The sequence below is a fragment of the Burkholderia sp. SR8 genome, from assembly GCF_052851275.1.
Genome location: NZ_JAULUC010000027.1, coordinates 1 through 57,671, shown reverse-complemented (window position 1 = coordinate 57,671; position 57,671 = coordinate 1). Strand labels below are relative to the sequence as shown.

45 protein-coding genes and 1 pseudogene (1 of these 46 running past the window's edge) are annotated in these 57,671 nt (G+C 66.8%); 24 read left to right on the top strand and 22 right to left on the bottom strand.

The window, feature by feature from the left end:
- Window positions 1-1,277, bottom strand: partial view of a DUF3772 domain-containing protein gene (locus Q3A80_RS26795; protein WP_446331835.1) — the 5' portion only. It extends 1,186 nt beyond the left edge of the window; the window shows 1,277 of its 2,463 coding nt (coding positions 1-1,277); the start codon lies at window positions 1,275-1,277; the stop codon falls past the left edge of the window.
- A 417-nt stretch (window positions 1,278-1,694) separates the two neighbouring features.
- Between Q3A80_RS26795 and Q3A80_RS26790 the strand changes: the two genes are divergently transcribed.
- Both Q3A80_RS26790 and Q3A80_RS26785 read left to right on the top strand, forming a co-directional pair.
- Entirely contained in the window at window positions 1,695-3,113 is a 1,419-nt protein-coding gene (locus Q3A80_RS26790; RefSeq protein ID WP_446331834.1) for an MFS transporter, read from the top strand.
- A 280-nt stretch (window positions 3,114-3,393) separates the two neighbouring features.
- The gene (locus Q3A80_RS26785; RefSeq protein WP_446331833.1) at window positions 3,394-4,686 is read left to right on the top strand and encodes a hypothetical protein; all 1,293 of its coding nucleotides are present in this window, start codon (window positions 3,394-3,396) and stop codon (window positions 4,684-4,686) included.
- 144 nt (window positions 4,687-4,830) lie between these two features.
- Here Q3A80_RS26785 and Q3A80_RS26780 read toward each other — a convergent pair whose 3' ends face one another.
- Window positions 4,831-7,029: a penicillin-binding protein 1A gene (locus Q3A80_RS26780; protein WP_446331832.1), complete on the bottom strand. Its 2,199-nt coding sequence runs from the start codon at window positions 7,027-7,029 to the stop codon at window positions 4,831-4,833.
- 153 nt (window positions 7,030-7,182) lie between these two features.
- The gene (gene pdxR, locus Q3A80_RS26775; RefSeq protein ID WP_446331831.1) at window positions 7,183-8,694 is read right to left on the bottom strand and encodes a MocR-like pyridoxine biosynthesis transcription factor PdxR; all 1,512 of its coding nucleotides are present in this window, start codon (window positions 8,692-8,694) and stop codon (window positions 7,183-7,185) included.
- A 128-nt stretch (window positions 8,695-8,822) separates the two neighbouring features.
- On the opposite strand from pdxR, the gene Q3A80_RS26770 reads away from it, so the two are divergent.
- Window positions 8,823-9,461, top strand: coding sequence for an FMN-binding negative transcriptional regulator (locus Q3A80_RS26770; protein WP_446331830.1), 639 nt, complete (start codon window positions 8,823-8,825; stop codon window positions 9,459-9,461).
- 62 nt (window positions 9,462-9,523) lie between these two features.
- Here Q3A80_RS26770 and Q3A80_RS26765 read toward each other — a convergent pair whose 3' ends face one another.
- Window positions 9,524-10,105 (bottom strand): thioredoxin family protein, encoded by a 582-nt coding sequence (locus Q3A80_RS26765; protein WP_446331829.1) that lies wholly within the window; start codon window positions 10,103-10,105, stop codon window positions 9,524-9,526.
- A 222-nt stretch (window positions 10,106-10,327) separates the two neighbouring features.
- On the opposite strand from Q3A80_RS26765, the gene Q3A80_RS26760 reads away from it, so the two are divergent.
- Window positions 10,328-11,068 carry a response regulator gene (locus tag Q3A80_RS26760; protein WP_446331828.1) on the top strand — a complete coding sequence of 247 codons (741 nt, stop codon included), beginning with the start codon at window positions 10,328-10,330 and terminating at the stop codon, window positions 11,066-11,068.
- A complete protein-coding gene (locus Q3A80_RS26755; RefSeq protein WP_446331827.1) occupies window positions 11,065-12,387 on the top strand; it encodes an ATP-binding protein in 1,323 nt (440 codons plus the stop codon). Before Q3A80_RS26760 ends, Q3A80_RS26755 begins: the two co-directional genes overlap by 4 nt.
- A gap of 74 nt (window positions 12,388-12,461) precedes the next feature.
- Here the strand turns inward: Q3A80_RS26755 and Q3A80_RS26750 are convergent, their stop codons facing one another.
- The 4 genes from Q3A80_RS26750 to Q3A80_RS26735 form a co-directional block, all read right to left on the bottom strand.
- Window positions 12,462-13,073 carry an alpha/beta fold hydrolase gene (locus tag Q3A80_RS26750; protein ID WP_446331826.1) on the bottom strand — a complete coding sequence of 204 codons (612 nt, stop codon included), beginning with the start codon at window positions 13,071-13,073 and terminating at the stop codon, window positions 12,462-12,464.
- A gap of 59 nt (window positions 13,074-13,132) precedes the next feature.
- Complete coding sequence (locus tag Q3A80_RS26745) at window positions 13,133-13,867, bottom strand: metallophosphoesterase family protein (RefSeq protein ID WP_446331825.1); 735 nt, start codon at window positions 13,865-13,867, stop codon at window positions 13,133-13,135.
- A gap of 226 nt (window positions 13,868-14,093) precedes the next feature.
- Window positions 14,094-14,630, bottom strand: a complete 537-nt coding sequence (locus tag Q3A80_RS26740; protein ID WP_446331824.1) for a GNAT family N-acetyltransferase — start codon at window positions 14,628-14,630, stop codon at window positions 14,094-14,096.
- A 42-nt stretch (window positions 14,631-14,672) separates the two neighbouring features.
- On the bottom strand, window positions 14,673-15,305 hold the full coding sequence (locus tag Q3A80_RS26735) for a LysE family translocator (protein WP_446331823.1): 633 nt from the start codon (window positions 15,303-15,305) through the stop codon (window positions 14,673-14,675).
- Between Q3A80_RS26735 and Q3A80_RS26730 the strand changes: the two genes are divergently transcribed.
- The 4 genes and pseudogenes from Q3A80_RS26730 to Q3A80_RS26715 all read left to right on the top strand — a co-directional run bounded on the left by Q3A80_RS26730 (window position 15,300) and on the right by Q3A80_RS26715 (window position 19,453).
- On the top strand, window positions 15,300-15,587 hold the full coding sequence (locus Q3A80_RS26730; RefSeq protein ID WP_446331822.1) for a hypothetical protein: 288 nt from the start codon (window positions 15,300-15,302) through the stop codon (window positions 15,585-15,587). The genes Q3A80_RS26735 and Q3A80_RS26730 overlap by 6 nt on opposite strands.
- Window positions 15,588-15,623: 36 nt before the next feature.
- Window positions 15,624-16,817 carry a porin gene (locus tag Q3A80_RS26725; protein WP_446331821.1) on the top strand — a complete coding sequence of 398 codons (1,194 nt, stop codon included), beginning with the start codon at window positions 15,624-15,626 and terminating at the stop codon, window positions 16,815-16,817.
- Between the two features lie 33 nt (window positions 16,818-16,850).
- A pseudogene (locus Q3A80_RS26720) lies at window positions 16,851-16,982 on the top strand (GFA family protein); the annotation flags it as partial.
- A gap of 548 nt (window positions 16,983-17,530) precedes the next feature.
- Entirely contained in the window at window positions 17,531-19,453 is a 1,923-nt protein-coding gene (locus tag Q3A80_RS26715; protein ID WP_446331820.1) for an SMP-30/gluconolactonase/LRE family protein, read from the top strand.
- 51 nt (window positions 19,454-19,504) lie between these two features.
- Here the strand turns inward: Q3A80_RS26715 and Q3A80_RS26710 are convergent, their stop codons facing one another.
- The gene (locus Q3A80_RS26710; protein WP_446331819.1) at window positions 19,505-20,800 is read right to left on the bottom strand and encodes an MFS transporter; all 1,296 of its coding nucleotides are present in this window, start codon (window positions 20,798-20,800) and stop codon (window positions 19,505-19,507) included.
- 139 nt (window positions 20,801-20,939) lie between these two features.
- The gene (locus Q3A80_RS26705) at window positions 20,940-22,409 is read right to left on the bottom strand and encodes a mannitol dehydrogenase family protein (protein ID WP_446331818.1); all 1,470 of its coding nucleotides are present in this window, start codon (window positions 22,407-22,409) and stop codon (window positions 20,940-20,942) included.
- A 157-nt stretch (window positions 22,410-22,566) separates the two neighbouring features.
- On the opposite strand from Q3A80_RS26705, the gene Q3A80_RS26700 reads away from it, so the two are divergent.
- The 3 genes from Q3A80_RS26700 to Q3A80_RS26690 are packed head-to-tail and all read left to right on the top strand — an operon-like array spanning window position 22,567 to window position 25,589.
- Window positions 22,567-23,298, top strand: a complete 732-nt coding sequence (locus Q3A80_RS26700; RefSeq protein ID WP_446331817.1) for a GntR family transcriptional regulator — start codon at window positions 22,567-22,569, stop codon at window positions 23,296-23,298.
- Between the two features lie 21 nt (window positions 23,299-23,319).
- Entirely contained in the window at window positions 23,320-24,528 is a 1,209-nt protein-coding gene (gene manD, locus Q3A80_RS26695) for a D-mannonate dehydratase ManD (RefSeq protein ID WP_446331816.1), read from the top strand.
- A 29-nt stretch (window positions 24,529-24,557) separates the two neighbouring features.
- Window positions 24,558-25,589: a Zn-dependent oxidoreductase gene (locus Q3A80_RS26690; protein ID WP_446331815.1), complete on the top strand. Its 1,032-nt coding sequence runs from the start codon at window positions 24,558-24,560 to the stop codon at window positions 25,587-25,589.
- Between the two features lie 161 nt (window positions 25,590-25,750).
- On the opposite strand, the gene Q3A80_RS26685 is transcribed toward Q3A80_RS26690, so the two are convergent.
- From Q3A80_RS26685 to Q3A80_RS26665, 5 genes are all read right to left on the bottom strand, one after another.
- Complete coding sequence (locus Q3A80_RS26685) at window positions 25,751-26,848, bottom strand: porin (RefSeq protein WP_446331814.1); 1,098 nt, start codon at window positions 26,846-26,848, stop codon at window positions 25,751-25,753.
- 103 nt (window positions 26,849-26,951) lie between these two features.
- Entirely contained in the window at window positions 26,952-28,295 is a 1,344-nt protein-coding gene (locus Q3A80_RS26680; protein ID WP_446331813.1) for an MFS transporter, read from the bottom strand.
- Window positions 28,296-28,458: 163 nt separating this feature from the next.
- Complete coding sequence (locus Q3A80_RS26675) at window positions 28,459-29,520, bottom strand: Rieske 2Fe-2S domain-containing protein (protein WP_446331812.1); 1,062 nt, start codon at window positions 29,518-29,520, stop codon at window positions 28,459-28,461.
- Between the two features lie 48 nt (window positions 29,521-29,568).
- Entirely contained in the window at window positions 29,569-30,534 is a 966-nt protein-coding gene (locus tag Q3A80_RS26670; protein ID WP_446331811.1) for a PDR/VanB family oxidoreductase, read from the bottom strand.
- On the bottom strand, window positions 30,531-31,610 hold the full coding sequence (locus tag Q3A80_RS26665) for an aromatic ring-hydroxylating dioxygenase subunit alpha (RefSeq protein WP_446331856.1): 1,080 nt from the start codon (window positions 31,608-31,610) through the stop codon (window positions 30,531-30,533). Before Q3A80_RS26665 ends, Q3A80_RS26670 begins: the two co-directional genes overlap by 4 nt.
- A 200-nt stretch (window positions 31,611-31,810) precedes the next feature.
- Here Q3A80_RS26665 and Q3A80_RS26660 point away from each other — a divergent pair, with 200 nt between their 5' ends.
- Window positions 31,811-32,299: a MarR family winged helix-turn-helix transcriptional regulator gene (locus tag Q3A80_RS26660; RefSeq protein ID WP_446331810.1), complete on the top strand. Its 489-nt coding sequence runs from the start codon at window positions 31,811-31,813 to the stop codon at window positions 32,297-32,299.
- A gap of 158 nt (window positions 32,300-32,457) precedes the next feature.
- On the opposite strand, the gene Q3A80_RS26655 is transcribed toward Q3A80_RS26660, so the two are convergent.
- Window positions 32,458-33,204, bottom strand: a complete 747-nt coding sequence (locus Q3A80_RS26655) for a TetR/AcrR family transcriptional regulator (RefSeq protein ID WP_446331809.1) — start codon at window positions 33,202-33,204, stop codon at window positions 32,458-32,460.
- 171 nt (window positions 33,205-33,375) lie between these two features.
- Between Q3A80_RS26655 and Q3A80_RS26650 the strand changes: the two genes are divergently transcribed.
- From Q3A80_RS26650 to Q3A80_RS26600, 11 genes are all read left to right on the top strand, one after another.
- The gene (locus Q3A80_RS26650; protein WP_446331808.1) at window positions 33,376-34,557 is read left to right on the top strand and encodes an isovaleryl-CoA dehydrogenase; all 1,182 of its coding nucleotides are present in this window, start codon (window positions 33,376-33,378) and stop codon (window positions 34,555-34,557) included.
- Window positions 34,558-34,587: 30 nt separating this feature from the next.
- Window positions 34,588-36,195 carry a carboxyl transferase domain-containing protein gene (locus Q3A80_RS26645; protein WP_446331807.1) on the top strand — a complete coding sequence of 536 codons (1,608 nt, stop codon included), beginning with the start codon at window positions 34,588-34,590 and terminating at the stop codon, window positions 36,193-36,195.
- Between the two features lie 19 nt (window positions 36,196-36,214).
- Window positions 36,215-37,000, top strand: a complete 786-nt coding sequence (locus tag Q3A80_RS26640; protein ID WP_446331806.1) for an enoyl-CoA hydratase/isomerase family protein — start codon at window positions 36,215-36,217, stop codon at window positions 36,998-37,000.
- 36 nt (window positions 37,001-37,036) lie between these two features.
- Window positions 37,037-39,037 carry an acetyl/propionyl/methylcrotonyl-CoA carboxylase subunit alpha gene (locus tag Q3A80_RS26635; protein ID WP_446331805.1) on the top strand — a complete coding sequence of 667 codons (2,001 nt, stop codon included), beginning with the start codon at window positions 37,037-37,039 and terminating at the stop codon, window positions 39,035-39,037.
- A 655-nt stretch (window positions 39,038-39,692) separates the two neighbouring features.
- The gene (locus Q3A80_RS26630) at window positions 39,693-39,875 is read left to right on the top strand and encodes an acinetodin/klebsidin/J25 family lasso peptide (RefSeq protein WP_446331804.1); all 183 of its coding nucleotides are present in this window, start codon (window positions 39,693-39,695) and stop codon (window positions 39,873-39,875) included.
- Window positions 39,876-39,963: 88 nt separating this feature from the next.
- Complete coding sequence (locus tag Q3A80_RS26625; RefSeq protein WP_446331803.1) at window positions 39,964-40,635, top strand: lasso peptide biosynthesis B2 protein; 672 nt, start codon at window positions 39,964-39,966, stop codon at window positions 40,633-40,635.
- Window positions 40,635-42,317, top strand: coding sequence for an asparagine synthase-related protein (locus tag Q3A80_RS26620; protein WP_446331802.1), 1,683 nt, complete (start codon window positions 40,635-40,637; stop codon window positions 42,315-42,317). The genes Q3A80_RS26625 and Q3A80_RS26620 overlap by 1 nt, the downstream gene beginning before the upstream one ends.
- Window positions 42,314-44,059 (top strand): ATP-binding cassette domain-containing protein, encoded by a 1,746-nt coding sequence (locus Q3A80_RS26615; protein ID WP_446331801.1) that lies wholly within the window; start codon window positions 42,314-42,316, stop codon window positions 44,057-44,059. Before Q3A80_RS26620 ends, Q3A80_RS26615 begins: the two co-directional genes overlap by 4 nt.
- A 210-nt stretch (window positions 44,060-44,269) precedes the next feature.
- Window positions 44,270-45,412, top strand: coding sequence for a DUF2827 domain-containing protein (locus tag Q3A80_RS26610; protein ID WP_446331800.1), 1,143 nt, complete (start codon window positions 44,270-44,272; stop codon window positions 45,410-45,412).
- Between the two features lie 743 nt (window positions 45,413-46,155).
- Window positions 46,156-46,959 carry an EAL domain-containing protein gene (locus tag Q3A80_RS26605; RefSeq protein WP_446331799.1) on the top strand — a complete coding sequence of 268 codons (804 nt, stop codon included), beginning with the start codon at window positions 46,156-46,158 and terminating at the stop codon, window positions 46,957-46,959.
- 116 nt (window positions 46,960-47,075) lie between these two features.
- Window positions 47,076-47,516 carry a hypothetical protein gene (locus Q3A80_RS26600; RefSeq protein WP_446331798.1) on the top strand — a complete coding sequence of 147 codons (441 nt, stop codon included), beginning with the start codon at window positions 47,076-47,078 and terminating at the stop codon, window positions 47,514-47,516.
- A gap of 342 nt (window positions 47,517-47,858) precedes the next feature.
- Here the strand turns inward: Q3A80_RS26600 and Q3A80_RS26595 are convergent, their stop codons facing one another.
- The 6 genes from Q3A80_RS26595 to Q3A80_RS26570 all read right to left on the bottom strand — a co-directional run.
- Entirely contained in the window at window positions 47,859-48,995 is a 1,137-nt protein-coding gene (locus tag Q3A80_RS26595) for a DUF2827 family protein (RefSeq protein ID WP_446331797.1), read from the bottom strand.
- A 28-nt stretch (window positions 48,996-49,023) separates the two neighbouring features.
- Window positions 49,024-49,491, bottom strand: coding sequence for a DUF4019 domain-containing protein (locus tag Q3A80_RS26590; protein WP_446331796.1), 468 nt, complete (start codon window positions 49,489-49,491; stop codon window positions 49,024-49,026).
- 25 nt (window positions 49,492-49,516) lie between these two features.
- The gene (locus Q3A80_RS26585) at window positions 49,517-50,671 is read right to left on the bottom strand and encodes a DUF2827 domain-containing protein (RefSeq protein WP_446331795.1); all 1,155 of its coding nucleotides are present in this window, start codon (window positions 50,669-50,671) and stop codon (window positions 49,517-49,519) included.
- A 14-nt stretch (window positions 50,672-50,685) separates the two neighbouring features.
- Window positions 50,686-51,831: a DUF2827 domain-containing protein gene (locus tag Q3A80_RS26580; RefSeq protein WP_446331794.1), complete on the bottom strand. Its 1,146-nt coding sequence runs from the start codon at window positions 51,829-51,831 to the stop codon at window positions 50,686-50,688.
- Between the two features lie 401 nt (window positions 51,832-52,232).
- The gene (locus Q3A80_RS26575; protein WP_446331793.1) at window positions 52,233-52,898 is read right to left on the bottom strand and encodes an OmpA family protein; all 666 of its coding nucleotides are present in this window, start codon (window positions 52,896-52,898) and stop codon (window positions 52,233-52,235) included.
- A 125-nt stretch (window positions 52,899-53,023) separates the two neighbouring features.
- A partial coding sequence (locus Q3A80_RS26570; protein ID WP_446331855.1) for a YadA-like family protein occupies window positions 53,024-57,671 on the bottom strand: 4,648 nt, incomplete at its 5' end.

Below are 57,671 nucleotides of genomic sequence, written 5' to 3'. Positions count from 1 at the left end.
CCGGCGTGGATCAGCCCCGCGAGCGTCGAGCGATCCTCGGGCGCTTCGCCGGATGCCGCGATGGCGGCGCGCACGCGATTCGCGCGCAGGATCGATGCACCGACGGTCAGCGCGACGACGAGCGACACGATGCCGCGGCCGAACAGCGTGACGGACAGGCTGGTGTCGACGATCCGGTTGATCGATTCGAGCGTGCCCGACATCAGCAGCAGCGCGGCGAGCACGCCGGGGAACGGCTTCATCGCGAGCGCGACGGGATCGGCGAGCGCGGGCAGCCGCCACGACGGATGCTTCGTGCAGAGCAGCGCGCGCCCGAGGCCGGCAATCAGCGCGCAGGTCACCGCGAGCTTCGCGAACTGGTCCCACAGATCCGTCATCGACGGCGTGAGCTCGTAGTGGCGCGCCAGCGCGAGATAGAGGATCTGGACGGCGACCGCGGTGGCCAGCAGCGTCGCGAACGCCGTCGACAGCGCGAGCGCGCTGCGCCGCAGCCGGGTCGGCGGCAGGCGGTTCAGGCAGACCCATGCGAGCCCGCGTTCGACGATGCGGCGGCCGCCGAGCCACACGGCCAGCGCGGCGATCAGCAGCAGCGTGGTGAGCGCGCGCTGGCCCGGCGTCCACGACGAGCGCAGCATGTCGCGCAGCTCGTCGTTGAAGTCCTCGAGCCGCTGGACGTCGTCCGGCGACAGATGGAACAGCGGCAACCAGAACTGCGCGCCGAAGATGCTGCCCGAACGGAATGCGAGCTGGTTTTTCAGCAGGCTGCGGTGCAGCTTCGCGAACTGATCGGTCAGGTTCGCGAGGTTCGTCTTCTGGTCCGCCGCCTGCTTGAGCGCGGCGTCGATCTGCGCCTTGCGCGCGTTCAGCGCCGCCCGCTGCTGCGCGACCGCGGGCGTTTCGGGCGACGCGCCCGGCGCCGGCGGCGGGCCGAGCACGTCGAGCTGCGCCTGCACTTGCGTGCGCTGCGGCGCGAGCTGGCTCTGCAGCTTGTCGACGTCGGCGCTCAGTTCCTGCGTCGCGTCGCCGAGTTCGTCGAGCTCCTTGCTGTTGGTCGCGGTCGACGTCTGCTGCTTGATGCGGTCCTGCTGCACCTGCATCTGCTTGAGTTGCGCGACCGCGTCGCTCAGCGAAATGGTCGGCACCGGGACGCCGACGCCGCTCGCACCCGGCGCGGATGCGGCCGACGGAAACGCGGACGCGGTCGCGATCGCCGCGAACTGCAGCAGCGCGAACAGCGCGATCCGGCGTGCGTACGTGGAGAGTCGTTGTATGGACATGGAATGCTTACGTTTTGCCGACAATGCCGGATGCCGAAAGGCACCCGGAAGCCGGGAGTTGGCCCGGTAGCATGTTACCGGGGTGCGGCGGCGGCAGTCGTGCCGATCGGGCGGCGTGCGGGTCGCGCGCCGGATCGCCTCGACGGGCTCGCGAGGGGTCCGTGCGCCCATGCCGACGGGGCCGCGCCGGATCCTCGCGCAGTCGCGCCGCGCCATTTCAGGCGGCCGGCATTCCTTACGAAACCGACAGACCGTTACGCAATTTACATATTGTTCGGCGCGAAAACGCGGTGCCGGAACCGGTCCGCAACGCGACGCCGGCCGTGCGGCGTGCCGGTACAATGCAGCGAATCATCCGACGGCGGCCCGCCGGCCGCCGCACAACAACAGACGACACGATCAGGAGACACGACCAAGATGGTCTCAACGGACAGCATTCCCCACGCAGCCGCCTTGTCCTCTTCCATCGACCCCGGCTCGATTTCCGCGCGCCTCGACCGCCTGCCGCCGACCCGCAGCGTCTGGAAGCTCGTCGTGCTGCTGAGCCTCGGCTTCTTCTTCGAACTCTACGATCTGCTGTGCAGCGGCTATGTTGCGCCGGGTCTCGTGAAAAGCGGGATCCTGTCCGCGACGACGCACGGACTGTTCGGCACCACGGGCGTCGCGAGCTTCATCGCCGCGCTGTTCTCCGGGCTGTTCGTCGGCACGATCGCATGCGGCTTCCTCGCGGACCGCTTCGGCCGCCGCGCGATCTTCACGTGGTCGCTGCTGTGGTACACGGCCGCCAACGTCGTGATGGCGTTCCAGGACACGGCGGGCGGGCTGAACTTCTGGCGCTTCGTCGTCGGTCTCGGGCTCGGTGTCGAGATGGTCACGATCGGCACGTACATCTCCGAACTGGTACCGAAGCAGATCCGCGGTCGCGCGTTCGCGTGCGAGCAGGCGGTCGGCTTCGTCGCGGTGCCGGTGGTCGCGTTCCTTGCATACCTGCTCGTGCCGCACGCGCCGTTCGGCCTCGACGGTTGGCGCTGGGTCGTGCTGATCGGCGCGCACGGCGCGCTGTTCGTGTGGTGGATTCGCCGCGAGCTGCCGGAAAGCCCGCGCTGGCTCGCGCAACAGGGCCGCGTCGACGAAGCCGACCGCGTCATGCGCGCGCTCGAGGCGAAGGTCGAAGCCGAATACGGCCGGCCGCTGCCGGCGCCCGCGCCGGCCGAACCGGTGCCGCCGCGCGGCCGCTTCCGCGACATGTGGGTGCCGCCGTATCGCAGCCGCACGATCATGATGACGATCTTCAACGTGTTCCAGACGGTCGGCTTCTACGGCTTCGCGAACTGGGTGCCGACGCTGCTGATCAAGCAGGGCATCACGATCACGTCGAGCCTCATGTATTCGAGCGTGATCGCGCTCGCCGCGCCGCTCGGCCCGCTGATCGGCCTCGTGATCGCCGACCGCTTCGAGCGCAAATCGGTGATCGTCGCGATGGCGGCGGCGATCGTCGTCTGCGGGCTGATGTTCAGCCAGACCACGGTCGGCGCGTTCCTGATCGTGCTCGGCATCGGCCTCACGCTCGCGAGCAACATCATGTCGTACAGCTTCCACGCGTATCAGGCCGAGCTGTTCCCGACGTCGATCCGTGCGCGCGCGGTCGGTTTCGTCTACTCGTGGAGCCGCTTCTCGGCGATCTTCTCGTCGTTCGTGATCGCGGCCGTGCTGAAAGGCTTCGGGACGTTCGGCGTGTTCGCGTTCATCGCGGGCGCGATGGTGATCGTGATGGCGGCGATCGGCCTGATGGGGCCGCGCACGAAGGGCATCGCGCTGGAAACCATTTCGAAGTAGGCAACGGATCATGCACGCTCGTGTGTCGTGTGCGGCATGCGAGCGTGGCTGAACGTCGAACGAAGCAGCGTGCCATGCGGCGGCGGCGCAACCGGCAACCAGTTGCAACAAAGCGTGACCAAGCGCAAAACTGCCGGAAAACCGGGGGTTCGGCCCTGCCGATTCCCGTTCGCGCGAGTAGAATGAAAGACCTGACGACTCATTAGCCGCCATCGGACCGGACGCGTTGCATGCGCGAACGGCTCCACCGCGAAGAGGCGTCGGCGCCGCGCGAATCAACGTGTGTGCGGCGTGTCGATGGCTTGCGCGGAAGACGTGCCGTTCGCTGCGTGCGGCGGCCGGTCCGGCCGATGGCCTCGATCGCATGATGCTTTCCGACCTCGCGCGGTGTTTGTCCAGGCCGCGTCGCCGTACCCTCGCAGTCGCATCCGTGTGGCTCGCTGCTGCCCTCCCGATTTCTCTGCTCGTCGAGCGGCCGGTGCTGGCCGCGTCCGACGCGTCGTCGTCCGTTGCTACGCCATCCTCAGCAACGGCGTCGGCCGCGCATCCGGGTTCGTCGGCTCATGGGGCGTCGGCAGCGACGCCGTCGTCCGCCGCATCCGCCGCGCATCATGCATCGCCAGACAGCGACGCATCGGCGGCTTCCGCAGCGTCTGCCGCATCGCCGGCCTCGGCGGCTTCAGCGACTTCAGCGGCAGCGCCTGCGTCGGCAGCGTCCGGTACGCCGGCAAGCGAAGCCGAGGCGGCTGCACCGACGCCACCGCGCCGCCATCCGCCGCTGTCGGCCGAAGAAGCGAAAGACGCCACCGCGCGCGCGATCGACATGCGCAAGCGCTTCACGCAGGAAGTCACGCGGCGCCTGAACGTGCCCGCGAACGAGCAGCGCGCGTACGGCGAGCGTCTTCAGAAAGCGCTCGACGACGCGAACCTCGGCGACCTCGCCGGCGAATACGTCGTGATGGTCGATCGCGCAGCGAACGTGCAGGCGCTGTTCATCTACTTCCGTGCAACGCCGAAGAATGCGTGGCTGATGATCGGCGCGTCGCCGGTCGGCACCGGCTGGCCGGGCCAGTACGATCACTTCCTGACGCCGCTCGGCGTGTTCCATCACTCGCCCGATCATATGGACTTCCGCGCGGAAGGCACGACGAACGACAACGGGATTCGCGGCTACGGCCAGCGCGACATGCGCATCTACGACTTCGGCTGGGTCGACGGCGAGCGCGGCTGGGGCAAGGGCGGCAAGTCGCCGATGCGCTTCCAGATGCATGCGACCGATCCCGACCGCCTCGAGCCGCTGCTCGGGATCCGGCACTCGAAGGGCTGCGTGCGGATTCCCGCATCGCTGAACACGTTCCTCGATCGCCACGGCATCCTCGATGACGACTACCAGGCGCGCGTCGAGGCCGGCAAGTCGCTGTGGGTGCTGCGTCACGATCGCGACATCACGCCGATCGCCGGCCGCTATCTGGTCGTGATCGACAGCGCACGCAAGACGCGTCCGGCATGGTCGCCGGCACCGGGGCGCAACGCATGGTCGAAATTGCCGAAGAACGGCGACACGGCGGATTGACGAATGGCCGGCAATCGTGCCGGCCCGATTCGTCCGTGTCGGCAATGGTCCGCTCCGTATGCGGAGTCGGGGACTATCGAACGCAGCGCGGTGTGTAGCGATGCGTTTCGTCCAGCCGGACGAGGCATCGTTACCCCGCCGCGATCAGCGGAAAATCTTCAGCCAGTCGAACAACCCGACATGCGGACGCCGCCTCGGCGCCGGCGCCGGGGCGCTGCGCGGCCGGAAGTCCGGCGAGAACTGCGCATGCGGATCGATCGCACGCGCACGCAACGCCGCATCGTAGAACGACCCGACGATCGGCAGCGCGCTGTGCGCGCCCGCGCCCCAGTAGTCGCTGCGCAGCGTCACGCTGCCGTCGTCGAAGCCGACCCACGCGCCGGCCACCAGTTGCGGATGCATCAGGATGAACCAGCCGTCCGTGTTGTCCTGCGTCGTGCCGGTCTTGCCGGCGACGTCGATGCGGATTCCGTAGCGCGAACGGATGTCGGCGCCGGTGCCGTAATCGACGACGCTGCGCATCGTGTCGACGAGCGTCTGCGCGGCGGCCACCGGCAGCGCGCGTTCGGGCGGCGCGCCGCCGAACGCGGCGAGTACCTTGCCGTCGCGATCCTCGATGCGCGTGATCATCTGCGGCGCGACGTACACGCCGCGGTTCGCGATCGTCCCGTACGCGGACACCATCTCCTTCAGCGTGACCGGGCTCGTGCCGAGCGCGAGCGACGGCACCGCATCGAGCGGGCTCTCGCGCACGCCCATCGCGCGCGCCAGCTGGGCGACCTTCGCCGCGCCTTCGCGCTGCATCACCTGCGCGGTGATGCGGTTGCGCGACAGCGCGAGCCCGTCGCGCAGCGTCATCGGCGCGTCCGTCGGCGGCTCGGCGTCGGTCGGCCGCCACACCGCGTGCGTGCCGATCGGGATCGCGACGGGGCGATCGACGAACGTATCGCCGGGCCGCATGCCGTCGACGAACGCGGCGCCATAGACGAACGGCTTGAACGTGGAGCCCGGCTGGCGCCGTGCCTGCACGACGTGATCGAACGGCTCGCTGCCGAAGTCGGGGCTACCGACCCACGCGCGGATCGCGCCATTGCGCGGATCGATCGCGACGAAGCCGGCCTGCACCTGCGTCTTGCGCTCGCACAGCGCGCGCATGAACGTGCGATTCGCGCCGAGCTGCTTCAGCGCGGCCGCATCGGCGAGTCCCGCGTCGCGCGCCGCGCGATAGTCGGGCGTCTGCCGGACGAAGCCGCGGAACAGGTCGTTGCGCAGCCCGCAGCCGGACGGGCCGCGCCACGCGCTGTCGGCGATCGCCTGCAGGCGATCGGTCTGCTGCGTGAGCGCTTGCGTCGCCATCTCCTGCAACTGCGCATCGAGCGTCGTGCGCACGACGAGGCCGTCGGAATAGAGATCGTAGTTGTTGCGGTCGGCCCACGCGATCAGCCACTTGCGCAGCTGCACTGCGAAATGCGGCGCCGGGCCTTGCTGCGCGGTCTGCGGCTCGAAGTCGACGCGCAGCGGCCGGCGCTGCAACTGCGCGAGCTGCCGCGGCGACAGCATGCCCATCGCAGCCATCCGGCCGAGCACGATGTTGCGGCGCTGGACCGCACGTTCCGGATTCAGCACCGGGTTGTAGTAGCTGTTGCCCTTCAGCATCCCGACGAGCGTCGCGCTTTCGACGATGTCGAGCTGGTCGGCCGACTTGCCGAAATAGGTGCGCGCGGCCATTTCGACACCGTACGCGTTGTACAGGAACGGCACCGTGTTCAGGTAGGTCTCGAGAATCTCGTCCTTGCTGTACACGGTTTCGATCTTGAACGCGGTGATCAGCTCCTTCAGCTTGCGCGTGAGCGTCGGCGCGCGGCCGACCTCGTCCGGGTACAGGTTGCGCGCGAGCTGCTGCGTGATCGTCGAGCCGCCCTGGCGGCTGCCCGAGAACGTGTGCAGCCCGGCCGCGAGCGTGCGGCGCCAGTCGATTCCGTGGTGCGCGTAGAAGCGGTGATCTTCGGTCGCGATCAGCGCGTCGACCATGTGCGGCGAGATCTGCCTGAGCGGCACCCATTCGCGGTTCACGGGCCGGAACTCGGCGATCAGCTGGCCGTCGGCCGACAGCACGCGCGCGGGGCGGTCGATGCGCGCCTTGCGGATGTCGCCGATGCTCGGCGTGAACGGGACGAACGCGAGCAGCACGAGCAGGCCGAGCATCGGAATCGCGGCGAACGTCAGCGCGACGCCGCGGCGCGTCGGATGGCGCACGCGCTGCCACGCGCCGGCGCCCAGCACGCGGGCGCCGTCACGGCTGCGAAGCCACAGATTGCGAAGAAACGGCACGAAGCGTGTCACGGCACGGAAGCGCGAGCGGAAAAGGCGCGATCCTAGCAAACCGGGCGTCGTCGGCTGTGGCTAAAAGGCCGGTTTTCTTGCAGGATTTACAGACGATTACGTTTGTTGCCTGCGGACAATCTTTGCCTGCACGCGGCGCTGCGATTCGTCACATCAATAGCAGGCAGCCGCTTCGCCGACCACATCGGCGAGCCGCTGCGCGGCCGCTTCCATCCGCGCGCGATCGAACCCGCCGAAGCCGAGCACGAGGCCGGGGCGTGCGGTGCCCGGCGCGAACATCGGCGATACCGCGCGCACCGCGACACCGGCCTGCGCCGCGCGCGCCACCACGTCGAGATCGTCGAGGCGCTCCGCCAGCCACAGCACGACGTGCATTCCCTGGTCGCCGGGCTGCACCCATGCGAGCTCGCGCGGCAGCCGCGCATGAAGCGTGTCGATCAGCAACGTGCGCTGTTCCGCGTAGACGCCGCGCACGCGGCGAATGTGGCGGTCGAGATGGCCTTCCGCGATGAACGCGGCGAGCACGTGCTGATCGGCGGTCGGCGCGTGACGGTCCATCAGCACGCGCGCGCCGCAGAATGCAGGCACGAGGTCGTCGGGCGCGATCACGTAGCCGAGCCGCAGCGACGGAAACAGGATCTTGCTGAACGTGCCGAGATAGACGACGCGGTCGGGATCGAGCCCTTGCAGCGACGGAAATGGATAACCCTCGTAGCGCAGCTCGCTGTCGTAATCGTCTTCGACGACCCATGCGCGATGCGTGCGCGCCCAGCCGAGCAGCGCGTTGCGCCGCGCCATGCTCATCGGCATCCCGAGCGGATACTGATGCGACGGCGTGACGAACGCCGCGCGTGCGTCCGGTGCCGTGCGGATGCCGGCCTCGACGTCGATGCCTTCCCCATCCACCGGCACGCGCACCATCGCATCGCGCCGCCCGGTGCTCTCGAGCAGCGCGGTGATGCCGCGATACGCGGGATTCTCGACCCATGCGCGATCGCCCGCACCGAGCAGCACCTGGCTGGCGAGATGCAGCCCCTGCTGCGTGCCGCTCGTGATCACGACCTGTTCGGCGCTGCAGCGCACCGAACGCGAGCGACGCACGTAATCGGCGATTGCTTCGCGCAGCGGCAATGCGCCTTGCGGATCCGCGTAGCCGGACGGCGCGCCGGCGCCGCGCGCGCGCAGGCGGTTGCCGAGCCGGCGCCAGATGTCGTCGGGCGCGGTGAGCCCGGCCGGCACCGAGATCGCGAACGGCGCGGCCGGCAATGGGCGGAATTCGCGGGCGATCCGCGCGAACGTCGCGGCCGGCTCGGGCAGACCGATGTGAGCGGCATCGGCGACGCGCGCGGCGCGCGGGCGGGGGGCAGGCCGTTCGCCGGCGGGCGGCGGCTCGGCCAGCGCGTTCGCGACCCGCGTGCCCGCGCCGCCGCGCGATTCGAGAAAGCCTTCGGCGACGAGCTGCGCATACGCATCGACGACGGTGCCGCGCGCGACCTGCAGCGACGCCGCGAGCAGCCGCGTGGACGGCAGCGTGTCGCCGGGCCGCACGTCGCCGCGGCGCACCGCGTCGCGCAACGCCTGCGCGAGCTGACGGCTCAGATCGCCGGCCGCGCGGTCGAGCGCGCCGAGCGACGGGATCTCGACGATCCGGGCGGTTCTTGCCATGATTCTGGTCTGCTGAAATTGTTCGAAACCGGCTCTACAGAATAAACCAGTTAGCGGTCACAATCGGTGCATCGCGTGCCTGTTGCTGGCCCGTTTCTTCCCGAACCCTGTCCGACCGTGGAGCCGCCATGTATGTCCCCGCCGATTTCGCCGAATCCCGTCCCGACGTGCTGCGCGAGCTGATCGTCCAGCATCCGTTCGGCAGCCTCGTCACGCACGGAAAGAGCGGGCTCGACGCGAACCACATCCCGTTCGAGCTGCTGCCGGGCGACGGCGGCCTCGGCGAGCTGCATGCGCACGTGGCCCGTGCGAATCCGGTGTGGCAGGAGGTCGCGAACGGCGACGAGGTGCTCGTGATCTTCCGCGGCGGCGACGCGTACATTTCGCCGAACTGGTATCCGAGCAAGCACGTCGCGCACCGGCAGGTGCCGACGTGGAATTACGTGGTCGTGCATGCGCACGGCCGCATCACGGTGCGCGACGACGAGAAGTTCGTGCGCGGCGTGGTCGCGCGGCTGACCCGCACGCACGAGGCGTCGCAGCCGGTGCCGTGGAAGATGGCCGACGCGCCGAAGGACTATCTCGACACGATGCTGCAGTCGATCGTCGGGCTGCAGATCGAGATCACGCGGCTCGTCGGCAAGCGCAAGCTCGGGCAGAACAAGGCGGTCGACGATATTCGCGGGGCGGGCGAAGGGCTGATCGCGGACGGGCATCCCGCGATCGGGGAGGCGATGCTGGCGGAGGCCGACGCGAAGGGGAAATAACCGCGGCGCGCAACGGCTTCGAATGGCGCGGGGCGCGCATTCCGGCGCGCCGTGGCCGCCCGCTACTGCGTGCGCGTCGCTCCGTTCGCGCCATCTGTTGCCTGCGCCAGCGCGCCGCGAATCGCGGCCTCGGTCTTGTCATACCCGCCCTCGCCATACCGCGTATAGACGACCTTGCCGTTCGCGTCGATCAGATACAGCGCGGGCCAGTACTCGTTCCTGTACGCGCGCCACGTGGCGTAGCGGTTGTCCTGCGCGACCGGATACTGGATCCCGAAGCGCTTGACCGCGTCGGCGACGTTGTTCGGATCGCGCTCGAACGGATACTCGGGCGTATGCACGCCGACCACGACGAGCCCCTGGTCGCGATACTTGCGGTACCAGTCGTTCACGTACGGAATCGTATGAATGCAGTTGATGCACGAGTACGTCCAGAAATCGACCAGCACGACCTTGCCGCGCAACCGGTCGAGCCTGAGCGGCGCGCTGTTGTGCCAGCGCTCGATGCCGGTGAAGTCCGGCGCCGGCATGCCGGCCGGCGACGCGGTCATGCCGGCGTCGTCGCGGGTGCCGGCGAACGCGGCGAGCCCGGCCGTGGCGGCGAGGACGATCACGAAGGCGGCGGTCTTGAATCGGGGCAGCATGGCGGTTCTCCGGTGGGTCGGGCCGCCGCGCGAGTGCGTCGGCCGGACGGGTTTCGACAGCCCCCATTGGGCCGCGCCGACGTATCCGCGATGTGTCCGGCCGGCCGCGCGTGTGCAATGTTGTGTATCGCCATGGCGGCGCGATACATTGCGATACAAACGCGCGCCCGCGGCGCGGTATAAAAGCGGACATCGCCAGCCGGAACCTCACGACACCGACTCATGGACAAGATCGACCACGTACTGATCGTCGACGACGATCGCGCGATCCGCGAACTGATCGCCGACTATCTCGAGAAGAACGGCATGCGCGTGTCGCTCGCCGCGAACGGCCGCGAGATGCGCAACGTGCTCGACGACGGCGCGCCCGACCTGATCGTGCTCGACCTGATGCTGCCCGGCGAAGACGGCCTCACGCTGTGCCGCGACCTGCGCGCGGGCAAGTTCCGCACGGTGCCGGTGCTGATGCTGACCGCGCGCGGCGAGGAAACCGACCGCATCATCGGCCTCGAGATGGGCGCCGACGACTATCTCGCGAAGCCGTTCGCGGTGCGCGAGCTGCTCGCGCGGATCCGCTCGGTGCTGCGGCGCGCACGGATGCTGCCGCCGGGCATGCAGGTGACGGAGACGGCCGCGATGCTTGCGTTCGGCGAATGGCGGCTCGACACGACGGGGCGCCATCTGCTCGACGCCGAAGGCACGCTGGTCGCGCTGAGCGGCGCCGAATACCGGTTGCTGCGCGTGTTCGTCGACCATCCGCAGCGCGTGCTGACGCGCGACCAGTTGCTCAACCTCACGCAGGGCCGGCAGTCCGATCCGTTCGACCGGTCGATCGATCTGCTCGTGAGCCGGCTGCGCCAGCGGCTGCGCGACGGCGCGCGCGAGCCGCGCTACATCAAGACGCTGCGTAACGAGGGCTACGTGTTCTCGTCGGCGGTGACGCCGGTGGAAGGCGACGCATGAGCGCACGCACGCCGTGGCACTGGCCGCGCTCGCTGTTCGCGCGGCTCGCGCTGATCCTGTGCGTGGGCCTCGCGCTCGCGCAGACGCTGTCGTTCTGGCTCACCGTGACCGAGCGCGACCAGGCGACCACCGACCTGATGATGGGCTACATCGAGCGCGAGGTCGCGAGTTCGGTCGCGCTGCTCGACCATCTTCCGCCGGACCAGCGCGCGGCATGGGTGCCGCGGCTCGCACGGCGCAGCTACGCATTCATCCTCGGGCCCGGCGAGACGGGCACGCCGCCGGAGGCGCGGCTGTCGGCGCGCGTCGAGCGCTCGATTTCGGACGGCATCGGCGGCGACTATCCGCTGACCGCGAACGCGATCCCCGGCGATCGCGAGCATCTGCAGGTGCATTTGCGCCTGACCGACGGCTCGCCGCTGACGATCGACGTCCATCCGATGTCGACGGTGCCGCTGTCGGGCTGGCTGCCTTACGTGCTTGCGCTGCAGCTCGCGGTGCTGGCCGCGTGCTGCTGGCTCGCGGTGCGGCTCGCGACGCGCCCGCTGAACCGGCTCGCGCAGGCGGCCGACGCGCTCGGCCCCGACCTGAAGGGCGAACGCCTGAGCGAGGACGGGCCGTCGGAAGTCGCGCGCGCCGCGCGGGCGTTCAACGCGATGCAGGACCGCATCGCGCAGTACATGGCGGAGCGCATGCAGATCCTCGCGTCGATCTCGCACGACTTGCAGACGCCGATCACGCGGATGCGGCTGCGCGTCGACGTGATGGACGACGACACGCAGGGCGCGAAGCTGCGCCAGGACCTGATCGAGATGGAGCATCTGGTGAAGGAGGGCCTCGCGTATGCGCGCACGCTGCACGGTACGGAAGAGGCCGCGCGCCGCATCGACCTCGATGCGCTGCTCGACAGCATCGTCTGCGACTACACGGATGCGGGGCAGGACGTCGCGCTGCACAGCGGCGGCCCGCTCGCGCTCGTCACGCGGCCGAAGGCGCTGCGCCGGATCGTCGGCAACCTCGTCGACAACGCGCTGAAGTTCGCGGGCGCGGCCGAAATCGACGTGCAGGCGGCGCCGGGCGGCGCCGCGGTCATTGCGGTGCTCGACCGCGGGCCCGGCATTCCGGACGATCAGCTCGATGCCGTGTTCGAACCGTTCCGGCGCGTGGAAACGTCGCGCAATCGCGAGACGGGCGGCACGGGGCTCGGCCTCGCGATCGCGCGGCAGCTTGCGCTCGCGATGGGCGGCACGCTCACGCTGCGCAACCGGCCGGATGGCGGCGGGCTCGAAGCGCGCCTGACGCTCGCGAACGTGGCCTGATGCGATGACGCCGTGATGTCAGTGAGGCCGTGACGGCGTGGCGTCGTCGGGGTGTGCGTGTCGATGCCGCCGCGTTACACGCGCTGCAGATGCGCGTCGACGAGCGGCGCGACCGTGTCCGCATGCACGGCCGCGAGATCGTGCCGGCCGCCGGCCACCACATGCAGCTGCGCATCGGGCAGCCGTTCGAGCAGGCGCCTGCCTGCCGCGACCGGGCTGATCGGATCGTCGTCGCCCCACAGCAGCAGCGTCGGGTGCGCGATGCGGCCGATGTCGCGCGACAGGTCCGCGCGAAACGTCAGGAACCAGTCGGGCAGTTGCGGGTTCGCCTCCGCGAAGCCCGTGCGCCAGTCCTGCGCGCCGAGGCCCTGCATGTCGAGACCGCCGGACGTGACCGTCAGCACCAGATGCGTGACGCGATCTGCGCGTTCGAGCGCCGCGCGCAGCGCGATCACGCCGCCCATCGATTGCGCGATCACGGCGGTCGGCCGGTCGATCGCGGTCAGCACATGGCGCACGAGGCCGTCGAAGTCGTCGACGGCCGGATCGCGCGGCGTGTCGCCGAAGCCCGGATAGGCAACGATGCGCCGCTCGGCCGGATGGGCGAGCCGGTTCGCGAGCGGTTGCCAGAACGCGGTGCTGCCCGATGCGCCGGGCAGGAAGAGCAGTTGCGACGGAACGGGCATGGCGCGTGGGTGTTTCCTGTAGTCGAAGCGAAGCGGGGCGATCGGGCGGCATTCGCGCGTCAGCATCGGCCGGTGCGCAGCGCGACGGTCCAGTCGTCGCGGCCGCGCGATGCCGCGGTGGCCGCCGCCGCGTGCCAGTCGTATTCGACCGCATGGAACTCCGCGTGCCAGCCGGCCCGCGTGCGCGACACCATCGCATAGCGGGCATGCGGCGAGCCGGTTTCGATCCGGTGCGGATGCGGTTGATCGTCCGTGTAGGCCTGCAGCCCGACGCTGCCCGGATTGACGATCAGCCGGCCGTCGTCGAGTTTCGCGACGCGCGGCACATGCGTGTGCCCGCACAGGATCAGCGACGCCCGCTCGTCGCCCGCGCGCTGCGCGATTTCGTCGGGCGTCGCCGCGCGGCAGCCGTCGGGCGTCACCGTTTCGAGGAAATAGACGAGGTCGCTCGCGGGCGTGCCGTGCACCAGCAGCACATCGTCGCCGAGCGTCAGGCGCTCGGGCAGCGCGGCGATCCATGCGCGATGCGCGTCGCGCAATGTGTCGTGCGCCCAGCGATCGGACAGACGCATCGTGTCGCGATCGCCGGTGAGCAGCTGTCGCTCGTGATTGCCGCGGATGGTCGGCAGGTCGAGCGCGATCAGGCGGTCGGCCGTTTCGGCCGGATGGAGCGCGCCCGACACGATGTCGCCGAGATTGACGATCACGTCGGCGCCGCGGCGGCGCACGTCGTCGAGCACTGCGTCGAGCGCGGCGAAGTTGCCGTGGATGTCGGATAGCGCGGCGATTTTCATGACGAACGAATCGAGGCGGGGAACGGCGATTGTCGCCAATTCGGCGTGGCTCGTCCAATCGCGGCGGCGGCCGGGTGCGCGGGGCGCGCGCAGAATGCCGAGCGCCGAGCGCCGAGCGCCGAGCGCCGAACGCCGAGCGCCGAGCGCCGAACGCCGAACGCCGAACGCCGAACGCCGAACGCCGAACGCCGAACGCCGAACGCCGGCTCGTCCGCCGGCCAGCGCCTCAGTCGGTCGCGATGCGCGCGTACAGCGCAAAATCCCCCGGCACGCCGCGCACCATTCTGTAGGCGCGCAGCAGCCCTTCGTACCGGTAGCCGCATTTCTGCAGCACGCGCGCGGAGCCGGCGTTCGTCGTCAGCACGACGCCCTGCACGCGCACGAAGCCGCCGTCGGCGAATGCCCATGCGGTGACGCTCGCGCACAGCGCGCTCGCGATGCCGCGCCCCCAGTACGGCGGCGCGAGATCGTACGCAATTTCGGCCGAGCGGTTCGCGGTCGACACCGTATGCAGCCCGATCGTGCCGGCGAGCGCGCCCGATGCGTCGTCGACGATCGCGAGACGGCGGATCGAATCCGGATGAGCCGATTCGATGCCGTCGAACAGCGGCTGCAGATCGTCGCGCGAACGCAGGTTCCAGCTCGTGTGACGGACGACGTCCGGGTTCGACAGGTACGCGTACCACGCGTCGAGGTCCGCGCGCTCGAGCTGGCGAAGCGACAGGCCGGGGAAGCCGGAGCGGGGTAGTGCGTCGACTCTCATCGCGCGCCCGTTGCGAACGATGCGCGGCGCATGCCGGCGTGCCTACGCCGCATGACGCCGATACAGCGCGAGCGAACCGGCCAGCACGAGCAGCATCGCCCCGCACGCGCGTTCGAGCCACAGCGCGCCCGCACGCTTCAGCAGCCGCACCGCGCGTGCGCCGAGCAGCGCGTAGCCGAACATCACCGCGCCGTCGAGCAGCGCGAACGTGACGGCGAGCGCGACGTATTGCGGTGCGAGCGGCGCGGACGGATCGAGGAACTGCGGCAGGAACGCGGAGAAGAACAGATAGCCCTTCGGATTGGTCACCGCAGTGAGGAAGCTCTTCGCGAAGATCGACGCGTTGCGCTCGGGCGCCGCGCCGCCGTCTGCGACGGCGACGTCGAGCGCACCCTTCGACGCGAGCAGCCGGACGCCGACGTACGCGAGATAGGCGGCGCCGAGCCACTTCACGACCGAGAACCAGAACGCCGATGCCATCAGCAGCGCGCCGAGGCCTAGCGCGACCGCGACGATCAGCACGAAGTCGGACAGCATCGCGCCGGCGAAGCCGTAGGCCGCGCGGCGCACGCCATAGCGCGAGCCGTTGGTCAGCGCGAGCAGCACGGTCGGGCCGGGCGTCGCGATCCCGACGAACGCGACGGCGGCGAAGATCAGCAGGGTCGTTTGATGCATGCTGGCGGCTCCCGGTGCAAGGCGGTGCTCGATTATCGGGCGCGCGTCGCGGCGCTGTACAGCGCCGTTCGTCGCGCGACCGATTATCTCGATTTCAGCAAGAAGCTGTTTTCATTATTGCGCTATCGAACGGAACCGGTTCCATCTACCATGGCGGCCGCGGCGCAGGTTCGCCGCGCCGTCGCGCGCGCGTATCGCACGCGCGCGTTCCCGCGTGCGGGCGCCGCCGGCCTCGCCACAGGGCACGGCGGATCTCGCCGGCCGCACGCGCTACTCGCATAGAACAACGGGCTCGTCGCCCGGAGACGCTAAAAAACCATGAACAAGCAACTGATCGCAGCACCGCTGCTGCTCTCGCTCGCGGGCATCGCATCCGCGCAAAGCTCCGTCACGCTGTACGGCATCGTCGACGCGGGCGTGACCTATCGCAGCAATGAACGGGTCGGCTCGGCGGGCGCGTACACCGGCCATTCGAGCGTCGGCCTGACCACCGGCAACCTGTCCGGCAGCCGCTGGGGCATCAAGGGTTCCGAGGACCTCGGCGGCGGGATGCGCGCGCTGTTCGTGCTCGAGAACGGCTTCGACATCACCAACGGCACGTCGGGCCAGGGCGGCCGCCAGTTCGGCCGCCAGGCGTTCGTCGGCGTCGGCAGCAATCGCTACGGCACCGTCACGCTCGGCCGCCAGTACACGTCGCTCGACGACTTCGTGAGTCCGGTCGGCCCGTCGTCGTTCATCGGCGGCTTCGGCGCACACCCGGGCGACATCGACGATCTCGACCAGACCGCGCGCGTCGACAGCTCGATCAAGTACACGAGCGCGAATTATTCGGGCTTCACGTTCGGCGCGCTGTACGGCTTCGGCAGCCAGCCGGGCAGCATGAAGCAGCGCAATACGTGGAGCGTCGGCGCGGCGTACGCGGCGGGGCCGCTGCGCGTGGGCGTCGGCTACGAGCGTTCGGACAACAGCAAGACGGGCGCGGCCGACCCGACGGCCGGCAAGTGGCAAAGCACCGACGACGGCCTGTTCAACTCGTCGATCAACGAAGGCTATGCGAGCGCGCAGTCGCAGCAGATCATCGCAACCGGCGCGACGTACGACTTCGGCCCGGCCGTGGTCGGCGTGAACTACAGCAACGTGCAGTACCGCAGCGGCGCGCAATCGCTGTTCAACGGCCATGCGACCTTCAACGTCGCGGGCGTGTTCACGCGCTGGAACGTGCAGCCGCAGACGCAGCTGTTCGCCGGCTACAGCTACACGCGCGGCAGCGACGTCGACGGCATCGACAACCGCGCGCAGTATCACAACGTCACGCTCGGCGCGGTCTACGACCTGTCGAAGCGCACCAGCGTGTATCTGCTCGGTGCGTACCAGCATGCGTCGGGCACGACGCTCGACGCGCTCGGCCGGCCGGTGGCCGCGACCGCATCGGTGTCGGACAAGGCGAACGGCCACTCGTCCGACTCGCGCTCGCAGGCGATCGTGAGCCTCGGGCTGCGTCAGAAGTTCTGACGCGCGCGGTCGGCCGCGTGCGTCACGGCGGGCAGCGGGCACCTGCCCGACGCTCCGTGGCCGACGATGCATTTGTCGTACCGGCAGCGTGTGATCGACGTCGTCGATGCGCTGCCCAGGTACCTCGACGGCTGGGACGGCCCGCCGCCCGACAGCGCGAGCTGACCTGAACCGGTTGCACGCCCGGCCGGCGTGCGGCCGGCTCCCCCTTTCGCCGGCTGCCCCGTCCTCTCCTGCCCGTGCAGAACTTCGTTGTCCTTATCCCTGCGCGCTGTCAACGGCATTCCGTCGCGCATCGGCTTATTTCACTTCTTCACGATTTTCGCGCCATTGCTGCGCGCATCCCGCGCATTCAATTGCGCAATGCAGCATCCGCCCGATAATATTTTTTCTCTTTCATTTCAATTTCGATTTGTAATCATCGAATCGATCGGCCGGCTATGAAAATCGTTGCGTGCGCATCAGAAAAAATGACGCGCATGCATTGACGGATCCGGAACAAAATTCCGGTACGGAAGGGCGCGACGGCCGCATCTGACGGCAAACCACGATGCTGGTCCCGGAATGCACGATCATTGCTCAACCAGCGTTGCGCGGTAAAAGAATGTAATGGGAAATTCGCGGCGGCATTGAACCGGATTTTGCAGAAATCACCAATATTTCATACGCGGCGAATTAAAGTGTCGAGAAACGATCGTCCGGGAGCATCATTCATGTTATCGAAACAAATTCGCGCGGCGTTGCTTGGAGCGTGCATCGCAATGTTGACCGCGCTTACTCCCGCGCAAGCGCAGTACACGACGGACTGGCTCGCGAACACGTTCGGCACGCTCGCCGCGCACGTCGGCAACGGCGCGCGTTCGCTGTGGGTCGCGCCCGAGGGCGTGATCTACACGTCGTCGCGCTGGGACGAGAACGCGGGCGGCGTCGCGATCTACCAGAACGGGCAGACGCTCGGCACGATCGGCATCCACGACGAATTCCAGGGCGGCGCGATCACCGGCAACGCGAATTCGCTGTTCGTCGCGCTCGGCTACAACCGCACGTTCGGCAGCGGCTCGGTCGGCCGCTACAACCGCAGCACCAACCAGCGCGACCTGCGCATCCCGGTCAGCACGTGGACGGGCATCCAGTACGCGGACGTGATCACCGGCCTCGCGACGGCCGGCAACCTGCTGTACGCAAGCGACTTCTACGGCAACCGCGTGCGCGTCTACACGACCGACGGCGTGTGGCAGCGCGATATCAGCGTAGCGGGGCCGGGCGCACTTGCGCTGGATGCGGCGGGCAACCTGTGGGTCGCGCGCAAGAGCGCGGGCGTCGTCGCGCAGTTCAGCCCGACCGGCGCCGCGATGAACACGATCGCGATGGCGGCCCGTGCGCGGCCCGCGTCGCTGTATTTCGATGCGCCGAGCGGGCAGCTGCTGGTGGGCGACGAAGGCCCCGACATGAACATCAAGATCTACGCGCTCGTGGGTCTGCCGGTGCAGATCGGCACGTTCGGCGTGCAGGGCGGGTATCTCGACACGACGTCGGGGATCAAGGGGCAGGTCGGCGACAAGCGCTTCACGCGCGTCGCGGGCATCGGCAAGGACGCGGCCGGCAACCTGTACGTGCTGAACAACGCATGGGGCGGCGGCTGGGATCTCGGGCGCAACGGCAGCACCGACCTTCACTCGTACAGCCCGACGGGCGTGCTGCAATGGAAGCTGCAGGCGCTGAACTTCGAGGCGGCCGCCGCGCCCGACCCGGCCACCGACGGCGCGTTCTTCTACAGCGGCAACAACGTGTACACCGGCACCGCGGGCGGCACGTTCGTCGCGAACACGATCGATCCGTTCACCTACCCGAAGGACCCGCGCCTCGACATGAACGACTACCAGCGCGGCCAGCATTTCGGCCAGCTCGCGCTGGTGAACGGCACGCGCATGCTGGTCGCGACCGGGCAGAACCCGGGCAACTACAACATCTATCACTTCAACAGCGCGAGCGGCTACATCGCGATTCCGGACGGCTCGATCCCCGGCAAGCCGTTCAACACGACGCTGCAGGTGACGGCCGGCTTCTCGCTCGACGACAACGGCGACGTCTGGGCCGGGCTCGATCGCACCAACAACATCTCGCACTATCCGATGACGGGTTTCGACGCGACCGGGAAGCCGACGTGGGGCAAGCCGGTGCAGATTCCGATTCCGCGTACCGTGCTGCCGCTCACGCGGATCATCTACCAGGCCGACAGCGACACGATGATCCTCGCGCAAGGTATCTCGGGCAGTTGGGACTGGACCGCGATGAACGGGCACATCGAGGTGTATCGCGGCTGGAAGGCCGGCAACACGACCACGCCGAACGTCGCGATCAACCTGACGAGCGCGAATCCGAAATCGATGGCGGCGGCCGGCCACTACCTGTTCGTCGGCTATGTGCACACGGTGCCGAACGTCGACGTGTTCGACCTGAACACCGGCACCCTCGTCACGACGCTGACGAACTCGAACACGTCGGCGATGGACGTCGGCAACGACGTCGACTCGATGTACGGCATCCGTGCTTACCTGCGCTCGACCGGCGAGTACGTGATCACGAAGGACAACTACAACGGGTCGAGCCTCGTCGTATATCGCTGGCGTCCGTGAACGCGCGGGGCATGACCCGGCCGTACGCCGGCCGGGCATGATGACGCGCGGTCAGTGCGCGGCGCGCTCGCGCAGCAGTTCCGACGGCCGCACGTTGCGCACGAACACGCCGGCCAGCACCGCGCCCGCGAGCGCGATCGCGCCGGCCAGCACGAACGCGGACGCGAACGAGCCGCTGCGCTCGACGATGAAGCCGGTCACGGCCGGCCCGATCACGCCCGACAGGCTGCCCATGCAGTGCAGGAAACCGCTGACGCCGCCGACGCGCGCCGGATGCACGACGTCCTGCACGATCGCCCAGTAGATCGCGCCCGTCACGTACAGAAAGAACAGCGACACCGACATCAGCGCGACCGCGCCTTGCGTCGACTGCACGGTGCCCGCGATCGCGACGCATGCGCCGGCGCCGAGCAGGCACGTGACGAGCACGATCCGGCGCGACAGCAACAGGTTGCCGGTGAGCCGGTACAGCGCATCGGAGATCGCGCCGCCGCATGCGAGGCCGACCGTGCCGACGAGCCAGGGCACCACCGTGGCGACGCTCATCTCCTTGATGTTCAGATGGTGCGCCCGCACGAGGTAGCTCGGGAACCAGCTCAGGAAGAAGAACAGCACGTAGTTGTAGCTGAAGAACGCGGCGGCCGTCGCGAGGATCCGCGGCTGGCGCACGTAATGCGACAGCGTGTGCGCGGGCGTTGCCGCGCCGGCCGCCGCGGCCGTGTGCGCGGACGACGCGGCGAGCGTTGCGGCCGATGCGCCGGGCGCATCGTTGACCGGCGCGGCCGGACGATCCGACGTCGACATCATCCACACGACGACCCACGCGAGTCCGATCGCGCAGACGATCCAGAACGCCGGCCGCCAGCCGAACTGCGCGGCCAGCAGGCCGACGATCGGCCCGGCAATCGCGCCGCCGAGCGGGGAGCCCGCGCTGAGCAGGCCCATCGCGGTCGCGGCCGCGTCGCGCGGCAGCCAGTTGTTGACCATCTTGTTCGCGGCCGAGCACAGCGGCCCTTCGGCCATCCCGAACAGCAGCCGCACGATCAGCAGGCTCACGAAGCCGACGGTGAGCGCGGTCGTCCCGCAGAACACCGACCACAGCCCGACCGACAGCACGTACACGAGCTTGGGTCCGAGCCGGTCGGACGCGAGCCCGCCGATGAAATTGAACAGCGCATAGCCGATGAAGAACGTGCTGAACACGAGGCCCATCCGCGCGGCATCGATGCCGAGGTCGGTCTGCACGATCGGCGCAACGATCGACAGCGCGACGCGGTCGAGATAGTTGATTCCGTACACCAGGAACAGCAGGAACACCGTGAACCACGCCTGCGACTTCTGCTTCATGTCCGTCTCCTTCGTACCGGTGGGCCGGCCGTCATGATTGTGTTGTGTCGTCGATCGCTCGCCGCGTCGTGACGGACCGCGGCGGGCAGGGGCATTGCGCGGCTCGCCCGGGGGCGCGGCGAACCGGGTAAGCGGTCGTTCAGCGCGCGTGCAGCGGCGCAAGCAATGCGTCGGTGCCGCCGGCGCGCAGCGTCGACAGGTGCGCACCGACGCGTTCGATCAACGCATCGGGCCATGCCGCCGAACCGGCGAGCGCGGTGCTGCCGAGCGCGGCGCGTACCGCGCTGCGCGCGTCGCCGGCTGCGGACAGCGTCGCGCCGAGCGAGGCGGCGCCCGGATCGCTGATCGCGAGCGCGCGGCCCGATTCGTCGCGCGCTGTGGCGACGTAATGCAGCCACAGCGCGAGCGCGCGTTCCAGATACGGACGCTCGATGCCGGCCGCCGCGCTTTCGCCGAGCGCGGGCAGCCAGCGCAGCGGCACTTTCTGCGTGCCGTCCATCGCGATCTGTTCGGTGCGATGCGCGAGCACCGGATTGCGGAAGCGCTGCACGAGCGTTGCGCAATAGCCGTGCGCGTCGTAACCGGACGGCACGTCGACGGTCGCGAGCAGGTCGCGCGTCATCACGCCGTCGACGAGCGCCGCGATCGCCGGGTCGGCCATCGCATCGGATACGGTCGCGCGGCCGCGCAGTTGGCCCGCATACGCGATCGCCGAATGCGAGCCGTTCAGCAGCCGCAGCTTCATCGTTTCGTACGGACGCACGTCGCCGACCAGGTGCGCGCCGGCGTCTTCCCAGCGCGGCCGCGGGCCCGCGAAGCGATCCTCGATCACCCATTGCGAGAACGGCTCGCAGACGATCGCCGCCGCATCGCGCGCGCCGAGGTGCGCGTGCGCCCAGTCGAGCGATTCCGGCGTCGCGGCCGGCACGATCCGGTCGACCATGCTGTTCGGGAACGCGACGTCGTCGCGGATCCGGCGCGCAAGCGCGCCGGCGCCGTCGATGCGTTCCGCGTAGTCGATCAGCAGCGCGCGCAGCGTGTCGCCGTTCGACGTCATGTTGTCGCAGCACACGACGGTCAGCGGCGCATGGGCCGGCCGCATGCGCAAGCCGGCCGCGATCACGCCGAGCGCGGTGCGCGGCGCGTCGGGCGTCGCGAGATCCTGGCGGATCGCCGGATCGTCGGCATCGAGTCCGCCGCCGGGGCGCCGGCAATAGCCTTTCTCGGTCACGGTCAGGCTCACGATCGACACGGCCGGATCGGCAATCAGCGCGAGCAGCGCGGGCAGCGATTCGGGCGCGAACAGCGCGCGGTGCACCGCGCCGACGATGTGCGTGCGCGCGCGATGGCCGTCGCGTTCGGTCACCGTGTACAGGTGATCCTGCGCGGCGAGCAGGTCGACGGTATGGCGCCGACGCAGTTCGACGCCGGCGATCCCCCACCGGAGGTCGCCCTGTTCGAGAACCGTCTCCGTATGCAGCGCCTGATGCGCGCGATGGAACGCGCCGAGGCCGAGATGGACGATGCCGGTGCGCACCGCCCCCCGGTCATAAGCGGGGCGGCGCGTGCCGGGCGGCGCGGTGCGCAGGAAATCGGGGGCGGATGACATGTCGGTCGGTAGCAGTTTGTACCATGGTAGATGGTGGAATGCGCTCAGGTTATTTCGTGTTTCCGTGCGAAGTTATCGGTGTAAACGCTAGATCGTCTGAAATGGCCCGTTTCTGTACCATGGTAGACATCGATATCGACGCGGATTCATCGCAACCATGAGCGAAACGGCAGCACTGGAAGAAGCGGACGTCGTGGTCACGGCGTTGCAGGGGTTCTCGCTGGACGAGAGCCGGTCGTATACGGAACAGGTGCATGCGCTGCTGCGCCACGCGATCGTGCGCGGCGCACTGCCGCCGCGCACCGCGCTGTCGGAGGCCGTGATCTCCACGACGATCAAGGTCAGCCGCACGCCGGTGCGCGAGGCGTTCGCGCAGCTCGCCGACGAGCGGCTCGTGCAGATCATCCGGAAGGTCGGCACGCTGGTCGCGCCGATCCCCGTATCGATCCTCGAGGAAGGGCGCTTCGCGCGCAGCACGCTCGAATGCGCGAACCACGTGGAGCTCGCGCAGAAGATCACGCCGGATCAACTCGCGGAGCTGTCGCGGATCATCGACGCGCAGCGCGCGGCGGTGGCCGCCGGCGACGTCGAAGCGTTCTTCGATCTCGACGAGGCGATGCACGGCCGGATGTTCGCGTTCGCGGGCCGGCCGCACGTGTGGGAAATGCTGCAGCCGATGAAGCGCCAGTTCGACCGCGTGCGCTGGCTGCTGCTCGACCGCGTCGAGGATCACGCGCGCCGCGCGCTGCAGGAACACGAACAGATCCTTGCGCACATCGCGTCGCGCAACATGGCGCTGCTCGGCGCATCGGTCGCGTCGCACGTCGACCGGATCGGCTCGCATCTGCCGGACGTGCGCAGCCGCGCGCCGCACTACTTTGTCGACTGAATCGCCCGCTGGAGGAGCGCAGTGAAAATCGAACGCTTGCAGACCATCGTCACGTGTCCGGGCCGGAACTTCGTGACGGTGAAGATCGTGACCGACGAAGGCGTATACGGCCTCGGCGACGCGACGCTCAACGGGCGCGAGCTCGCGGTGCGCGCGTACCTCGAAGAGCACGTGTTCCCGTGCCTCGTCGGGCGCGACCCGCGCAACATCGAGGACATCTGGCAATACCTGTATCGCGGCGCGTACTGGCGGCGCGGGCCCGTGACGATGACGGCGATCGCCGCGATCGACATGGCGCTGTGGGACATCAAGGGCAAGCTCGCGGGCATGCCCGTCTACCAGCTGCTCGGCGGCAAGAGCCGCGACGGGCTGATGGTGTACGGCCATGCGAACGGGCGCGATCACGAGGAAGCGGTCGACGCGGTGCGCGCGCACATCGAGGAAGGCTACCGCGCGATTCGCGTGCAGTCCGGTGTGCCGGGGCTCGACAAGGTGTACGGCGTCGCCAGGACGGCCGGCGCATACGAGCCGGCCGAGAAGGGGCTGCCGCCGGAGGAGCCGTGGGACACCGCGCTCTATCTGCGCCACACGCCGGAACTGTTCCGCAAGGTGCGCGACGCGGTCGGCGATGCGCCGCACCTGCTGCACGACGCGCATCACCGCCTCACGCCGATCGAGGCCGCGCGGCTCGGCCGCGATCTCGAGCCGCACCGGCTGTTCTGGCTCGAGGACGCGACGCCCGCGGAGAACCAGGATGCGTTCCGCCTGATCCGCCAGCACACGACGACGCCGCTCGCGGTGGGCGAGGTGTTCAACTCGATCTGGGATTGCAAGGACCTGATCCGCGATCAATTGATCGACTACATCCGCGCGACGATCGTGCATGCAGGCGGGATCACGCACGTGCGGCGCATCGCCGACTACGCGGCGATGTACCAGGTGCGCACCGGTTTTCACGGTGCGACCGATCTGTCGCCCGTCTGCATGGCGGCGGCCGTGAACTTCGGCCTGTGGGCGCCGAACTTCGGCATCCAGGAACTGATGCCGCACAGCGCGCTGACCGATGAAGTGTTTCCGCACAACTACCGCTTCGAGGACGGCTACCTCGTGATGGACGACGTGCCGGGCCTCGGCGTCGACCTCGACGAGGCGCTGGCCGCGAAATATCCGTACGAGCGCGCGTACCTGCCGGTCGCCCGGCTGCGCGACGGCTCGATGTGGAACTGGTGAGCGCCGAAGATTCGAAGGAGAGAACCGAAATGTTGAGCGTCGTTGTCGATCGTCCGAACAGCATGGGCGTGCGCGAGGTGCCGCTGCCCGCGCCCGCCGCCGGCGAAGTGCGCGTGAAGGTGCGCTATGCGGGCATCTGCGGGTCGGACCTGCACATCTTTCACGGCAAGAATCCGTTCGTGTCGTACCCGCGCATCATCGGCCACGAGTTCGTCGGCACGATCGAGTCGGTCGGCGCGGGCGTCGATGCCGCGCGGCTCGGCGAGACCGTCGCGGTCGATCCGGTGATCAGCTGCGGGCATTGCCATGCATGCACGATCGGCCGGCGCAACGTGTGCCGGCACCTGACCGTGCTCGGCGTGCATCGCGACGGCGGCTTCAGCCAGTACACCTGTGTGCCGGCCGGCAACGCGTACCGGATTCCGGACGTGATCGCCGATACCTGCGCGGCGATCGTCGAGCCGTTCGCGGTGGCCGCGAACGCGACGTCGCGCACCGGCGTGCTGCCGGGCGACGTCGCGCTGATCTATGGCGCCGGCACCGTCGGGCTGACGATCCTGCAGGTGCTCAAGCGCGTGTACGGGATTCGCGCGTTCATCACCGACCGGCTCGACGCGCGGCTGCAGCTCGCGCGCAAGTGCGGCGCGGCCGACGACGAAATCATCAACACGAGCGTCGAGGCGCTGCCCGACGCGCTCGAGAAGCGCGGCGTCGACGGCGGCCCGACGGTGATCTTCGATGCGGTGTGCCATCCGTCGATTCTCGAGGAGGCCGTGCGGATCGCCGCGCCCGCGGGACGGATCGGCGTGCTCGGGTTTTCATCGGAGCCGTCGGCGATCGTGCAGGCGGAACTGACGAAGAAGGAGCTGACGCTCGCCGCATCGCGGCTCAATTGCGTGATGTTCCCGCAGGTGATCGACTGGATTTCGCGCGGACTGATTCAGCCCGAGCACATCGTTACGCACACGGTGGGCTTTCGCGATGTCGCGCAGGCATTCGACATGGCGGAACGCAATCCTGCGGAAAGCTGCAAGATCCTGCTCGATTTCGCGGGCGACTGATCGCGGTTCCGTGCTGTTTCGTGCGGCCGGCCGGGACGTGTCGCGCCGCTCCGGCCGCACGGTGCGATCGCTCGTCGGCGGCGAGCCTGTCCCGAACCCGGGCTGAAGACCGCGCATTGCCGGCTCGCCGATCGCCTCGATGCATCGGCGGCGTCCGGCGTTCAGAACTTCTGCTGGATCCCCGCCATCACGCCGAGCTGGTTCATCCCGGTGCCGACCGTGCCGCCGGCGGCCACTGCATTCGCGGCCAGTTTGCTGTTGAACAGGTAGCCGACCGACGTGTAGACGGTCGTGCGCTTCGACAGGAAATAGTTCGCGCGGCCGACGAGCAGCGTGCCGTTCGTGCCGTCGCTGCGTTCGCGGCGTTGCAGGTAGCGCACGCCCTGCACGTCGAGCGCGAGATAGGGCGTCGCGTAGTACGTGCCGCCCGCGAACATGATGTCTGCCTGCAGGTGTTCGGCCGCCGCGAGGTTGCGGCGGATCCAGCCGGCACCCAGCTTCGCGGGGCCGATCTTCACGTAGCCGGCGACGATGTCGCGCGTGTCGGTGTAGGCGGGATTGTTCAGCGGCGCGAGCGCACCGCCGCCGCCGCGCATCACGTCGTGCGACGCGGCGAGCCCGAAATTGCTCGCGTCGTACGCGAGCATCGCCGTGTATTGCCGGCACGCGACGAAGTCGCCGGGCACCTGTCCGGCGCAGCCGGTAGCCGACGGTCCCGCCGGACCGGCCGCGTCACGGCCGAAGCTGTACGTGGCGCCGAGCGTCACGCCATGGAACGTGCCCTTGTAGCCGATCGCGTTGTCGCTGCGCGCATTCGGCAGATAGGAATCGAAATCCGCCATCGAATGGATCGACGGGCCGATCACGTCGGCGTTGGTCAGCACGATCATCGACATGTTCATCTGGCGGCCGAGCGTCAACGCGCCGAACGGACCGTTCACGCCGACGTTCGCCTGGCGCCCGAACAGGCGGCCGCCGTAGTTCAGCGCGCCGGTGCCGGGCTGAAAGCCGTTCTCGAGCACGAAGAACGCCCGGTAGCCGCCGCCGAGATCCTCGGTGCCTCGCAGGCCCCAGCGCGACGGCACCTCGCCGGTGAGCGCCGGCATCCCGGTGAACGAGCCGCCGTGCGCCGCATTGTTGTAGTAGGACACGCCGGTGTCGACGATCCCGTACAGCGTGACGCTGCTTTGCGCGCACGCGTGGCCAGACAGCGCCATCCCCATTGCCGTCGCGAGTGCGACGCCCAGTTTCGTTTTCATGGTTGTCTCCAAACAGTGTGTAGTGGTACTTATTGATTGTTTTGATGTCCCGGGCGAAACCGCGATGACGACGGGTATTGAATGAAACTCCGCGCGTTGCGCGTTACGACAGCGCCGGATCGCGTTGTACGTGCGGCGCGGCCGCACGCGCGCCGGCCACGGCGACCGCGATTGCCGCGCCGGCCATCGGCACGAGGAACGCGAGATAGAGGTGCGACACGGACCAGCCGTCGTCCAGCAGCGCGCCGACCGTCATCGGCGACAGGATCGCGCCGAGACGGCCGATACCGACTGCGAGGCCGATGCCGGTCGTGCGGATTTCAGCGGGATACGGCGTCGGCGACAGCGCATACATGCCGGCCACGCATGCATTGATCACGGCGCCGAGGAATACCGCGACCGTCATCCCGATGCCGAGCGAGCCGGTGTTCGCGCCGAACACGGCCATCAGCGCGCCGCCGAGCAGCAGCGTCGCGCCCAGCAGGTTGCGCAGGCCGATGCGCGTCGACAGCAGGCTGAACAGCGACGCGCCCGCGATGCCGCCGAGATTGAGCAGCACGCCGCCGGTCACGCCTTGCGATGCGGACAGCCCGGCCTGGACCAGCAGCTTCGGCGTCCAGCTCACGACGAAGTAGAAACTGCCCATCACGAGAAAGAACGCGATCCACAACGCGATCGTGCGGCGCGCGAGCGGTGCGCGCAGCACGGCCGTCCAGCTGGACGCGGCGCTGCCCGTGTCGCCCGACGCGGTTGCGGCCGGCAGCGCGTCGATGGGCGCGCGCTTCATTCGCGCGAGGATGCGGTTGATTTTCTGCAGTGCGTTGTCAGGCCGCCGTGCGAGGAGAAAATCGAGCGACTCCGGCAGCAGCGCGAGCACCATCGGAATCGACAGCAACGTCAGGATGCCGCCGAACGCGAATACGCTGCGCCATCCCCACGTCGACAACAGGTAGCCGGCAACGACGCCGCCGGCTGTCGCGCCGATCGCATAGCCCGTCGACTGCATGCCGATCGCGGCGCTGCGCCATTTGTTCGACGCGTATTCGCCGCTGATCACGGTGAGGCTCGCGAGCATGCCGCCGATGCCGAGCCCGGTGTACGCACGCGCGACCGCGAGCTGCAGCGTGCCGTGCGTGGCCGCGCACGCGAGCATCCCGGTCGAGATCACGGCGAGGCAGAGCAGGATGATGCGGCGGCGGCCGACGCGGTCGGCGAGCGGCGCGATCAGCACCGAGCCGATGCCCATCCCGGCGAGCCCGGCGCTCAGCAGCAGGCCGATCTCCTTGCCGCTCAGTTTCCATTCGGCTGCCAGGTGCGGCGCGGCAAACGCGATGGCCAGCACGTCGAAACCGTCGAGCATGTTCAGCACGACGCAGGCCGTGACGGCCATCGTCTGGAACGCGCTCATCGGGGACGCATCGATCGTATTGCGGATATTTGCACTCACGTCAAAGATCCTTCATAAGAATAGTAGGACTGGTTAATTGAAATGAAATCGAGGCCAGTTGATGCGAATGAGGCGAAAGCGAACGCGAATGCGCGCGCTGTCGGGAAACCTGGCCGCGCCCGTTGTGAATGGCCGGCGCCGTTCGCGGGCCGGCCTGCGACGATCAAGCAGGCTCCCGCTGCAGCAGCAACCGCTCGATCACGCGCCGCGCGCGATTGGGGCCCGCGTCGACGTGAATGTCGATCTGCCGGCCGTCCGGAAAGCGCAGCTGATTCCGGTATTGCGCTTCGATCACACCCTTGTCCTCGTCGAAAGTCGCTGCGGATTGCTCGATGACCGTTTGCGCGACGCGTTCGACGTCGTGTTGCGGATTGGTCGCGACGGTCCAGAAGTAATGCGTCGTCGTTTCCGTCTCGGGCGTGATGCCGTGGAACCCGCGCATATGGAAGCCGCCGCGCGCCGGGTCCTGCAGGTCGCCGGTGCCGGCATCCATCGCGCCGGTCCAGATCCGGATGTGCGACACGTGGAATTCGATTTCCTGCCAGCGATCGACGCGCCCCGCGAACGGCCATGCGGCGGTGTACGTCGGCGGCGGTTCGGAGTCGGGCATCCGGCGGACCAGCGTCACCGTGTCGCCGTCGCTGCTGACGCGCGTGTCCGCGCCCATGTGCAGCGGTGCATTGCCGCCGATCGTCTTCAGGTGCACGTAGCCGAGGTGGCTCAGGTCCATCAGGTTGTCGTGAATCAGCTGATACGGCGCGTCGTAATGGTAGTGGCCGCCGCCGAACCGGTATTGCGGATCCGAATGGAACGGGTAGCGCGGCGGCGCGCAGGCCGGCTCGGCGTGCGCGTCGGCGCCGATCCAGATCCATACGATGGCGTCCTGTTCCCGCACCGGATACGACGCTACGCACGCCTTCGCCGGAATCCGTTCCTGCCCGGGAATCTCCACGCACGTGCCGCCACGGTCGAACAGCAGGCCGTGATAGCCGCAGCGCAGGCCGCGCGCTTCGAGCGAGCCGCACGACAGCGGCAGCGACTTGTGGCAGCAGCGATCCTCCAGCGCGCCGATTTCGCCGGACGGCAGCCGGAACAGGACGACCGGCCTGCCGAGCAGCGTGCGGGCGACCGGTCGGTCCGTCAGTTCGGATGACAGCGCGGCGACCCACCATCGGTCGAGCGGAAACTTAGTAGTATTGATCGGTGCCCGGGCGGGATGCTCCATTGATCGTCTCCAGTATTGTGGTTGTCCGTCGCGTGTCGCGCGGCCTGTCTACAGATCGAGTACCAGCAGGTCGGTTCGCGCGCGCGAGCAGCACGGCATGAACTGGTCGCCGGCTGCCTTTTCCTCGTCGGTCAGATACGAATCGCGATGATCGGGCTCGCCTTCGAGCACGCGTGTCACGCAGGTGCCGCACACGCCTTGCTCGCACGACGTCAGCACGTCGACGCCGTTGGCCGCGAGCGCCGCGATGACGGTGCAGTCGGCCGGCACGTCGATCACCTGGCCGCTGCTCGCGATCCTGACCTGGAACGCGCGGTCGGCGCCGGACGATGCCACCGCACCGCCGAAGAACTCGTAGTGCAGCCGCGCTTCGTCCCAGTTGCGCTCGCGCGCGGCGTTCAGCACCGCATCCATGAAACCGCGCGGGCCGCACACATACAGATGCGTGCCTTCTGGCGCGCCGGCAAGCACGGACGCCAGATCGAAGCGTTGCGCGGGATCGCCGTCGTCGACATGGAAGCGCGCGCGATCGCGAAACCCGGCCGCGTTGATGCGCTCGACGAAGGCCATGCGGTCGATCGAGCGCGCGCAGTAATGCATGTCGAACGGCATGCCGGACGAAAACAGCCGTTCGGCCATGCTGAGGATCGGCGTCACGCCGATCCCGCCCGCGAGCAACAGGTGGTGCGGCGCATCCGGCGCGAGCGGGAACTGATTGCGCGGCATGCCGATTCGCACCGTGTCGCCTTCCCGGACCGCGTCATGGATCGCGCGCGATCCGCCTCTGCCGTCGGCATCGCGCAGCACCGCGATCTGGTAGCGATCGCATTGCTCGGGGTGGTTGCACAGCGAGTACTGGCGCACGAGCCCGCCCGGCAGATGCACGTCGATATGGGCGCCGGCGTCGAAGCGCGGCAACGGCGAGCCGTCGTCGCTGACGAATTCGAAGCCGCAGATGTCGCGCGCTTCGCGCCACTTGCGGGCGACCCGGACCGTCAATGTCGCGCCGTTCATGACGCCTCCTTGACGTGCGCGACCGGAATCACGGGCCGCTGCGGGCTCGCGGCGTTTTCGGCGGCGAGCAGCCGGTCGATCACCTTGCGCGACAGCACGCCGCCGGCGTCGATGTTGAGCTTCAGCAGTTGCCGGTCGGGCCACTGCTCGAGATTCCGTTGCTGGCGCTCGAGCATTTCGAGGTCTTCCGCGAAGATCTTGCCCTGGCCTTCGCGGATCTCGGCGGTCAGCGCGGGATCGTCGGGCCGGAAGTTGCGCGCCATCCCCCAGAAATACCAGATCGACGTATCGGTCTCGGGCGTGATGAAGTCGACCACGATCGACGACGCCTTCAGGTCCGCCGGCGCGTCGTAACCGCCGTGGCCCGCGTGCGCGACGCCCACTTCGATCATCACGTGGCTCGGCGGCGTGAAGCGGCAGATCTGCCAGCGGTCGACCGGCACGTCGTCCGCGAGGCCATTGCCGCGCAACGCCATCCGCCAGAACGGCGGCGGCATCACGTTGTGCATGAAGCGGCTCGTGACGACTTCGTCGCCGTGGCTCGCCGTCTTCGGCGGCGCTTCGTCGATTTCCTTCTGACCGATGCTCGTCGCATGCACGTAGGTTTCGTGCGTGAGGTCCATCAGGTTGTCGATCATCAGCCGGTAATCGCAGCCGATGTGATACAGCCCGCCGCCGTGCGCCCAGGCCGGATCCTCGGCCCACGCCAGCGTGGGCAGCTTGGCGGGATCGGCTTCGGACGCATCGCCCGGCCAGACCCAGACGAAGCCGTATCGCTCGACCGCCGGAAAGCTGCGGATCGCCGGGAAACCGCCGACCCGCTGGCCCGGCATGCCGGCCGTCTTGCCGTTGCAGCCCATTTCGAGCCCGTGGTAGCCGCACACCAGCACGCCGTCGCGCACGAAGCCGAGCGACAGCGGCGCGCCGCGGTGCGGACAGAAATCCTCGAGCGCGGCGACCTTGCCGTCCGCCGCGCGGTAGAGGACCATCGACTCGTTGCAGATCTTGCGGCCGAGCGGCTTGCCGTCGATTTCGTCGGGCGTGCACGCCACATACCAAGCGTTCTTGAGAAACACGTTCATCGTCTCCTTCGGGACGGTGCCGCCGACAGGCGGCCCGATCTTCATTCCGTGTACTGAATGAGATTCAGTGTACTCATTGAGATGGGCCGGGGCAAGGCGAGCGGTATACTGGTTTTCCCGGGAACTGGCGCGACGCAGCGCCATGCCGTCGGCGCGCGCAACCGGCGCACGCCGCCTATGTCATCGACTCATTCATGGAAAAAACGAATCCCGCCAACCTGCCGGCTTTCCCGCTCGATCTGTACGACGAGCCGGGGCACCTGATCCGGCGCGCACACCAGATCGCGGTCGCGATGTTCTACGAGAAGCTCGGCCGCGACGTGACGCCGGTGCAGTACGCGGTGCTGCGCATGCTCTACGAGTGCCCGGGGCTCGACCAGGTGACGCTCGCGCAGCGCGTCGCACTCGATACGTCGACGACCGCCGATCTCGCGGTGCGGCTCGAAGCGAAAGGATTGATCGTCCGCGAGGTGCTGCCGCGGCGGCAGCGGCGCCTGCTGCTGACGCCGGCGGGCGTCGAACTGCTCACGCACCTGATTCCGTCGGTGAAGGAGTTGCGCGCCGGCCTGTTCGAGGGGATGGGCGAGGACGATTCGCAGGAACTGGTGCGCCTGTTGCGCAAGTTCGTCCATTTGAACAACGAGCAGAGCCGCGCGCCGCTGCGAGTCGGCGAGGATTCGTAGTGGCTCCGGCTACGGCTCCCGCTCCGGCTCCGGCTCCGGCTACGGCTACGGCTACGGCTACGGCTACGGCTACGGCTACGGCTACGGCTACGGCTACGGCTACGGCTACGGCTACGGCCCGGAGCGATGGCGATGCAGGGCGGCGCGCACCGCGCCCGTCACCCGCGTGATGCCTCGCCTTCCAGCCGCCGCACCGCTTCCGCGACTTCGTTCCTGAAGCGCACCAGCGCTGCCTGCTCCGGCGCGGGCGGCTGCACGGCCGCCCACAGCATGTCGATCAGTTGCGTGGCCGTCGTTTCCGTATCGAGCTTGCGGTGCCCGAGAATCGCATCCCACAGCACGTGCTCGATCGGCCCGAACACCATCGAGCGCAGCAGGCTCAGCGGCATGTCGCTGCGCACCTGCCCGGCCGCCTGGCCGCGCGCGAGCACGTCCATCAACGGCGCCGTGTAGCGGCGCTGCAGCGCGGTGAGTTCGTCGCTCAGCGCATGCTGCTTCGCGCGGCCTTCCGACAGCACCAGCGCGCACAGCCCCGTGCCGTTCACCAGCATCAGCCGCAGGTGCGTGCGTACGATGAACGCGAACTGCTGCTGCACCGACGCCTCTACCGGCATCCCGTGTTCGAACGCGGCGATGATTTCGTCGTACCAGTCGGCAATCACGCGCGCGCACAGCTCGCGCTTGCCGCGGAAATAGCTGAACACCGTCGCCTCCGACACGCCGACGCGCTGCGCGATCTCGGCGGCCGTCGCATGCTCGTAACCCTTTTCGGCGAACACATCACGACCGGCGCGCAAGATGTCCTGCACGCGCTGCTGGGACTTGCGCCCGGCGGGTGCGCGCGACGGGTCGGCGCGGTCGGCTTTGGCGGTGGCGGTCATGGTGTCGGCGGTAGCGGCTGTCATGTCGACATGATATCTGAGTGTCACTCAAAAAACTATTGACGCCGAACCGGACGAGGCGCGAAACTGTGCGAAATTTCCGCTGTATTGGCTTAATGAATCGTCGCATTGATCCGATTTGAGCGAAACTCAGAAATCGGTGCGTGCAACCCCCTTTCTGGAGACGGAGGAGACATGATCAACCTGCCCGGCGTGCAATTCATGCTCGGTGAAGACATCGAGATGCTGCGCGACGCCGTCGCGACGTTTGCGGCGAAGGAAATCACGCCGCGCGCGGCGGAAGTCGACCGCACCGACCAGTTCCCGATGGATCTGTGGAAGAAGTTCGGCGATCTCGGCGTGCTCGGCATGACCGTCTCCGAGGAATACGGCGGCGCGAACATGGGCTACACGGCCCACATGGTCGCGATGGAGGAAATCTCGCGCGCGTCGGCGTCGATCGGCCTGTCGTACGGCGCGCACTCGAACCTGTGCGTGAACCAGATCCACCGCAACGGCACCGACGCGCAAAAGCAGAAGTACCTGCCGAAGCTCGTGTCGGGCGAACACATCGGCGCGCTCGCGATGAGCGAGCCGAACGCGGGCTCCGACGTCGTCAGCATGAAGCTGCGCGCGGACAAGCGCGGCGACCGCTACGTGCTCAACGGCACGAAGATGTGGATCACCAACGGCCCCGACTGCGACACGCTGGTCGTCTACGCGAAGACGGACATCGATGCCGGCCCGCGCGGCATCACCGCGTTCATCGTCGAGAAGGGGATGAAGGGCTTCTCGGTTGCGCAGAAGCTCGACAAGCTCGGCATGCGCGGGTCGCACACGGGCGAGCTGGTGTTCCAGGACGTCGAGGTGCCGGAAGAGAACATCCTCGGCCAGCTCAACGGCGGCGTGAAGGTGCTGATGAGCGGCCTCGACTACGAACGCGCGGTGCTGTCGGGCGGCCCGACCGGCATCATGGCCGCGTGCCTCGACGCGGTGGTCCCGTACATCCACGACCGCAAGCAGTTCGGCCACGCGATCGGCGAATTCCAGCTGATCCAGGGCAAGGTCGCCGACATGTACACCACGTTCCAGGCATGCCGCGCGTATCTGTACGCGGTCGGCCGCCATCTCGACTCGGCGGGCAGCGATCACATTCGCCAGGTGCGCAAGGACTGCGCGGGCGTGATCCTCTACACGGCCGAGAAGGCGACGTGGATGGCCGGCGAGGCGATCCAGATCCTCGGCGGCAACGGCTACATCAACGAATACCCGGTCGGCCGTCTGTGGCGCGATGCGAAGCTGTACGAGATCGGCGCCGGCACGAGCGAGATCCGCCGGATGCTGATCGGCCGCGAGCTGTTCGCGGAAACGATGTAACGCCCACGTCACACGAACGGAGCCCCGTCGATGCCGATCATCGAATCGAAACTGAATCCGCGTTCGGAAGACTTCCGCGCGAACGCCGCGGCGCTGGAGGCGGTCGTCGCCGACCTGCGCGCGAAGATCGAACAGCTCGCGCAAGGCGGCGGCCAGGCCGCGCGCGACAAGCACCTGTCGCGCGGCAAGCTGCTGCCGCGCGACCGGATCGCGCAACTGCTCGATCCCGGCGCGCCGTTCCTCGAGTTCTCGCAGCTCGCGGCGAACGGCATGTACAACGACGACGCGCCGGGCGCGGGCGTGATCACCGGGATCGGCCGGATCGCGGGCCGCGAGTGCGTGATCGTGTGCAACGACGCGACGGTCAAGGGCGGCACCTACTACCCGATGACCGTGAAGAAGCACGTGCGCGCGCAGGAAATCGCCGCGGAAAACCGGCTGCCGTGCGTCTACCTTGTCGACTCCGGCGGCGCGAACCTGCCGAACCAGGACGACGTGTTTCCCGATCGCGACCACTTCGGCCGCATCTTCTTCAACCAGGCGACGATGTCCGCTGCGGGGATCGCACAGATCGCGGTCGTGATGGGTTCGTGCACCGCCGGTGGCGCATATGTGCCGGCGATGAGCGACGAGTCGATCATCGTGAAGAACCAGGGGACGATTTTCCTCGGCGGCCCGCCGCTCGTGAAGGCCGCGACCGGCGAGGAAGTGAGCGCCGAGGATCTCGGCGGAGGCGACGTGCACACGCGCCTGTCGGGCGTGGCCGATCATCTCGCGCAGAACGATTCGCACGCCTTGTCGATCGCGCGCAACATCGTCAGTCACCTCGCGCCGAAAATCGCGCCGCCGGTGGCGTTGCGCGAACCGAAGCCGCCGCGCTACGACGCGAAGAGCCTGTACGGCGTGATTCCGGTCGACACGCGCAAGCCGTTCGACGTGCGCGAGGTGATCGCGCGCATCGTCGACGATTCCGAGTTCGACGAATTCAAGGCGCGCTTCGGCACGACGCTCGTCACGGGCTTCGCGCACATCTGGGGCCATCCGGTCGGGATCGTCGCGAACAACGGCATCCTGTTCTCGGAGTCGGCCGTGAAGGGCGCGCATTTCATCGAGCTGTGCTGCCAGCGCAAGATTCCGCTCGTGTTCCTGCAGAACATCACGGGCTTCATGGTCGGCCGCAAGTACGAGAACGAAGGCATCGCGCGTCACGGCGCGAAGATGGTCACCGCCGTGTCGAACGCGAAGGTGCCGAAATTCACGGTGATCATCGGCGGCTCGTTCGGCGCCGGCAACTACGGGATGTGCGGCCGCGCGTTCGGTCCGCGTTTCCTGTGGATGTGGCCGAATGCACGGATTTCGGTGATGGGCGGCGAGCAGGCCGCGTCGGTGCTCGCGACGGTGCGCCGCGACGGGATCGAGGCGAAGGGCGGCACGTGGTCGGCCGACGAGGAGGATGCGTTCAAGCAGCCGATCCGCGACCAGTACGAGCGCCAGGGGCATCCGTACTACGCGAGCGCGCGCTTGTGGGACGACGGCGTGATCGATCCCGCGCAGACGCGCGACGTGCTCGGGCTCGGCCTCGCCGCGTCGATGAACGCGCCGATCGAAGACACGCGCTTCGGCGTGTTCCGCATGTAACGGCCGGGAGGATCCACCGATGCGATACGAAACGATCAAGGTAAGCGAAGCCGGCCGCGTCGCGACCGTCACGCTCGCGCGGCCCGACGTGCGCAACGCGTTCAACGAGACGACGATCGCCGAGCTGACCACCACGTTCGAGTGGCTCGACGCGCACGAAGGCGTGCGCGCGGTCGTGCTCGCCGCGGAGGGCGCGGCGTTCTGCGCGGGCGCGGACCTGAACTGGATGAAGAAGATGGCCGGTTACTCGGACGACGAGAACCGCGCCGACGCGCGCAAGCTCGCGCGGATGCTCGAGGCGATCCATCGCTGCGGCAAGCCGGTGATCGCGCGCGTGCACGGCGACGCGTATGCGGGCGGCGTGGGGCTCGTCGCGGCGGCCGACATCGCGATCGCCGCCGACGGCGCGAAGTTCTGCCTGTCCGAAGCGCGGCTCGGGCTGATTCCCGCGACGATCGCGCCGTACGTCGTGCGTGCGATGGGCGAGCGCGCGGCGCGCCGCTACTTCACGACGGCCGAGGTATTCGACAGCGCACGCGCGGCGTCGCTGGGCTTCATTCACGACGCGGTGCCGGCCGATGCGCTCGACGATACGGTCGCGAAGCTCGCCGCGACGCTCGTCGCGAACGGCCCCGATGCGGTGTGCGCGTGCAAGCGGCTCGTTGCCGACGTGGCCGGCCGGCCGCTCGATGCGACGCTGATCGAGCAGACCGCCGACTGGATTGCGCGCACCCGCGCCGGCGCGGAAGCGCGCGAAGGGATTGCGTCCTTCCTCGAGAAACGCACGCCTTCGTGGCGTGAATGACGGCGTGCCCCTAACTTTCCGGACGACATCGAAGCCATGTTCGACAAGATTCTGATCGCCAACCGCGGCGAAATCGCCTGCCGCGTCGCCGCGACGTGCAAACGTCTCGGGATCGCGAGCGTCGCCGTCTATTCCGACGCGGACGCGAACGCGAAGCACGTCGCCGCCTGCGACGAAGCCGTGCACATCGGCGGCTCGGCCGCCGCGGACAGCTACCTGCGCATCGAACGCATCATCGACGCCGCGCGCGCGACCGGCGCACAGGCCATCCATCCCGGCTACGGCTTCCTGTCGGAGAACGAGGATTTCGCGCATGCGTGCGAAGCGGCCGGCATCGTGTTCATCGGCCCACCGGTCGACGCGATCGCGGCGATGGGCTCGAAGGCCGCCGCGAAGGCGCTGATGCACGCGGCCGCGGTGCCGCTCGTGCCCGGCTATCACGGCGATGACCAGAACGCCGGCAACCTGCATCGCGAAGCCGACCGGATCGGCTACCCGGTGCTGCTGAAGGCAAGTGCGGGCGGCGGCGGCAAGGGCATGCGTGTGGTCGAGCGCTCGGAGGACTTCCTGGCGGCGCTGGCATCGTGCCAGCGCGAGGCCGCGAGCAGCTTCGGCAACGATCGCGTGCTGATCGAGAAATACCTGACGCGTCCGCGTCATGTCGAAGTGCAGGTGTTCGGCGACACGCACGGCAACACTGTGTACCTGTTCGATCGCGACTGCTCGGTGCAGCGCCGTCACCAGAAGGTGCTCGAGGAAGCGCCGGCGCCGGGGCTGCATCGGGACGTGCGCCAGGCGATGGGCGAAGCGGCCGTCGCGGCCGCGCGCGCGGTGAATTACGTCGGCGCGGGCACCGTCGAATTCATCATGACGGGCGAAGCGTTCTACTTCATGGAGATGAACACGCGCCTGCAGGTCGAGCATCCGGTCACCGAGATGGTCACGGGGCTCGATCTCGTCGAGTGGCAGCTGCGCGTCGCAGCGGGCGAGCCGCTGCCGCTGAAGCAGGACGAGCTGCGCGTACAGGGGCATGCGATCGAAGCGCGTCTTTACGCGGAGAACCCGGCGCGCGGCTTCCTGCCGTCCACCGGTACGCTGAAGCACCTGCGGCTGCCTGACGGTGTCGAGTTTGCGATCGGCGCGCCGGTGCGTGTCGACAGCGGCGTGCGCGAAGGCGATGCGATCACGCCGTTCTACGATCCGATGATCGCGAAGCTGATCGTGCACGGCGCGGACCGTGCGGAAGCGCTCGGCCGGATGTTGCGCGCGCTGCAGGCTTGCGAGGTCGTGGGCCTGCACACCAATGCCGCGTTCCTGCAGCGGATCGTCGCCTGCCAGCCGTTCGAGATCGCCGATCTCGACACGGGCCTGATCGAGCGCAACCACGACGTGCTGTTCGCACCGCAACAGCCGCCGCGCGCGACGCTCGCGCTGGCGTGCGCGGCGCTCCTCGCGCGCGAGCGCGATGCGGCCGCGCGGGACGGCACGTCGCCGTGGCGCGCATTGCCGGACTGGCGGCTGAACGGCGGCTATCGCCGCACGCTCGAATGGCATGCGCCGGATCGCGAAGCGGACGTGACGGTCACTTACGAGGACGACGGCGGCAGCACGCGCCTCGTCACCGGCGATGCCGCGGCGCAGACGTTCGCGTGGACGCGCGGCGCGACGCCGCTCGACTTCGACGTGACGCTCGGCGGCGTGCGCAGCAGCGGGCGCGTGTATGCGGACGGCGACAGTTTCCACGTGTTCACGCAGGGCGTGGCCGAGACGTTCGAGTGGCGCAACGTGCTCGCGCACGCGGGCGATGCCGAGCATGGCGGCGGCCGCCTGACCGCGCCGATGCCCGGCAAGGTGATCGCGGTGCTCGTCGAGCCCGGTCAGAAGGTCGACGCCGGCACGCCGCTGATCGTGATGGAAGCGATGAAGATGGAGCATACGATCGGCGCGCCAGGCGCGGGTGTCGTCGCGGAAGTGCTGTACGGCGTCGGCGATCAGGTCGCCGATGGCGCGCAGCTGCTGGTGATGGCGGAAGACTGATCGGGGCGAGCCGGGGATGCGCGACTCGGAGCAGTGGGCCGCGCAACCTTCGACAACACTCACAGCCGGGATTTCGCGCATCAATCGTTCAGCGCTCCGTCGTCGTCGGCATTCTGTTCGGTCATGTGCGTTGCCACGTAACGCGCGACCGTTTTCGTATTGCACTTCAAGTGCGTCTTTCACCAGCTCCGGCCTTGCAAGTGGCCGGTCTGGTGTGTATTTCTTCTCCCTTGCCCTCCTGACGTGTGCTGCAGACTACCGCCACAGGGGCTCGCCTTTCGCATCCTGGAATCCACTTGGCGTTAAGAGTTTTTTACAGTTCATGGCGTGAGCTTTCCCATCGCGGCGCGTAACCGTCAGTTAGCCGTCCCCTCGTCAGATTTGTACTAAATCACCGCCGGGAAAACGACTAGACGCCCATACGCGGCAGGTTTTCTGGGCTTGTGGCGTGCGACATCCTTTGTCTCTGCGTAAGACAAGTTTAAGGTCGGCGCTACGTTATCCACCCGTCACCCGGCAGCGACAGCGTTCATTCGCCTTGACGGAGTGCAGAGGTGTTCATACGATTAATGCGAATACGAATCATTTGCAATTGATGTGATGATACGTATTCTTGCAGTTTGATGCTTCATCTCATTTTTTATTAAGGAATACTATGAAAAACGGTTCGAGCAAAGCTTCCTTCGAAGCCACGCGCGTTGGAGATGTCGATGTCATCACGCTGAATCAGGATGCCAGCAAGGCAACCTTGGGCGGGGACGGCAGCGTCGCCGAATACTTCAACAGGCCGATGAATATCCACGACTGGCAGATCATGGATTCGGGTTACTACGGGTGATCAACCGGGCGGACGGCGGGTTTCATTTGAGGGCTGCCGTCCGTTTTCCGATTCAGGGTTTCATCGTAGTCGATGGACGGGCGACCGCATGCCTTATGCATTGAGTCAACACGCTAGATTGGCCTATTACGAGGACGATCTGATCATTCTTACTATTCGAGACAACAGATTTCATTTGATCAAGGACGTTTCCGGCGACGAGATCGATGCGCTATATGAACCGGCGATCGGACGGAAGGCCTCCCGATTGTGCGAGGCACTGCGGATCATGGGAGTGTTGGAGCAGTCTAACCGCGCGGACAAGCCGCCTGCTGTATTGAGGCCGCAGAGCTATGTGGAACAACGCTGGATGATGCCATTGACGCAAGCGATGCCATCCACATGGCTAGGCTATGCCGCATCGCTCGTGGCGCTGTATCGGGCAACGTTCATGATCAGAGCCGGGGGATTCAGGGGCATCGCGTCGATGCGGAAAACTCCCCGACGAATGGCAGCGGCGTCGATGGATCGCGACGGAATCGTTCAGGCTGCCATGAACGATCTGAATCGGGTCTTTGCCTGGGATGTCAGCGGGAACCGGTGCCTCACTTATTCACTCGCCTTGACCCTACTATTGAGGCGGAAGATCTCCGGTGTGAGATTGGTCGTTGGTGTGAGAACACGTCCTTTCTTCAGCCACGCCTGGGTCGAAGTCGACGGGGAAATCGTGAACGACGCTGTCGATCTGCGGAAAAATCTGGCAGTTATCCTGGAGGTCTGATGTTCATTGCTTATCCCGGAAATATCGAGCGGCACTTGAAGGACATCATTGACGAATGGGCGGCAAGCAATCGATTGACTATGCATCATCACGGGGCGTTCGTGGTGCGATGCTCGGATCGGTGGGTGACTTCGGTGGTCGGGGATTCCATCGAGTTCTTCGAGGGGACTGCATACGAGTGGCCGTCGTGTCAGGCCTGGCCGGCGCCGGAGAGGCGTGCTCGCTTACCGACTCTGATCGGCCATTTCACGTCCATTCTGCTGGGGACGAGCGGAATCGATGTGGTGAGAAGTCTGTATCGAAGTACGGATATTTTCTATACCGAGCTTGATCGGATGATGTTCGTTTGTAGCGAATTGGCCGTGCTTGTCGCCTTGCGTGGCGGCTTTGCGAAACAACACATCAATGTAGGTTACTGTCGCGATTTCGTCGAGCATCAGCAGAAATTCGACGGGTCCACTTTATTCGAGAACATACGCGAGGTCATGCTCGGCGAGTGCATCAAGATGTCGACATGGCGCGTCGACGATGCGATGTTCGTCAATCAGCCGATCGTTCAGAACGGTGACGTGGTGGATACGTTGCGCGATACGCTGGCGGCATTTACCAACGCTTTCGACTGCACGACGCTGATGTTTTCCGGCGGCTTGGACTCGAGCACCTTGCTTTGGTCGCTGTTGGCGAACGGAACGAAGCCTCTCGTTTTGCATAGCGAGTCCGGACCCGATGCACGGGAGAGCGAATATCAAGAAGCGGCGGCAGTGGCTTTGGATCTCGGCTGCGAGATCCAACGGTTTGTGCCCGAGCGGGAGGATTACAGTAGAGCATTCGCGATCCCTACAGACGACCAGTCCTCTTCTCCTTGCGACATATCGATTTTTCGATCGTGCTCGGTCGCTTGCCACGGGACATTGATTGACGAGAAAACGCTTCTCATCACGGGGCACGGCGGGGATCACGTGTTCGTTCAGAATCCTGGAAGCAATTCGTGTATGACCGCGTTGCGGGCGGGGAGGATGGCTGAGTATGTGAGGACCGTGCGGAAATTATCGCGGTTGAAAGGGCGGCGGGGAGTCGAGATCGTCCGAGATAATTTTCGTCTCCTGACGGGGCGACACGCACCTTCGAATTCAGCTCCGGTCTGGTTGCCGCGATTGAGGCATCGGTCGGCGGGTCGGTCCGGCCACTATCTGATTCGAGACCTGGATCACCGTACTGCAAAATACAATCATCTCTCGGCAATTCTACAGGCGCTGCAATCGGTACGAGCTGCACGTAACGGGCCGTCCATGCTCGCCCCGTTGCTACTGCAGAGCGTTATCGGGCACATGATAGGCATTCCCGTTCAGGATACGTTCACGGAAACTCATGATCGCGTCACGCTGCGCGAATCCATTTACGCGCAGTCGGGGAAGTCGTTTGCATGGCGACGGACGAAGCGTGCATCGTCAGCGCTCCTGTTTGAACTGCTATCGCAATCCGAGACCAACCTTTGCGATCTGATGAGCCGTTCTCGAGTCGTGCAGCTTTTGGGCATCGACCGCGACGCACTGCTTGCCGATGTGCGCCACAACTGCCGAATTGCGTTGACCGAGAGTTTCAAGAACATCGTCAACCTGTACAAGATCGAAGCGCATCTCCGATCGATCGAACATCGATCTGTAAAACATACTCGACCATGAAAAGGTTGTTCGGAATCTGCTCGGAAATCGGATGTCGTCTACAGCGACGGGAACACTATTTCATCGCCGCAATCGTGTTTTGCACGCTGGCGAGCGCTGCATCGATGGCGCTTTCGCCGGTTTTCCTTGGACGACTGGCCGACAACCTGCTCGCAGGGGAGCCCAGGCTGCCGGTGTACAGCTCCTACTTCGCCGCGGGCTACCTATTCACCATCGCGATGCCGAAGATTCTCGGCACCGTCAATCTTTATCTGCAGAGCATGCTTCGCCTTCGGGCGAATCGCTCACTCCTCGCCGGTTACTTCAGCTACCTTTGCCGGCAATCGGAGAATTTCTTCGTCAACAAGAATTCCGGAGAATTGACCCAGGAAATTACTCAGGCATCGAATGATCTCTATACCATCATTCGGAATCTCTCGGCCTCGCTTATTTCCCCGATCGTTCAGCTCTGCATCGCCATTGCAATCTTGGCGGCCAATCATGATTGGCTGGTGGCCGGAGCAATCGCGATCTACGTCGTGCTCTTTGTGGCGAACAATGTCGTACATGGCAGGAGACTCGTCGAACTTAAATCTGCTGGCATGGATGCGGGCAGAAAGTCTTACGCAACGTTGACGGACTCGATCGCCAACATCCAGGTCGCGCGCCAGTTCAACGGCTATCGATTCCTGCTTTCGCGCTACGAACGCGTGCTCGACGAGGACCGGCATGTGCAGGGCGGCTACTGGAGGGTCAGCCTGCGTATGCAACTCTTCAACGCTTCTCTGTTCGTTGGCCTGATTGGTCTGACCTTCCTGGTGGCGCTGCACGAAGTCGTGACTGGAGCGCGTTCAATCGGGAATTTCGTCTTGGTCGCGACCTACACGTTGACGCTGCTCTCGCCGATCGAAATCCTGGGAAACATGTTCACCGAAATCAACCAGTCGCTGGTCACGCTCGGCCGATTCCTCGACAAACTGTCCGTCACCACGGCCATTTCCAGATCCGATTCGATGCAGGCAGTCAAATTCGACGCACCGGCAATCGAGTTTGAATGGGTTTGCGCGACCTATCCCGGAACCCATCGGCGAGCGTTGACGGATGTTGGTTTTGCTGTTGGTACGGGAAAACGTGTCGCTATCACCGGACCGAGCGGTGCGGGGAAAAGTACGCTGATCAAGGTGATGATGAAACAACTCGTCACGGAAAAGGGAGCGGTCCGGATCTTCGGGGAGGACATCTCGAGCATCGATCCACAAGTTCTGAACGGCCGGATCGGCTGCGTTTCTCAGGATGTTCACCTGTTCAAGGACACGCTACGTTTCAATCTGCAGATTGCGGACCCGTGTGCATCTGATGCGGACATGATCATCGCCCTCGAGTCCGCCGGATTGAAGGACCTGCTGGTTGATCTGCCCGCGGGCCTCGACACGTCGCTGGGCGATCGCGGTGCCACGCTCTCCGGTGGGCAGCGGCAAAGACTTGCGTTGGCGAGATTGTTTCTGCGTACGCCGGATATCGTGCTTGTCGACGAGGGAACGTCTTCGCTGGATCTTGTCACGGAGCAGTATGTACTCGACAAGATATTCGACGCTTTTTCGGAGAAGACGATTGTCATGATTACTCACCGGCCCAGTGCCATGTCGAAGATGGATGAAGTGATCGTCATGTCTGGTGGCCGGATCGACGACCACGCTGAACCCGAAGTGCTCCGAACGCGAAACCCGTTCTATGCCCGGGTGGTTGAATCCAACGTCGACTAAGTTGGAACACATGGCCGGCACGCGGAATAAGGGCGCCGTCGCGAAAATGTTGTACGACGTCGGCAATCTGCCGGTAAACGGAGCGCACCGCGCGGCGCATGACCATCCATGACAGTCTCGCGGCCTGCGCTCCGCTAGACTGGCGGATTGCTCGCGCGGCAGCGTGCCGCGCGCTACACTGCGTCCATTCACTCTCCCATCCCACCGACGATGACGTCTCCTGTCCTGACCGGCCTGCGCATCGGTATCACGATCGGACTGCGCGCTCCCGACGAAAGCCTGTGGATCAACGGCATCAAGCAGAACGCGCTGTTTCTCGCGAAGCTGCTGATGGCGTCGCCGCATGGGTACCGCGTGACGCTGGTCAACACGACCGACGTGCCGCTCACCGATGCACTGCCGTGGGATCGCACCGTGTTCGACACGCGTGCGTTCGCCGACATGAAGGACGCGCTCGACGTGGTGATCGAGCTCGGCGGCCAGATCGACGGCGCGCAGACGGCTTACCTGAAGGCACGCGGCGCGAAGATCGTCAGCTATTGCTGCGGCGTCGAGTACATCAACGCGATGGAATCGATGCTGTTCGGCCGCCGGCTGTGGGATTCGCTGTTCATCAATCGCGGCTACGACGAGGTGTGGGCGATTCCGCAGATCGCGCCGTCGTCGCTGCCGTTCCTGCAGTCGCTGCGCCGCTGCCCGGGGCGCGTCGTGCCGTTCGTGTGGGATCCGATGTTCCTCGGCGAGCGTGCGGCATCGCTCCCCGAGCACGGCGAATACCGGCCGCGCGGCGAGCCGGGCAAGCGGCTCACGGTGATGGAGCCGAACCACAACGTCGTGAAGTTCTGCGTGTACCCGATGCTGATCATCGACGAAGCGTACCGGCGCAACCCCGATGCGATCTGCTTCACGCACGTGACGAACGCCGACCGTCTCGCACACGACAGCCCCGAGTTCGTGATGCTGATGAACTATCTGGACATCGTGCGCGCGGGCAAGGCGAGCTTCGTCGGGCGTTTCGACACGCCGCTGTTCCTGGCCGACCTGACCGACATCGTCGTGTCGCACCAATGGTCGAACCCGCTCAACTACTTCTACTTCGACGTGTGCTGGCAGGGCTATCCGCTCGTGCACAACGCGAGCCTCGCACCCGATCTCGGCTACTACTACCCGGACAACGACGTGCAGAAGGGGGCGGACGCGCTGCTGCACGCGCTGCACACGCACGACGACGACTGGGAAGGGTACACGCGGCGCCAGCGCGAGATCCTCGGCCGCTATACGTCGGCGAACCCGGCGCTCGTCGCCGAATACGACGCGCTGCTCGCCAATCTGATCGGCGCGACCGCTGCGTGAGATTGCGCGAAGCGCCTTTTGGGCGGGTCGTCCCGGATTAATGTCTGAAGAAACGGTGCCGTTAAAAAAGAAACCGCCGAACCGGGGAGATTCGACGGTTTTTGAAGGCACGAATTTGACGGCTCCGAGGGAAGTCCGTCGAAAATTATTTTAGAGGTTAACAAGCCGAAAAGATTGTTAAACATCTTTCAATCGATGTATGTCATATAATTGGCTCGATATTATCGTATCGATCTGACCTGATTATTGTCGGGATATTCTGAATATCGTTTGAAACGGTGAAATTGAATTCTGCAAGGATCGAATGCCGGGCAGGAACCTTTGCTCGGTGCCCGTTGCCGGTGCGCGGCGCGAATGCCGGAGCCGATTGCCAGGGCGATTCCGCGAGCCCGTATTTGTCGCACGAAACCGCAAACGTCCGATTTATGAAACGGGTCTCGCGATAAATCGATACAAGCATGCATGTTTAGGTGAATCGAATAAACGCCTTTCGCGGCAAAATCGCCGACGGTTTTATGTAACCTGTCGCACAGTCGCTGACGTGCATGCGTGGTGTATTTCTTGTGTTTGAATATCGTTGACAATATCGGATTTGACGGCGCGCCGAAATGAAAAGTACGCTCCCGGAAAAGATCGAAACAAGAGGTTGGGCCGGGTAGGCAGTGGAGCGCGTCGTGGTCGGCTCGCTCCACGTATCGAGAGCGCGGGCCGTCGACGGCGGCCCGCCATTGCCGGAGCGCCGGATGAATGCGGTCGAACCTCGCCTCGAGGCGAACCGGGTAGCGAATCGGAACGAGATCGATCTCGTGTTCGGCGCGCCCGACGATCACCCCGACCTTGCGTCGGTACGCAGTTTCGTTGAAAGCCGGCTCGGATTTGCGCGCGAGCCGGTCTGCCGGGCCGATCTGTCGGGCGGCGTGCTGTATCAGGAATGCCTCGCGCGGCTGCGCTGGGGGTCGCAGGATGCGTTGCCGCCCGTCGCGTTCCTGCCGCGGCTCGAGTCGCTCGGGCTGATGCGCTGGTTCGACCGGCTCGTGGTCGCCCGGACGATCGATGCGCTGCGCGCCGACCCGAAGGCCGTGTACGGCTGCAACGTCGCGGCGGCGAGCGCGGTCGTCGACGACGCGTGGCTGCCGATCTTCAGGCGGCTCGAGCGCGAGCCGTCGGTGGCGGCGCGGCTCGTCGTCGAAATTACCGAGACGGGGCCGCTGAACCCGGTCGCGGGCCGGTCGTTCGTGAATCGGTTCCGGCAGGCCGGATGCCGCGTCGCGATCGACGATTTCGGTGTCGGCTTCAGCGCGCTGAACAACCTGGTAATCGGCAACCCCGACATCGTGAAGCTCGACCGGTCGGTGCTGTCGCTGATCAAGCGCAACGCGATCGGGCGCTACCAGTTCCGCCGGCTGATCGCGTTCGCGCACGAAAGCGCGCGGCACGTCGTCGTCGAAGGCGTGGAGAACGAAGTCGACCGGCAGATCATCCTGGATTCCGGCGTCGCGTGGGCGCAGGGCATTCGCTTTTCATGGCGGTCGCCAGCGGCTGCATGAGGCTGCATAGGGCTTGTAGGGCTTGTAGGGCTTGTAGGGCTTATAGGGCTGCATGAGGCCGCCGCGCGCGCTGCGCGCCGGCATCGGGCAAGGACGGACCGTAAAGGGGCGCCGGCATGGCGGTGACGAAGGTGAAGGCCGGGCACGAAACGAACACGCAAGTGAGCGGTGCGCGCGAACTCGTCGCAATCGCCGAATTGGCCGACATCCTGCGGCAGCTCGGTGCCGACCTGGCTCAGGACGTCGATGCGCTCGATGCGCCGCTTGACGTCGCGCCGTTTCTCGACGGCCTGACCCACGTTTCGCAGCTTGTTTACCGGTTGAAACCGCTCGATGCCGACGGCCGCGAGCGCGCGGCGCGGCACTATTTCGCCGGCGCGTTTGCGGGCGCATGCGGTGACGATTCCGCGATCGCGTGCGGCGTAGCGGGCAGCCTCGCGAAGCAAGCGGGCGCGGTCAGCCCCGCGGCGGCCCGCTGTTTCGCGAGGCTTGCGCGCCTCGGCCGGCGGCATGGCCGCGTGTTTGCCGAGCGGCGCGGCCAGCGCGTGCCGGCATAGCGCGTGTCCGCACACCGGCTCGCCGTCGCGACCGGGGCACGCGGATCGCGGCTCGGCGACGCGCGGCAACCGGTCCTCAGTCGTTCCTGAAACCGCCGAGCACGAATGCCAGTGCGCGGCCGACCGCGTCGTCCCATTTCCATGCGTGCGCGCGCCGCCGCGCAACGGGTCGATCAACTGCCGCATCGTGTCGAGCGCGGCGTGGTCGTGCTTTCGGCCGCTTTCGCTCCGGGCCTCCGTCTGCCGCGCGCTGTGGCCGTTGATGACGAACGGCCCGTGCACCGAATCGGTCGCGACGAAATCGCGAATCGCGTGCTTCGTGAGCGAAAGCCGCGCCGACGTTCAGCCGAGCGCACGCCCGTCGAACAGGCGCTGGATCTGCGCGGAATACGCGCTGACGTTGTGGTCGGCGAGCGCGTCGACCTGCTGCAGGCAGCGGCGGGCCGCTGCCGCGTAGTCGTCGAGCCGCGCGTCGTGGGTCTGCGCGGCGGTCGCGATCGCGCGCGCCGCGTCGAAGATCTCGAAGTCCGGGTAGTAGTAGCCGACGTCGCGCAGGAACGGCGAGTTGTGCACCAGCGGGTAGTTGCCGTACAGCGCGTCGTACAGCAGGTAGTTCAGGCCGTTTTCCCAGTGGTGCGATACGACGATGTCGGTGTGATGCGCGGCCCATGCGACGAACGGCGCGCGCACGTCGGCCGTCGCCTTGCCGTCGCGCACCATCTCGAGCCCGAGCGCGAGGTGCTTGAACGCGACGTTTTCCTTCTTGTCGAACGTGTTGGTCATGTACACGTGCTCGACGAGCTCGGGGTGGTCGACGTAGCACGCGTTCGCGGCCAGCATCGGCACGATCGAGCTCTTCACGACGTTCAGGTTCGGTTCGAAGAACGCGATCCGCTTTGCCGGGCCGTGATTGCGGTAGCCGAAGCGCGCTTTCAGTTCGGGATCGGCGTCGACGCTGCGTTCGATGAAATACGGCGACCAGATGTGCGGCAGCTCGATCACCGGCGCGCGATAGACGGCCTGGAAGTATGCCGCGCACGTGTGCATGTGTTGCGGATTGGTCCAGATCTCGTCGAACTGAACGCGATTCGGGTTCGGCCGCCAGTTGTTCTTCTCGAAGTTGATCGTCTCGACGGCGATCACGTAATCATTGCCGAAGCGGTACGACACGCACTTGCCGCCGCGCCGGCGCACCGCGTCCGTGTGCGACGGGTCGATGAACGCGTTCATCTCGATCAGCAGGTCGGTCTGGTGAACGATCGCCGACAGCGGGCGCAGCGCGTCGCCGAACGCGTCCAGCATCAGCGCCTGCGGATACTCGTCGATACCGTCGTCGTGCGCGAGCCAGACCTCGCCGATCAGCGGCGAACGTTTCAGCAGCATGTACAGATACACGCAGTGCTGGTTCGCGCCGTTGTACCAGATCGACTGCGTCGCGTCGCGCTGCACGTTCATCGTAATCGCGACATTGATCTTCATCGGTTGCTCCGGGCGGACGATGCGCGGCTCAAGGCGTGTAGTTCTGCGACTGGCGCGGCACGTAACCGGTCATGTGCCAGTGCCCGTCGTCTTCGAGGCGAAAGCTCAGTTTCTCGTACACGATCGAGCCGCTGGCGAGCGTCGTCGCGTAGTCGAGGTTCGCGTAGAGTCCGTCGGGCATCCCCGCGGTGTTCGTGTAGCGGATCCGCGTGATTTGCGCCCAGCCGCGGTGGCGTACCGTGCCGACCGACTGGCGCGCGCGCTGCATGTCCGCCGCGAACTGGTCCTGCTTGATGCGCGCCTTCACGAATGCGGCGGAATCCGTCCATACGTCGCGATATTGGCCGGCGTCGAGTTGCTTGAAGACCGCATCGGCGTCGCGCAGCAGCGCGTCGGCCGAGTCGCCGCCGGATTGCGCGTGCGCGCCGATCGAGAGCGCGGCGACGGCGCAGCCGATCAGCCATTTCGCGCGGGAGAGGGTCGGGTGTGCGTTCATGTCGAGGTCCGGAGAAGGCGGCGCATCAGGCGTCGCGATAGAGCGACGCGATCGCGTCGGAATACGCGTCGACGTTGCCGGGGTTGTAGATGCTGACCGAGTCGAGCACGTGCTTCGATTGCTCGCGGTACGCGTCGAGGTTCGCGTCGTGCCCGGCAAACGCCTGCAGCAACGCGCGGCCGCCGGCCTGGCAATCGAAGTCCGGGTAGAAATACCCGGCCTTGCCGAGGAACGGCGAGTTGTGGATCAGCGGATAGTCGCCGTACAGCAGCTCGTAGTACAGGTAGTTCTGCGCGTTTTCCCACGTGTGCGACACCACCGCGTCGCCGTACGCAGCCATGAACTCGTACACCGCGTAGCGGCTTTCGAACGTCGTGATGCCGTGGTTCACGATGTCGAGGCTCTTCGCGAAGTGGACGAACGTCGGATGTTCCTTCAGGTGCAGCGTGTTGCACACGCGCACGAATTCGAGGAAGTCGGGCTTCGCGCGATACGCCTCCTCGGCCACCAGCATCGGAATGATGCTCGTCTTCACCATGCAGATGTTCGGCTCGAACATCGTCACGCGCCAGCGCGGCTTGCCCGGCTGATACCCGAAGGACAAACCGGCGCCGAGCGTCGCGCGCGCCTTGTCGAACAGCATCGGATGCCAGATGTGCGGGACGACCGTCACCGGCGCGCGCAGGCCCGTCTGGTAATAGTGCAGGCACGAGCGCTCGAATTCCGGAATCGTCCATACCGCGTCGTACGGCGCGCCCGAGAACAGGAAGCCCGACGGTTTGTCGAACATCGCGCGTTCGATGTCGATCACATAGTCGTTGCCGACCCGCATCGTGACGACCTTGCCGCCGCGCTCGCGGAACGCGCGCAGGTAGTCCGCGCCGAACTGCGCGCTCATTTCGATCAGCACGTCGCAGCGTTGCAGCGCTTCGTCCATCGACAGCAGCGGCACGTTCCATTCGCCGAGCATCATCTGCGGATCGGCGAGCTGTTCGCCGCCGTTCACCATCACGGCTTCCGCGACGAGCGGCGACTGACGCAGCAACAGGATCAGCAGCAGGCAGTTCTGGAAGATGCCGTTTTCCCACAGCGACTGGCCGGCGCCGCGCACGAACAGCGATACGCCGACGACGAGACGCTTGCCGTCGCCGGGCGCTTGACGGGCATTGGAGTCCGACATGCGTATGCTCCGGTTCAGGCGACCAGGCGCGCGACGAACGCGTCCAGGTTCGCGGGGTTGTCGATCGAGACCGACTGCAGCAGCCGGCCGGCTTTCGCGCGATAGTCGTCGAGCCGCTCGTCGTGATGCAGCCACGCATCGTGCAGTGCACGGGCACCCGCGACGGAATCGAAATCCGGATAGTAGTAGCCGGCGTCGCCGAGCAGCGTCGAGTTGTGGATCAGCGGATAGCCGCCGTACAGCACGTCGTAATACAGGTAGTTCTGCGGATTTTCCCAGTGATGCGACACCACGACATCCGCATGGCGCGCCATGAAGCCCGGCAGGTCCATGCGCGGCTCGAACGTCGCCTTGTGCTGGCGCACGAGATCGAGGCTGTTCGCGAAGTGCACGAACGTCGGATGCGCCTTCATGTGCATCGAGTTGACGACGAACAGATGCTGCACGGCGTCCGGATGCGTGCGGTAGAACGCGTCGCACACCAGCATCGGATAGTGACACGACTTCACGACCGAGATGTTCGGCTCCAGCGTCGCGAGATGCCACGGGCGGCGGCCCGGCCGATAGCCGAACGTCGCGCCTTCGCTCGCGAGCGCGGCGATGCGGCGATCGAGGAAGTACGGCGACCACAGATGCGGAATCGTGTAGACCGGCGCGCGCGTGAGCGTGCGCAAGAGCGGCACGTCGATCTTCTGCGATTTCTCGAGCACCCACACTTCGTCGAACTGCGTGCCGTTGAAGACGTGGCCCGACGGCTTGCCGAAGATCGGCGTTTCGGCGAGACCGCTGTAGGTGTGGCCGACGAAGCACGCGACGAGCTTCGTGCCGAGCGCCTTCACGTGGCGCATCCATTCGACCGGCAGCTGCGCGCCCATCTCGATCACGACGTCGAGCGCGTGCGTGACGTCGGCGGGCTTCACGAGCGGCACGTCGAGGCCGTCGAGTTCGAGACCGGCCGGCAGCGCGTTCGCGTCGCCGCCGTTCAGGAAATAGATCGGGCCGACGCGGTCCGAACGTTTCAGCATCATCGCGAGGTACGCGATGTTCTGGTGGATGCCGTTTTCCCAGATCGCCTGGCCGTCGCGCGCAAACAGCGAGATGCCGACGGCCGGCCGTTGCGTGCGGGTGCCGTGCGAGGCGGTTTGATCGATGTCCGTCACCGGTTGGTTTCCTCTGCGGCGTCGTGCGTTCGGCCGTGGCGTCGAGCGCCGGGCCGCGAAACGGCGCGCCGTGGATTGTCTTCGTTGCGTTCGCGTCGGCGCATGCTGGAATACGAATCGAGCGGCGCGGAGCGCGGGGCAGCCGCCGGATTCCGGTGTGTCGTCGGGCGCGGCTGGCACGGCGCGCGACGCGCGCGGAACGCCCGGGCGGCTGTCTGCGGCGATTGTGGCACGGAAGCCGCCGGTTTGTGGAGGGGCATGACGAACTTTGACATACCGGCCGGCGCGGGCTGGCGCGAGGCATGCTGGCGAGGCGTGCGGTGCGGTTCGACGGTTCGTCGGCAGGGCGGGGCGTGCGCTGCCGGGGAGGGCCGTCACGCGCGGGGCGCGACGGCCGCTGCTCAGCGCTGCAGCGAGATTTCGACGCGGCGGTTGCTCGCACGGCCTGCGGCCGTCGCGTTGGACGCGACCGGATCGGCGCTGCCGCGGCCCGTCACCGACATGCTTTGCGCGTTCAGCCCGTGCGCCTTCAGGTAGCCGGCGACGGTTTGCGCGCGGCGCTTCGACAGCGCGAGATTGGACGCAGCGCTGCCGACCGAATCCGTATAGCCGGTGACCGTCACCTGTGTATACGTGCGCTCCTCGCGTTCGCTCAGCAGCTGGTCGAGCGACGCGCGCGCCGCGGGCGTCAGCGTGGCCAGCCCGGTCGCGAACAGCGCGTCGCCCGCGAGGTTCACGTGCTCGACCGCGGCGGGCGCCGGTGCCGCGGCCGCCGGCGCGGTTTCGGCCGGCGCGGCGCCGCACTGGAACACCAGCGTCGCGGGATCCGCGCCGTCGCGCAGCGCGCGGGCCGAGTCGACCGTGCGCACCGGCTGTTCGCCGCAGATCTTGCGCGCGGCCTTCATGCAGGTCTGCGGGCCCGCCAGCAGGCCGTGGCAGTCCACCTGGAACGTGCGCACGCCGTCGCGCGGCTGCAGTTCGGATGCGCTGTAGGTCGGGCCCGATGCGGTCGAGCACGCGGCGAGACCGAGCGCGGAAAGGGCGAGCGCCAGAGCGAGTTTGTTCACGGTTGCGTCCTCAATGCTTGGGTTGACCGAAGCGCGCCGCACGGTGCGCGGCGCGCTCGTCCTGCCGTCGGCGTCGCCGCTCGCCGGCCCGGCGCGCGGGCCGGGCGGCGTGGCGGCGCGACGGGTTACTTCCACTGGTACAGCATGCCGGCGCCGATCACCTTCTGACCGCCGCTGAAGCCGCCGTTGATCGACGCCTTCAGGTTCTCCGTGATGCGCGCCTGCATGTTGACCGCCATTGCCTTCTGGCCGAGGAAGGTCGACGTGCCGACCCCCATCCCGAAGTTGGCGTCGCGGTCGAGCTGCGGGATCGACGCCATCGCGCCGACGGCCGCGATACCCTGCTTCGCCATCTGGTCGGTCTGCTGCAGTTGCGAACCCAGCGAGTTGATCTGCGCCTGCTGGCCCGACAGTGCCGTCGACAGCGTCGTCTGCACCTGCGTCAGCTGGTTCACGTTCACCGCGTCCGTACCTTGCGTACCCGGCGCGACGTTCGTGATCTGGCGCTGCTGCGTGTCGCTGCCCACCGACACCACGTTCGACCGACCGCCGTCGTTCGACGCCGCACCGATCGCCACCGAGTTCGAGCCGGCCGTGACGACCGGCTTGTCGTTGCCGGTGCCGTTCATGTCGGCGGCGATGCCGTTGTTGTTCGCCGTGCGGGTCGTGTTGTTGTTGACCGTCGTCGCCAGCTGGTTCACCTGGTCGCCGAGGTTCGTCACGCCCGTCGACAGCGACGCCACCGTGCTGTTCGTCGTGCTGAGGCCGGTCGACAGCGAGCCGATGCCCGTCGACGTCGACGTGGACAGCGACGTGAGGTTGCTGTTCGTCGAGCTCAGGCCCGTCGACAGCGAGTTGATCGCCGTCGACGTCGACGTGGACAGCGACGTCAGCGAGCTGTTGGTCGAGCTCAGGCCCGTGGACAGCGAACCGATGCCGGTCGACAGCGACGAGATGTTCGACGCGGTCGACGTGGACAGGCTCGTGATCGCCTGGTTCGTCGCGTTGAGCTGGCTGCCGTTGATCGCGTCCGTGCTCGTGGCCGAGATCTGGCCGGCCGAGACGTTCGTGATCTGGCGCGTCGCGCCCGTGGCCGCGTTACCGACGCTGACCACGCCCACCGGCGAGCTGCCCGCGAAGGAATACGTGATGCCGCCGATCGTCGCGCTCGAGGTGCCGACCGCGTTGCCCGTGACCGAGTTCGCGCCGAGCGCGATCGAGTTCGCGACGTTGGCCGTGGCGTTCGAGCCGAGCGCGAGTGCGTCGGTTGCCGTGGCCTTCGCATTCGAGCCGTAGGCCTGCGCGCCGGTCGCGCTGGCCGTCGCCTGATTGCCGAGCGCGATCGTGTTGTCCGCGGTGGCCTGGTTCGCGCTGCCAAGGGCCAGCGCGCTGTTGCCGGTCGCCGTGTTCGCGTTGCCGAGCGCCACTGCGCCGGTGCCGGTCGCCGTGTCGTTCGCCCCCATCGCCACCGCGCCGGTGCCCGTTGCGACGCTCGGATCGCCGATCGCGACCGCGCCGTCGCCGCTCGCGGTGTTGCCGGCGCCGATCGACACCGCCTTGCCGCCCGTGGCCGATGCGCTCTGGCCGATCGCGACTGCGCCGTCCGACGACGCGTTCGCGCTGTCGCCGACCGCCACGCTGCTGGCGCCTGCCGCGGCGGCGTTCACGCCGGCTGCGAGCGAGTTGACGCCGGTCGCGCCGTTGTTCGCGTAGTTGCCCTGCTGCGTGCCGTTGTCGTTGACGCTGTAGTAGTGCGTCTTCGCGGCTTCGATCGCGGTCGACGTCGACGTGGAAAGCGACGTGATCGAGCTGGTGGCCGACGACAGGCCCGTCGACGTGGACGTCGACAGCGACAGGATCGTGCTGGTCGCCGTCGAGAGACCCGTCGAGGTCGACGTCGACAGGGAGCTGATCGAGCTGGTTGCCGACGACAGGCCGGTCGAGGTCGACGTGGACAGCGAGCTGATCGAGCTCGTGGCCGACGAGAGGCCGGTCGACGTCGAGGTCGACAGCGACGCGACCGAGCTGTTGGTCGAGCTCAGGCCCGTGGACAGCGACGTGACGCTGCTCGCGGTCGACGTGGACAACGACGTGAGCGAGCTGTTCGTCGTGCTCAGGCCGGTGGACAGCGAGCCGATCGAGCTGGTGGCCGACGAGAGACCGGTGGAGGTCGACGTCGACAGGGAGCTGATCGAGCTCGTGGCCGAGGAGAGGCCGGTCGATGTGGAGGTCGACAGGGACGCCACGGAGCTGTCGGTCGAGCTGAGGCCGGTCGACAGCGAGCTGATGCCGGTCGAGGTCGACGTAGAGAGGGAGCTGATCGAGCTGGTAGCCGACGACAGGCCCGTCGACGTGGAAGTCGACAGCGAAGCCACCGAGCTGTCGGTCGAGCTGAGACCCGTGGACAACGAATTGATGCCCGTCGAAGTCGACGTGGACAGCGAACTGATCGAACTCGTCGCCGAAGAGAGGCCGGTCGACGTGGAAGTCGACAGCGAAGCTACCGAGCTATCGGTCGAGCTGAGGCCGGTCGACAGCGAGCTGATGCCGGTCGAGGTCGACGTAGAGAGGGAGCTGATCGAGCTGGTGGCCGACGACAGGCCCGTCGACGTGGAGGTGGACAGCGAAGCGACCGAGCTGTCGGTCGAGCTGAGGCCCGTGGACAACGAACTGATCGAGCTGGTAGCCGACGACAGACCCGTCGACGTGGAAGTCGACAGCGATGCCACGGAGCTATCGGTCGAGCTGAGGCCCGTGGAAAGCGAACTGATCGAGCTCGTTGCCGACGACAAGCCCGTCGACGTGGAAGTCGAGAGCGAAGCCACGGAGCTATCGGTCGAGCTGAGACCCGTGGACAACGAATTGATGCTCGTCGAGGTCGACGTGGACAGCGAACTGATCGAACTCGTCGCCGAAGAGAGGCCGGTCGACGTGGAAGTCGACAGCGAAGTCACGGAGCTGTCGGTCGAGCTGAGGCCCGTGGACAGCGAACTGATCGAGCTCGTTGCCGACGACAGGCCGGTCGACGTGGAAGTCGAGAGGGACGCCACCGAGCTATCGGTCGAGCTGAGACCCGTGGACAACGAGTTGATGCTCGTCGAGGTCGACGTGGACAGCGAACTGATCGAACTCGTCGCCGAAGAGAGGCCGGTCGACGTGGAAGTCGACAGCGAAGCCACGGAGCTATCGGTCGAGCTGAGGCCCGTGGAAAGCGAACTGATCGAGCTGGTAGCCGACGACAGGCCCGTCGACGTAGAAGTCGACAGCGAAGCGACAGAGCTGTTCGTCGAACTCAGACCCGTCGAGGTCGACGTCGACAACGAAGAGATGGAGCTGTTTGCCGACGAGAGGCCGGTCGACGTGGAGGTCGACAGAGAGGCAACGGAGCTATTGGTCGAGCTGAGACCGGTCGAAGTCGACGTAGAAAGCGAGCTGATCGAGCTGTTTGCCGACGAGAGGCCGGTCGACGTGGAGGTCGACAGAGAGGCAACGGAGCTATTCGTCGAGCTAAGACCGGTCGACAGCGAGCTGATGCCGGTCGAGGTCGACGTAGAGAGGGAGCTGATCGAGCTGGTAGCCGACGACAGGCCGGTCGACGTGGAGGTCGACAGCGAAGCCACGGAGCTATTCGTCGAGCTAAGACCGGTCGAAGTCGACGTGGACAGCGAGCTGATCGAGCTGTTTGCCGACGACAGGCCGGTCGACGTGGAGGTCGACAGCGAAGCCACGGAGCTATTCGTCGAGCTAAGACCGGTCGAAGTCGACGTGGACAGCGAGCTGATCGAGCTATTCGCCGACGAGAGGCCGGTCGACGTGGAGGTCGACAGCGATGCAACGGAGCTGTTGGTCGAGCTGAGGCCACTCGAAGTCGACGTGGACAGCGAGCTGATCGAGCTATTCGCCGACGACAGGCCGGTCGACGTCGAGGTCGACAGAGAGGCGACCGAACTGTTGGTCGAGCTGAGGCCCGTCGACAACGAAGTGATGCCCGTCGACAGCGACGAGATCGCGCTGCTGGACGACGACACCGTCGTCGACAGCGAATCCACGGCCGAATTGGTCGCGAAGAGCTGCGAACCGTTGATCGCATCCGTGCTGGTCGCCGTGATTTGGCCTGCCGCGACGTTGGTGATCTGGCGCGTGGTGCCCGTGCTCGCGTTCCCGACGCTGACGACGCTGGTCGGGTTGCCGCCCGCGAACGTGCTCGTCACGCCGCCGACGGTACCGGTCGGCGTTGCGTTCGGGGTGCCCGTGACGGAGCCGCTGCCGAGCGCGACGTCGCCGGCGTTGTTGGCGATCGCATTCGGACCGATCGCGACCGAGTCGGTGCCGAGCGCCTGGCTGTCCGTGCCCGTCGAATTCGCGTGGAAGTACTTGATGCCCTGGCTGTTGATGCTGTCGATCGCCGAGCCGACGCTGCTGGCGGTCGACGTCGTGCCGTTCGCGTTGTACGTCGTGTACGACGGAGCCGAAACCGTGCCGGTTGCCGAGTCGTAGCTCGCGCCGCCGCCGAGGGCTGCGGCGGTGCTGTTGCCGAGATTGTCCGTCTTGGTCGTGACCGTGCTGAGGCCGGTGGACAGCGAACCGATCGAGCTGTTGGCCGAAGACAGGCCGGTCGACGTGGAAGTCGAAAGCGACGCGACCGAGCTGTTGGTCGAGCTCAGGCCCGTCGACAGCGAGTTGATGCCCGTCGAGGTGGACGTGGACAGCGACGAGATCGAGCTGTTGGCCGAAGACAGGCCGGTCGACGTAGAAGTCGAAAGCGACGCGACC

Excerpts from the sequence above, each read along its gene's own strand:
- Q3A80_RS26585 (WP_446331795.1), bottom strand. The coding sequence starts at position 50,671 with ATGTCGGACTCCAATGCCCGTCAAGCGCCCGGCGACGGCAAGCGTCTC.
- Q3A80_RS26635 (WP_446331805.1), top strand. The coding sequence starts at position 37,037 with ATGTTCGACAAGATTCTGATCGCCAACCGCGGCGAAATCGCCTGCCGC.
- Q3A80_RS26715 (WP_446331820.1), top strand. The coding sequence starts at position 17,531 with ATGTTATCGAAACAAATTCGCGCGGCGTTGCTTGGAGCGTGCATCGCA.
- Q3A80_RS26595 (WP_446331797.1), bottom strand. The coding sequence starts at position 48,995 with ATGAAGATCAATGTCGCGATTACGATGAACGTGCAGCGCGACGCGACG.
- Q3A80_RS26765 (WP_446331829.1), bottom strand. The coding sequence starts at position 10,105 with ATGCTGCCCCGATTCAAGACCGCCGCCTTCGTGATCGTCCTCGCCGCC.
- Q3A80_RS26700 (WP_446331817.1), top strand. The coding sequence starts at position 22,567 with ATGAGCGAAACGGCAGCACTGGAAGAAGCGGACGTCGTGGTCACGGCG.
- Q3A80_RS26605 (WP_446331799.1), top strand. The coding sequence starts at position 46,156 with ATGAATGCGGTCGAACCTCGCCTCGAGGCGAACCGGGTAGCGAATCGG.
- Q3A80_RS26770 (WP_446331830.1), top strand. The coding sequence starts at position 8,823 with ATGTATGTCCCCGCCGATTTCGCCGAATCCCGTCCCGACGTGCTGCGC.
- Q3A80_RS26735 (WP_446331823.1), bottom strand. The coding sequence starts at position 15,305 with ATGCATCAAACGACCCTGCTGATCTTCGCCGCCGTCGCGTTCGTCGGG.
- Q3A80_RS26685 (WP_446331814.1), bottom strand. The coding sequence starts at position 26,848 with ATGAAAACGAAACTGGGCGTCGCACTCGCGACGGCAATGGGGATGGCG.
- Q3A80_RS26750 (WP_446331826.1), bottom strand. The coding sequence starts at position 13,073 with ATGCCCGTTCCGTCGCAACTGCTCTTCCTGCCCGGCGCATCGGGCAGC.
- Q3A80_RS26760 (WP_446331828.1), top strand. The coding sequence starts at position 10,328 with ATGGACAAGATCGACCACGTACTGATCGTCGACGACGATCGCGCGATC.
- Q3A80_RS26730 (WP_446331822.1), top strand. The coding sequence starts at position 15,300 with ATGCATGCTGGCGGCTCCCGGTGCAAGGCGGTGCTCGATTATCGGGCG.
- Q3A80_RS26740 (WP_446331824.1), bottom strand. The coding sequence starts at position 14,630 with ATGAGAGTCGACGCACTACCCCGCTCCGGCTTCCCCGGCCTGTCGCTT.
- Q3A80_RS26650 (WP_446331808.1), top strand. The coding sequence starts at position 33,376 with ATGATCAACCTGCCCGGCGTGCAATTCATGCTCGGTGAAGACATCGAG.
- Q3A80_RS26670 (WP_446331811.1), bottom strand. The coding sequence starts at position 30,534 with ATGAACGGCGCGACATTGACGGTCCGGGTCGCCCGCAAGTGGCGCGAA.
- Q3A80_RS26660 (WP_446331810.1), top strand. The coding sequence starts at position 31,811 with ATGGAAAAAACGAATCCCGCCAACCTGCCGGCTTTCCCGCTCGATCTG.
- pdxR (WP_446331831.1), bottom strand. The coding sequence starts at position 8,694 with ATGGCAAGAACCGCCCGGATCGTCGAGATCCCGTCGCTCGGCGCGCTC.
- Q3A80_RS26745 (WP_446331825.1), bottom strand. The coding sequence starts at position 13,867 with ATGAAAATCGCCGCGCTATCCGACATCCACGGCAACTTCGCCGCGCTC.
- Q3A80_RS26625 (WP_446331803.1), top strand. The coding sequence starts at position 39,964 with ATGCCTTATGCATTGAGTCAACACGCTAGATTGGCCTATTACGAGGAC.
- Q3A80_RS26705 (WP_446331818.1), bottom strand. The coding sequence starts at position 22,409 with ATGTCATCCGCCCCCGATTTCCTGCGCACCGCGCCGCCCGGCACGCGC.
- Q3A80_RS26725 (WP_446331821.1), top strand. The coding sequence starts at position 15,624 with ATGAACAAGCAACTGATCGCAGCACCGCTGCTGCTCTCGCTCGCGGGC.
- Q3A80_RS26710 (WP_446331819.1), bottom strand. The coding sequence starts at position 20,800 with ATGAAGCAGAAGTCGCAGGCGTGGTTCACGGTGTTCCTGCTGTTCCTG.
- Q3A80_RS26790 (WP_446331834.1), top strand. The coding sequence starts at position 1,695 with ATGGTCTCAACGGACAGCATTCCCCACGCAGCCGCCTTGTCCTCTTCC.
- Q3A80_RS26590 (WP_446331796.1), bottom strand. The coding sequence starts at position 49,491 with ATGAACGCACACCCGACCCTCTCCCGCGCGAAATGGCTGATCGGCTGC.
- Q3A80_RS26755 (WP_446331827.1), top strand. The coding sequence starts at position 11,065 with ATGAGCGCACGCACGCCGTGGCACTGGCCGCGCTCGCTGTTCGCGCGG.
- Q3A80_RS26615 (WP_446331801.1), top strand. The coding sequence starts at position 42,314 with ATGAAAAGGTTGTTCGGAATCTGCTCGGAAATCGGATGTCGTCTACAG.
- Q3A80_RS26620 (WP_446331802.1), top strand. The coding sequence starts at position 40,635 with ATGTTCATTGCTTATCCCGGAAATATCGAGCGGCACTTGAAGGACATC.
- Q3A80_RS26600 (WP_446331798.1), top strand. The coding sequence starts at position 47,076 with ATGGCGGTGACGAAGGTGAAGGCCGGGCACGAAACGAACACGCAAGTG.
- Q3A80_RS26675 (WP_446331812.1), bottom strand. The coding sequence starts at position 29,520 with ATGGAGCATCCCGCCCGGGCACCGATCAATACTACTAAGTTTCCGCTC.
- Q3A80_RS26645 (WP_446331807.1), top strand. The coding sequence starts at position 34,588 with ATGCCGATCATCGAATCGAAACTGAATCCGCGTTCGGAAGACTTCCGC.
- Q3A80_RS26690 (WP_446331815.1), top strand. The coding sequence starts at position 24,558 with ATGTTGAGCGTCGTTGTCGATCGTCCGAACAGCATGGGCGTGCGCGAG.
- Q3A80_RS26640 (WP_446331806.1), top strand. The coding sequence starts at position 36,215 with ATGCGATACGAAACGATCAAGGTAAGCGAAGCCGGCCGCGTCGCGACC.
- Q3A80_RS26655 (WP_446331809.1), bottom strand. The coding sequence starts at position 33,204 with ATGACAGCCGCTACCGCCGACACCATGACCGCCACCGCCAAAGCCGAC.
- Q3A80_RS26610 (WP_446331800.1), top strand. The coding sequence starts at position 44,270 with ATGACGTCTCCTGTCCTGACCGGCCTGCGCATCGGTATCACGATCGGA.
- Q3A80_RS26630 (WP_446331804.1), top strand. The coding sequence starts at position 39,693 with ATGAAAAACGGTTCGAGCAAAGCTTCCTTCGAAGCCACGCGCGTTGGA.